Genomic DNA, 55,131 nt, shown 5'->3' with positions numbered 1-55,131 from the left:
GAGGCAGCAAAGCTGCCGCGCACGTCCCCAAGAACGGCCAGCGCTGCAAAGCGCGCCCACAAGGCGCAGCTTCGCTGCGACTGACGGGCTCGCGAAACACGCACCATCAGCCACAACCTAGAGATGAAGAGAAACGGTTCGCCGTGCGAGAGCACGGTGATTGGGTCAAGACGACCCGTATTTGACATTGTGAATGGGTTTTTTAAAATCGATGCCGTGAGGTGCTCGATTTTGGAGACGAGGATTGCTTCGGCGGTTCGCAAGGCACTTCTGTGCAGGGCGATCTGGACGAGCAGTTCGAGGCTCCAGATATCGACATCATCATACTAATAATCTGGCTGAGATTATAATCATCCGCACCTGACAAAGGCCAACGCGCACTGCTCTGCCGAGTTGGTGACCTCTTCGGAGGCACCCAGTGATGTCGTTGGTGGTGTGGACTCTCAAGCGTGAGGTAAGGGCAATTCGTGGATGCCTTGGCACATACAGGCGATGAAGGACGTGGCACGCTGCGATAAGCGTCGGTGAGCTGTGAGCAAGCTTTGACCCGACGATTTCCGAATGGGGAAACCCACCTATCCCGATTAATTCTACTTGAGCAGCAATGCTGGGGTAGAGTTAATTAGGTTAGGTATCACTTAGCTGAATACATAGGCTTCGTGAAGCGAACCCGGCGAACTGAAACATCTCAGTAGCTGGAGGAAAAGACATCAACCGAGATTCCGTTAGTAGTGGCGAGCGAACGCGGACCAGGCCAGTGCCTGAATTTCAACTAGTAGAAGTCTCTGGAAAGTGACGCCATAGCGGGTGACAGCCCCGTATACGAAAGTGAGAATTCAGGACTCGAGTAGGGCGGAACACGTGAAATTCTGTCTGAACATGGGGGGACCACCCTCCAAGCCTAAATACTCGTATGTGACCGATAGCGAACTAGTACCGTGAGGGAAAGGTGAAAAGCACCCCGATGAGGGGAGTGAAACAGTACCTGAAACGGATTGCCTACAAGCAGTTGGAGGGCTTTTATGGCCTGACAGCGTACCTCTTGCATAATGGGTCTGTGACTTAATGTATCAAGCAAGCTTAAGCCGATAGGTGTAGGCGCAGCGAAAGCGAGTCTGAATAGGGCGCCAGAGTTTGATGTATTAGACCCGAAACCCGGCGATCTAGGCATGACCAGGATGAAGGTGCAGTAACATGCACTGGAGGTCCGAACCGATTAACGTTGAAAAGTTACCGGATGAGTTGTGTTTAGGGGTGAAAGGCCAATCAAGCCGGGAAATAGCTGGTTCTCCGCGAAAACTATTGAGGTAGTGCCTCGCACGAACACCTTAGGGGGTAGAGCACTGGATGGGCTAGGGGGTCGCGAGATCTACCAAACCTAACCAAACTCCGAATACCTAAGAGTGATATGCGGGAGACAGACGGCGGGTGCTAAGGTCCGTCGTCAAAAGGGAAACAGCCCTGACCTACAGCTAAGGCCCCCAAATCGTATCTAAGTGGGAAAGCATGTGGGACTTCCAAAACAACCAGGAGGTTGGCTTAGAAGCAGCCATCCTTTAAAGAAAGCGTAACAGCTCACTGGTCTAAACAAGAGGTCCTGCGGCGAAGATGTAACGGGGCTCAAGATACGTGCCGAAGCTTAGGGTGTGCCACTTATGTGGTACGCGGTAGCGGAGCGTTCCGTAAGCCTGTGAAGCGATCTGGTAATGGGTCGTGGAGGTATCGGAAGTGCGAATGCAGACATGAGTAGCGATAAAGAGGGTGAGATGCCCTCTCGCCGAAAGACCAAGGGTTCCTGCGCAAGGCTAATCCGCGCAGGGTGAGCCGGCCCCTAAGACGAGCCCGAAGGGGGTAGTCGATGGGAACCACGTTAATATTCGTGGGCCTGGTGGTGTGTGACGGATCATGTGTGTTGTCATCCCTTATCGGATTGGGATGGCTTCGAAATGGTTCCAGGAAATAGCCCCACCGTATAGACCGTACCCGAAACCGACACAGGTGGTCAGGTAGAGTATACCAAGGCGCTTGAGAGAAGTGTCCTGAAGGAACTCGGCAAATTGCCTCCGTACCTTCGGAAGAAGGAGGCCCTCACTATGCGCAAGCACTTTGAGGGGGCACAGGCCAGGGGGTAGCGACTGTTTAGCAAAAACACAGGGCTCTGCTAAGTCGGCTTCAAGACGACGTATAGGGCCTGACGCCTGCCCGGTGCCTGAAGGTTAAGTGGAGGGGTGCAAGCTCTGAAATGAAGCCCAGGTAAACGGCGGCCGTAACTATAACGGTCCTAAGGTAGCGAAATTCCTTGTCGGGTAAGTTCCGACCTGCACGAATGGCGTAACGACTTCCCCACTGTCTCCAGGACATGCTCAGCGAAATTGAATTCTCCGTGAAGATGCGGAGTACCCGCGGTTAGACGGAAAGACCCCGTGCACCTTTACTGCAGCTTCAGAGTGGCATTAGGAAGAAACTGTGTAGCATAGGTGGGAGGCTTTGAAGCATCGGCGCCAGCTGATGTGGAGCCATAGGTGAAATACCACCCTGTTTGTTTCTGATGTCTAACCTCGTTCCGTAAGCCGGAACAGGGACCCTCTGTGGCGGGTAGTTTGACTGGGGCGGTCGCCTCCTAAAGAGTAACGGAGGCGCGCAATGGTGGGCTCAGGACGGTCGGAAACCGTCTGTTAGAGTGCAATGGCATAAGCCCGCCTGACTGCGAGACTGACAAGTCGAGCAGAGACGAAAGTCGGTCATAGTGATCCGGTGGTCCCTCGTGGAAGGGCCATCGCTCAACGGATAAAAGGTACGCCGGGGATAACAGGCTGATAACCCCCAAGAGCTCATATCGACGGGGTTGTTTGGCACCTCGATGTCGGCTCATCACATCCTGGGGCTGGAGCAGGTCCCAAGGGTTTGGCTGTTCGCCAATTAAAGTGGTACGTGAGCTGGGTTCAGAACGTCGCGAGACAGTTTGGTCCCTATCTGCCGTGGGCGTCGAAATTTGAGAGGAGTTGACCCTAGTACGAGAGGACCGGGTTGAACATACCTCTGGTGTACCAGTCGTTCCGCCAGGAGCGCAGCTGGGTAGCTATGTATGGACGGGATAACCGCTGAAAGCATCTAAGCGGGAAGCCTCCCTCGAGATAAGATTTCATAGAGCCGTCGGAGACCACGACGTTGATAGATCGGATGTAGAAGTGCGGTAACGCATGGAGCTAACCGATACTAATTGCTCTATTCGCGCTTGAGAGTCTCACACCATCAATGACAACACTGGGTTCGCCCAGCTAGCCATTCGATAGTGCGGATGATTAAGACGACGCCAGATTGCCAATCCCCTCGCCGTCGAGGGATTGGTCACAAATATACCACGACCTTGCACGGTATCGATTTTAAAACCCCACCAAGCGTTAAGCGCGGTGGGGTATCCCAGATATGACGCACACGCATGTCGCACCGGCTCCATTGCCTGGTGGCTATAGCGTCGGTGTCCCACCCGATCCCATTCCGAACTCGGCCGTGAAACCCGACTGCGCCAATGGTACTATCGCTCAAGCGATGGAAGAGTAGGTCGTCGCCAGGCATTGAAGCCCGTGCGACATGCATACACGCACATATCCAAAACCCATTCACAATTTCTTCTACCCAACGCACGCTAGCCGTGCCGTCGCGGGGTGGAGCAGCCCGGTAGCTCGTCAGGCTCATAACCTGAAGGTCACAGGTTCAAATCCTGTCCCCGCAACCATCTTCGACGACACTCCTGTCAGGCTCATAACCTGAAGGTCACAGGTTCAAATCCTGTCCCCGCAACCATCTTCGACGACACTCCTAGCCCCGTTGCGCAAGCTCCGGGGCTGTCGTCGTTTGTGGCCCAGGCTAGCAGGTCCGATACTTTGGCGACCACCTCCGCCTCCGGGCCGCCGGGTTCGTCGGGGCAGATCGTCACGCTTTCGATGAGCGTCGACATCACTGCCGCAGCCTCGGTCCGGATCGCTTCGTCGTCGAGCGACTGGCGGAGTGCCGCAACCTTGCTGCGGAAGCGGCCCACAAGCACCGGGTGGGGCAGGGAGACTACGATCGGTTTCCCGGTAGTTGTTGCAACTCTTTGTGCCTCCAGCCGCTCCTTCTCCGCCTCTCGCTCCGCGATCATCGCCCGGAGCACCGGACTGGCAATGCCAGCGAGCAGGTTCTGGTACAGATTGTCGAGTTCAGTAGTGACCTGCTTGAGGCGGTGTTGAGCTGCGTGCTCCATGCCCGCGTCCTGGCGGCCCAATCGCTGCATCTCGTGCTCGAATTCTTCTATAAATAGGCGCACATGGTTCTCGGTCAGCAGATGCTCCTGCAGAACCGCCAGCGTCGCGGCCTCCAGAGGTTCCTTGCGCACGGAAACACGATTACCGCACGTGCCTCGCTCCTTCTGACCAGCGCAGCGGTAATAATCCTTCCCGCTGATCGTATAGTTTGCCCCGCAGCAACCGCAGCGGATGAGCCCGGACAGGAGATGCTTTGCGCGCTTGCTGCCGACCGTCGACGATGCGGTTGCCGGGCGCTTGCGGCGTTCGATTTCATCGCGCGCGGCCTCGAAGACAGTATCGTCGATGATCCGCAGGTCAGGGACCGCAACCTCGACCCACTCAGACTGGTCACGGAGCCGATAGCGGCGTTCGCGCTTCTCACTGTCGGGGTTCCTGCGCCACTCCCGGCGCCCCCATACTAGGCGTCCCACATAGAGCGGGTTGTTGAGGATGCCGACTAGTTTGGCGGGATCGCCTCGGATCGTCGAGGCGTTCCACTCCCCACCACGGGGGCCCGGCACGCCCTCGTCGTTCAGCCGGGTGGCGATCTGAATAGAGGACAACCCCGCGGCGAACCATGCGAAGATGCGGCCCACCACCTCGGCCTGCGCTTCGTCAATTTCGAGCAGCCCGCGTTGAACCTCTCCGCTCGCATCGAGCCGCACCATCCGCTTGTATCCATATGCACGCCATCCGGCGAACCGCCCCGCAAGCACGGCTGCCTCCATGCCACGGAGCGTCTTGTCGACGAGATGCTTCAGGAAGATCGATCCGAGTAGCCCTGCCACTGCGAATTTGATCTCGTCGACATGGCCTTCGCTAACCGTGTGGAGCTGGACGCGGTGATAGGCGAGCTTCTTGCCCAGCCAGGCCACGTCTTCTGCATCACGCGCCAGCCGGTCGAGCGACTCGCAGACGATGATGTCGATTTCGCCAGCTTCCGCTGCGCGCAGCAACAGCTGTAGTCCTGGGCGATTGCGGCGATAACCTGACAGCTGAGGATCAAGCTGGGTCGCCACGACGTTTCCGCCCAGAAAGCTGACCAGCGGTGCACAGGCCGCAACCTGATCAGCGCTTGATGACGCGGTCTGCATGATGGTCGAGTGACGGCCGTAGAGCGCGATGCGGCGGGGTAGGGGAGTCAGCATGACTTATTCTTTCATAACTTCGAGGCGCCGGGAATCCTGCGCTTCCCGATGAGCCTCTCTTGCTGCTTGATGCGCGAGCAGCCGGACGAGATCGGCAAGCGCCTCCTGCGCCTTCTCGTCTTCCACCCACTCGATTTGCACAGCGACCATGCTGACGTTTTGGGATGGTCGTTATCTAGCGTGCATCAACGATACAAAATCGGTAAATGCCCTCAATGTCTTGCGCACGTCCGCGTCCCCGCATGCGTCTGCCTGCAGGCTTTGGCGCGCTTCGTGCCGATTTGGGTGAGATCATACGGAGCTATCGACAAGGCGAGGCGGGAATGGGCGAGCCGATCGCGCCGAAGGTTTTCGCGGCGCGGGTCGGGATCGGTCGGGTTGCGCTGTCGCGGATCGAGAACGGAAAAGCGTGGCCCCGTTCCGAGACGCTCAAGCGAATGATGGCGATCTTTGAATTGGACTGGGCACAAGTGGCGGAGGTTGGATCAAACACGGGGTCTCATCCCCGGATGCCCGACACCCCCCAGGATGGTCAGCAAGTTTATCTTTGCGAATCTCTGCGATGGGGACGCCGACGGCTTGGTTGGACGCTCGCCGAGCTTGCCCGCCGTAGCGGCGTCTCCGCGTCGCAATTGTCCCGGATCGAGCGCGGTCAGGTTGCACGCTCCGCGGTGTTCACCTGGCACCCGGAAGACGGAAACATCGTTCGTGAGGATCGGAGGATTGTGTTCGGCAACCCGCTCCTCGCTGCGGTCGCGGGGGGCAAATTGCGCCGCGCCTCATTCTGATCTTGGCGCCGATCGTTCATGCAATCTCTGCACCGTGCGTTCGAGCGGGGCGGGGTCATCGCTGATGCCGACACCGACCCAATCCGCGTTTCTTGGTTGCTCTGGATCGGCGATCGTTGTGATGAACCAACCGAAATGATGGTCCAGCATACAGATCGGCGATCTGGACGAGGCAGGCGAATATGGAGAACAATACGTTCTCATCGCGCGACGGATCAACGCGCGATGCGGTGGTCGGGCTGATTAGCCAGACCGTTTAGCTGCAACCATTCGTCGATGGAGATGACCGGCTCCGTGGCGCCTGTCCGTGGCATCCCGATGCAACCCGCAGCCTCCACGCGACTGACACGGCATGGCAATGCTTTGCCTGCCGCGCTGGTGGTGATGCCGTCGATTGCAACATGAGGCGGGACGCGGTGGACAAGAGACAAGCGGAGGAAAGATTTCAGGAATTTCGCCGTTCAAAGCAATGAAGTCGGTCGTGGCGGCGCATCGTCCAATAGCATCAACGCGCACGGGGCCTTGTCTGATCGATCGGGCGTGCGGATATCAATTGTGTGGCGGATCGCCGTGACGAAACACGACCGTCCGCATTCAAAATTGGTGGAAAGCGGACTGTCCGGTTTGGAGCAGTGGAATCGGCTAAGCCGCCGTTCGTTCACCATTCAGATGGTGCAGGACCTGCGTATCCGCGAAGTCGAGGCTCAGCGCACCCTTTTACGTTCGCGGCGCCGCAGCGGTGGTGACGGTCGTACGCGCGAGCGGCGCGGTGCGGAGGTGCCTGGGTGCTCGCTTTGACAGCGGCGCAACAGGGTTGGCAGCAGCTGGAACCATCGAGGACACCACCCGGTGATGGGCATGATGCGCATCACCTTGCTCCTATTGACAGGCGTGCTCTATTCATTCGACGGGCGAGCCGATGCTACGGGCATGCCGGAGACGGCAGCAACCCGCTTCGCAGATCTGGGAACCATCCGCCGGCCCTACTCAGGTGCCAATTTTGCCCGGCAAGGTACCGGAGGCGCTGCAGAATCCTAACCAATCACCAAGGAGCGATCCTTAAAATTCCGCTTCTTTCTGACGACCATACGCTGCTGGGTCGCAATAACAGGTAATCTCCCGACTACCGCCGACGAACGCGAAGATTGAGGGCTCAATAGCAGTTTCAGGTTCGTTCGGGCGCGCGACACCCTGCCTTTTACCGTCCCGACTGGAGACCCAATCCGGTCGGCAGCCTCATCGGGTGTCATTCCGGCAATAGCGACGAGATGGAGTGCTTGCCGCTGCCCTTCCGGTAATAATGCCATCGCCGCCGTTACTTTCGCAAGGTCGACTACATTGTCTTGGTTGCTACCGGTGGCAATGATAGCTTGCGACGAAACTTCGTCATATGGCCCATGGAATCGGTCGCGACGGCGTGCGGAGAAAAACAGGTTGCGCATAATCGTGAAGGTCCATGCGCTCAGGCTTGTGTCCGGGACGAACTGCGCCCGCGCTTTCCATGCGCGCAGCAGCGTCTCCTGCACCAGATCTTCCGCCGCATCGGCATTCTGTGCGAGCGACCGGGCGTAGCGCTGTAACCGCGGGCTGATTGCGATCAACGACGACTCGAACGTCGCGCTCGCAGCGGCAACGCTGCTGGCAATGGACACGGGCAAAGAACTTTGCATATCGGTAGTTGCAGAAGCCATGGATGACCTGTGATATCGACGCATAACCGGACAATGTGTCCGGTATATGATGAGTGATAAAACCGGCGCCCACCAATGGTTCCCAATTTCTGGAATAAATGTGGCAAATGGCAGGAGACAATCTTGGTAGGCTCGAAGTGACGAAGTTGACTCATTCCTGTCGCCAAGGCTCGCCGTTCGATGCGGCGTGATGCGAAGGTGCGGCGAGACGCGCTGATCGTTGCAGGGGCAGAGATCTTTACCGAGCGTGGCTATAAGGTTCCGCTTGACGAAGTTGCCACGCGAGCGGGAGTCGGCCGGGGGACTTTGTATCGTAACTTTAAAGACCGCGAAGCTCTTGCGCTGGCGATATTCGAGTCGGAGATAGAACGCATCCAGCAGACCGTGGCGGCTGGGCATGATCTGCGGAAATCGATGATAGACGTTGCGCTGGTAACCGCCCGCGGCACGTCCCTGTACGCCCGTATCGCAGCGGATCTGGTTGCCGATACCGCGAACATGGCGGCCTTCAGAGCATTGGGTGATCGATTGGCGCAGGCGTTGGCGCCACTGGCGGATCGCGCGAGAGCGAGCGGCGATGTGGGCAGCGACACGGACGGATGGAAACTGAGCATCGCGCTTCGCATGGTGAGCAATGTTTACCATGATTTTGACGATGAGGCGGTGGCGTTACGCAATCTGAACGATGCGCTGGACCTTCTGCTCGACGGACTCCGTCCTCGCTGACGTAAACGGACATCTTGTCCGCTTACGGAAAATGTCTTAAGTAGCCCTCGACACCGGCATCCGGCCCGGCCGGAGCAGCGACGAGGCAGACCGTGACAGAGCATGAAGACGCGCACCGCGAGCCGGACGCTACGCTTGGCGAGGATGCGAGCGCGCAGCATGACGACGAAGGCGCGAAGAAAGGCCTGAGCCTGCGCGCGAAGATCATTCTGACCGTGCTGGGCCTGGCGGTGTTGGTCGTCGGGGTCATCTGGTACGTGCGGTACGAATCAACCGGGAAATATCTGCAAGATACCAACGACGCGCAGGTTATGGCCGACATGGTAACGGTGTCGCCGCGGGTTGCAGGCTATGTTGCCGAGGTGCTGGTGCGCGATCATCAGGATGTGACGGCCGGACAGCCGCTCGCGCGCATCGATTCCCGCAGCTCAGAGGCGCAAGCAGCTCAGGCCAAAGCGCAGATCGCCGTGGCTGCAGCTCAGGCGGACAACGCTCGTGCGCAGATCCGCGAGCAATATGCGACGATCGATCAGGCCCGCGCCCAATTGGCGGCGGCGCGCTCCAAGGCGGCCTATGACGCTGGGGAGGTCGCCCGGTATCGGCCGCTTGCGGCGTCGGGTGCGGAGAGCCGGCAGCAATTGGTTCAACTCGAAGCGACCGCGCGTCAATCCGCTGAGGATGCGCGCGCGCAGGCGGCCGCTTTGACGATGCAGCAGCGCCGCGTGGCATCGATCCAGTCCCAGGTGCGACAGGGTACCGCGCAGGGGCAGGCGGCGCGCGCGCAGCTCGACGCGGCCGATGTCGACGTCGGCGCGACGCTGATCCGCGCGGCTACCGCCGGCCGGATTGGCGACAAGACCGTCACGGTCGGCCAATATGTCCAGGCTGGAACGCGGCTCATGTCGATCGTGCCGCTCGACCGAATGTATATCACGGCCAATTTCAAGGAGACGCAGCTTGCACTGATGCGGCCGGGCCAGCCGGTCTCGATCGAGGTCGATGCCATCGACGGGATCGCGCTGAAGGGCAGGGTCGAGAGCGTATCGCCGGGGACCGGGGCGCAATTCTCGTTACTGCCGCCGCAGAACGCGACAGGCAACTTCACCAAGATCACGCAGCGTGTGCCGGTGCGTATCTCGATCGAAGCGTCTCCCTCCGCCAAGCGCCTGCTCGTGCCGGGTCTCTCGGTCGTCGTGACGGTCGATACGATCGGTGCCAAGGGTGAGCTCGACCGGATCCGCGACCAGCAAAAGCAGCTCGACCGCAAGGACCGCTGAGGTGACCAGCGCGGTATCCGCTCCATCCGTCGCTCGCGCGGGCGGTCGTTCGGACGAACGCGCCGACCTGTCGGCCTGGCTCGCCGTGGCGGCGGGCACGCTCGGCGCGTTCATGGCAACGCTCGACATCTCGATCGTCAATTCGTCGCTGCCGACGATCCAGGGAGAGATCGGGGCCAGCGGCACCGAGGGGACGTGGATCGCCACAGCCTATCTCGTATCGGAGATCATCATTATCCCGATGGCGGCATGGCTGGAACGGATGCTGGGACTGCGCACGTTCCTGCTCATCGCGGCGGGCTTGTTCACTGCGTTCTCGGTGATCTGCGGTGTTTCTACGTCGCTAGGGATGATGATTGTCGGACGCGTGGGACAGGGCTTCACGGGCGGCGCGATGATCCCGACGGCGCAGGCGATTATCGCGCAACGTCTGCCGCGATCGCAGCAATCCGTCGGCGTCGCCGCATTCGGCGCGACCGCTATTCTAGGGCCAGTCCTCGGGCCGCTGATCGGTGGTTGGCTGACCGAGAATATAAGTTGGCATTACGCCTTCTTCATCAACGTACCGATCTGCGCCGTGCTCGTTACGCTCCTGCTGATCGGTTTGCCGCACGAGAAGGCCAAGCTGCATCTGTTCGGTGAGGCGGACTGGAAGGGCATCGCCGGCCTGGCGCTGGGCTTGGGTGGCCTTACCGTGTTTCTCGAAGACGGCCAGCGCGAGCAATGGTTCGACTCCGGCATGATCCGGGCGATGTTTGCGACAACGCTGATTGGCTTTGCTCTCCTGTTCTGGGGGCAGGCAACCGCGAAGCGCCCGATCATCAAGCTCAAGCTGCTGCTCGATCGGCAATTCGGCTCGGTGGCGCTGATGGGCGTCGTGCTCGGCATCGTGCTGTACGGCACCGCCTATGCGATCCCGCAGTTTCTGTCGTCGGTCGCCAACTACAACGCGCTCCAGTCCGGCAAGGTGGTGCTTCTGTCGGGCGTGCCAAGCCTTTTGATGATGGCGATCGTGCCGCTGATGTTGAGCCGGGTCGATATCCGGCTCGCGGTCGGAGCCGGACTGGCCATCATGGGGGCCTCTGCGTTGATGGACGCGAACCTGACGTTGTCGTCGTCGGGCGGCGACTTTACCATCAGTCAGTTGATGCGCGGCGTAGGCCAGATCCTGGGCATGCTCTTTCTCAGCCAGGCGGTCGTGCGCGCAGTGCCGCCCGACGATGCCGGCGATGCTTCCGGCCTTTTCAATGCGATGCGCAACCTTGGCGGGAGCTTCGCACTCGCGGGCATCTCGATCTTGCAGGAGCAGCGGACATGGCTGCATTCGCGTCGGATTGAGGAGTCGCTGAACGCCAATGGCCCAGCGGTGCAGGACTTTGTCGGTGGATTGTCGCGCCAGTTGGGTGACACGTCGACTGCACTCCGCATCCTCGGCCAACAGGTTCAGGGCCAGGCGGCCATCATGGCCTATAACGACATTTTCTGGATCATGGGCCTCGGTACGCTCGCCGCATTGCCCCTCGTCCTGTTCCTGAAGCCCCTGCCAAAGGACGCCGAACCGGCGATGGTGCATTGATGCGGTATTCCCTGCCTTTTCTGGTTTCCCTCGTGACCAGCATTGCGCTGACGGGGTGTACCGTCGGCCCCGATTATAGCGGGCGCCCCGCCGTCGCGGCGGACGCCATCGCCCGTGGCACCTTTGTGCGGGCGCAGGACACGATGCTGATGGCATCACCGGGTCTCGCCCGTTGGTGGGAGACGCTGGCCGATCCAACCCTGAACGTGCTGGTCGACGATGCGCTGGCGCATAGCCCTTCGATCGACGAGGCAACCGCGCGCATCCGGGAGGCGCAAGCCGAACTCAAACAGCAGCGCGCGTCGCAACTGCCCAGCGTCAGCGCGAACGCCACATATCTTCACGCGGCGCTGCCGGGAGTCGGGATCGGTCAGAGCAGTAGCGCCGATACGGCTGCATCGGGCGGATCGAACACCCTCGATTTTTACAATCTTGGACTCAATGCATCGTGGGAACCCGATCTGTTCGGTGGCGGGCGGCGAGGGGTCGAGCAGTCACGCGCGACGATCGACGCGCGCGGCGCCGATCTAGCGGATACGCAGGTGACGCTGTCCGCTCAGGTTGCTCAGGCCTATGTCAATCTGCGCGATGTGCAGGCAAGGATCCGGCTGAACGCCGCGTCGACAACCCTGCAACGACGCCAGGTCGAACTGGCGCAGGTGCGCTATGCGGGGGGCACCGTCTCGCTGCTCGCCGTCGAGCGGTTGCGCAATCAACTGGAAAGCACGCAGGCCAACGCGATACCGCTCGGCACGCAGCGTGATGAATATCTGAACCAGCTTGCGGTGCTGACGGGGCGGACGCCCGGTGCGCTCGACGCAACGCTTGCGCCGGTCGTCGCCGTGCCGCTGCCGCCTGCGCAGGTTGCGATCGGCAACCCGGCCGCGCTGATCGCGCATCGGCCAGACATCCGTTCGGCCGAACGCCAGCTGGCAGCAAGCACCGCCGCGATCGGCGTCTACAAGGCGAAGGAGCTCCCGGGGATCCGCTTCCTAGGTATTCTAGGACTTGGCGGCACCAGCCCCGGCGATGTTTTCGATACCGGCAATCTGACCACGCTGCTCGCGCCATCGCTGAGTTGGTCCTTCCTCGATTTCGGTAAGAACCGTGCAGCGACCAGGGCGTCGGAGGCGCGACGTGATGGAGCCGATGCCAAGTATCGCCGCACCGTGCTGGCGGCATTGCAGGATGCGGAGAATGCGCTGTCCGGCTTTGGCAACACGCGTGCGCAATTGCGGCAACTGGTTCTCGCTGAGGCGACTGCGATGCGGTCCGAGCGGCTCAACGCGCAGCGTGTTCAGGCGGGGACAAGTTCGGTCATCGATCAGCTCGATATCGAGCGTCAGCGCCTTGCAGCAACGATCGCGGTACAGCAGTCGCGTGCGCAGCTTTCGCTCAGCTATATCGCGGTCAACAAGGCACTGGGACTGGGATGGTCTGAACCAGCCGGGGCCGCGCGGTGACCGGGCCGAGACGTCACGCTTCAAGCCGCCTGGTATCGCTCAAGCTCGCCTTGGCGGATGCACGATCAGACGGCGGGCAGGACATGCGATCATGAGCATCGCTGCGGCGTTCGAATTGCACGATCGCGACGGTCGGCGCTCGTTGGTCCTGCATGGCGACTGGATCACCATGCGGCTCAACGACGCCGCGGACCGGCTAAGGCGCGATATCACGGGCATGACTGACGATGTCGAGGTCGATATCGACGTTGAAGACCTGGGCCGTCTGGATACTGCGGGCGCGTACGCGATCGTCCGGGCGCTGGGGTTGGTCCGTAAGGTTCACCTCCCGCAATCGCTCCGACCGGACCTCGCGACACTTGCCGATCTCATCAGTCCTGCGCTTGAAAAGCCTCCCCTGGCTGCGCCGCGCGCCGGTGGACTCAGGCAGATTTTCGATCGGATCGGGCGCGCGACGGTCGGTATCGGGCAAACCGCCTACCGCAATCAGACATTCTTCGGACAACTCGTGGTTGCCCTCGGCCGAACACTGGTCCGTCCTCACCGGCTGCGCCTTACGCCGTTCGTCGCCACGATCGAACAGGCCGGACTGGGTGGTCTGCCGATCGCCGCGATCATGACGTTCTTTATCGGGGCCGTGCTCGCGCTCGTCGGCAGTACCATGCTCCAGTCGCTCGGCGTGGCGGTCTATTCGGTCGAGCTGGTCGGCATCGGTATCCTGCGCGAGTTCGGACCGGTGATCGCTGCAATACTGTTCGCCGGACGATCCGCGTCGGCTTTCACCGCGCAGCTCGGGTCGATGCGGATGAACCAGGAAATCGACGCGATGCGGGTGATGGGGGTCGATATTTTCGACGCTCTGGTCGTGCCCCGCGTTCTGGCGGCGCTGCTGATGCTGCCGCTGATGACACTGGTTGCGGACCTCGGCGGTATCGTCGGTGGCATGCTGGTGGCGCGAACGATGATGGGGATCGAACCAAGCTTCTTCTTTCAGCGGCTCGTGGATGCCGTCGGTGCCCAGCAATTCTGGGTCGGCATGGTCAAGGTCCCGGTATTTGCGCTTGCGATTGCAACGACCGGCTGCCGCCAGGGGCTCGAAGTGAAGGACGACGTCGAGAGCCTGGGCGCCAACGTGACCGGATCCGTCGTCCAATCGATCTTCCTGATCATCATGTGCGACGCTCTGTTCGCGGTCCTCTTCAAGCAGGCCGGACTGTGACGACGGCCCCGCCAGCATCCTCCGATGGGCACGACGACGTCGTCGTTCGCGTCCGTGGCCTGCGCACGGCGTTCGGTAAGGCCCTCATCCACGACAACCTCGATCTCGACGTGAGGCGCGGCGAGATCATTGGTCTCGTCGGTGGATCGGGAACGGGGAAATCCGTCCTTCTCGAAACGATCCTCGGGCTGAAGACCCCCGATGCAGGGAAGGTCGAAGTGCTTGGCTATGACATTCACGACGATGTCGGTCGCCTTGCCGTGGTCAGTCGGATCGGCGTGATGTTTCAGAACGGCGCGCTGTTTTCATCGCTGACGGTGCGGGAGAATGTCGAGGCACCGCTGATCGAGCATACCCGGTTCCCCGCCGACTTCATATGCGGCCTTGCCGAACTGAAGATCCGTCTCGCCGGGCTGCCGGACGATGCCGGTCTCAAGAAACCGTCCGAACTGTCCGGCGGCATGCGCAAGCGCGCAGGCGTCGCGCGGGCGATCGCGCTGGATCCCGAGCTTCTCTTCCTCGACGAACCGACCGCCGGGCTCGATCCGATCGGCGCCGCGGAATTCGATGACCTTATCCGCAGGCTTCGCGATGCGCTGGGCCTCACCGTGCTGATGGTCACGCACGATCTCGACTCGCTGTATGCGATCTGTGACCGTGTGGCGGTACTCGCCGACCGGAAGGTTGCTGCGATCGATACGGTCGCAAGGCTCGAAAAGTCTGACCACCCCTGGATCAAATCATATTTCGGCGGCCCTCGCGGGCGCGCCGTGCAGGAGAAGATCGACTAATGGAACGCCATGCGAATTACGCGTTGGTCGGCGTGCTGACCACGTTTCTCCTGATTGGTGGCATCGTCTTCGTCCTGTGGCTCGGGAACTTCCAGGCCGGCGACAAGAAGGACCCGTACCGCATTATTTTCCAGGGCCCGGTCCGCGGCGTCGGCAAGGGCGGGGATGTGCAATTCAACGGCATCAAGGTCGGTGAGGTCACCAACGTTCGGCTTGCGCCCCAGGATGCCAACAAGATCCTGGTGGATGTCGAGATCGATCACAATACACCGGTGCGGACGGACTCGCTCGGCAGCACGGAAATGCAGGGTATCTCGGGATTGAACGCGGTTTCGATCAGCGCAGGGTCGACCCGGATGCCGCTGTTGCGCGACGTTTCCAAGGACAAGGTCCCTATCATTCCGTCGAAACCCAACGCGCTGGCCTCGTTGTTGCAGAGCGGCGGGCAGATGGTCGAAAGCGCGACGACCGCGCTCGATCGGGTAAACTCGCTGCTGACTGATCGTAACATCGCCAATCTGTCCGGGGCGATAAACGACCTCAAGCAGACTACGGGCGCACTCGCGGCGAACCGCGCAATGTTCGGCAATGCCGCATCCGCGATCGCAAAGCTTGATGCCACCGCGGGCGATGCACGGGTCACTATGGGCAGCGTGCGGTCGCTGGTCGAGGGCGACGGCAAACGCGCGGTCGCCAACACCGCCGATGCCGCAGCCGAACTCAAGGCGACACTGGCAGAGGCGCGTACCGTGCTTTCGACTTTGGCCGTGCAGGGCAAGACGGTAGGATCGTCGACGCTCCCGCAGATTACCGACACGATGCGCAGCCTTCAGGAAACCTCAGACGATCTCGACACGCTGGTCCGGAGTATCCGACAGGATCCGCGCGGAACGCTGCTGAAGAGATCGAGCCGGGAACGGGAACTCCAGAAATGACTTATCGAGCTACATCACGTGCGACCCTGGCGATTGCTGCGGCGCTGTCCCTGACCGGATGCGTCGGTGCCTTGCTGGGGGGCGGCAAACCCGACACGCTGTATCGGTTCGGACCAGTGGCGGCGGGGACGGTCCCTCAAGCCACCCCAGCGCCACGCCGGACTTTGGCGTTGCCGGTGCCGCAATTTTCACCCGCAACTGCCGGCGACCGAATCCTGACCACGCAGGGTAGTGAGATATCCTACATCAAAGGCGTTCGCTGGGTATCGCCCGCACCAACCCTTTACGCGGCCGCGCTGGACGCCACCGTCGCGACACGCGCACCCGACATCGCGGTCGCCACGCGTGCGTCCGGGGCGGCCACCGCCATCCTGACGGTTTCGGTCAACAGGTTCGAGGCCAGCTATCCGGGCGCCGGCGCAGGCGCGCCGGTGATCCATGTCGACGGCGTGGCATTCCTTGCTGATCGCGCAATGAATACCATCGTGGGACGACTGCAATTCTCGGGAACGGCGCCCGCCACTGCCGATACCGGTCCAGCCATCGCTGCCGCGTTCGATGCCGCTACGATGCAGAGTGTCACGCAGATCGTCGACTGGGCCAACGTGACGATCCCCGTTGCAAGTAGGTGACGGGACATCCCAACGCGCCTGATGAAATGAGGATACCGGCCTTTTTCGGTCATAACGGCACGTCGATGAAGGCACCGGCCGTTGCGGCAGCGCCCGCTCGACTGCGGGTTACATAAGCTTGATACCCGCGGTTTACCAAGATGAACGAAAGGCCGCAGTTGGGAAGCGGCAAACAGGTCCTGAATGACCGGGAATGGGTCGAACAGGACGAGCTCAAGCCGGCTTGACCAGCCGAACTTCGTCTGGGTCCACGTCCTTAACAGCGCACACGGTGATCAGGTCCGGTTCGTCGGGGAGCGCGATCGCAATCATTGCCCTCGCTTGATCAACGGCAGCACCGATCGGTTGGGCCGCCGCGATGCCTCCGTAGAACTGGGTTGCGAACACCGCCGCGCTGGCGTCGCCCACGGTATCCGACATGGCGATAACCATTGGAGCCGCGTCAAGTATTTCCTCCGCTCCCTCCAGCGTCTCGCAGGCGTTCAAGACGACCAAGGTGACCGGGTGGTCCGTGGCGGAGAGCAGCCGTGCTACAGCCTTGTATCCGACTAGCTGCTCGCCCGCGTGGATCAGGCTCGCGTTGTCGAAGAGAAGGCCTCCGCCTGCATGCCCTGAAAAATGCACGACGTGCGGCCGGTGATCATTCAAGCCATTTACGAGGTCTTCGACCGTGGCCGCCGGACGATGCTGCAGATCCACGAGGTCTCGATACTTCGCGCCACGCAGCACCTTCAGGACATTGTTGACCTCTGCGTCCACCCGCAGCGGCGCGGCGCCGTCGGTCGCCGGGCTGGCCGTTAGATAAAGGACGCGCAGTCGTTCCGGCTCTGGCTCGCGCACAATCACATGATGCACCGTTGGTCTAGACAGGCGGGCTATGTCGCGGGCATGATTTTTCTCGAGATCACGTCGTTTCGCGTCCGCCTTCGACCGGGCGTCGTCCTCCGCCTTGACCTTGCGGCGACGGACCTCCTCCGCCCGATCGGCGGACGACTGCTCATTCTTTAGAGCGGTGCGCAAATTGGTCTCCTTGGATACACGACCCAGCTTCGCGCATCGAGGGGGGCATTATGATCATTCGGTTAGTCGCTTAGCGGGCGATTGCGCCACCAGCGTACGGCGGTCGGAGGCGTAGCGATATTTGCCGCGTTCTGCTGTCGTACAGCACGTCGTACGAGAGATAGGGCATGATGCCCGACCTGATAAGCGACGTGTCGACGCGCTCCTCGTGCTCGATCGAGAAACGCGACCCCTGACTGCGCTGATCGGTTTCGAACCGAATTTCGGGAGAACTCGCGCCATCCGAGGCGACGAACATGAGCGTCATCTGGGGTGACGCGCCACCGCGCCTCAAGGGGCCGTTCACGACCGCGACACCGGGCGCGCCAGTATCCAGGATCGTCGGCGCGCAAAGACGCTGTTCGGCGGTCAGCTGGAGACATCCACGCACCGCGTCGTTTCGGCGATGCTCGTTGTTCGATGCTGACTCGAGGGGCTTGAATCCGCGCAGTTCGGACTCGTCCGGATTGAGAATCAAGGCACCATCCGCTGTTTCTCCCGGCCGAGGCAATCGGATGATCCAGCGCCTGATCCCGAGCGTGATCAGCGGATTTGGGGTATGGCTCGCGAAGACGCCGATGCCGAAGATTGCGCGGAACCCTTCGTCCGGGAGTCCGTCCCCCTGGATGCGGAACGCGCCGAACGGAATGTTCGACGCGGGGCAGTTGCGTTTCAAGGCGGTGCACGACGCCTTGCGAACCTGCTGAAGTTCGATGCGTGTCCTGACGCCTCCGACAGTCACGACGCCTATCGCGGCGGGACCTTCCAGCACCGTACCCACGCTGAAACCATAGCTTTGCCAGCCTCCGGGCTTCGCTTCGAGCGTGTGGTCCAGGCGATCGTCCGAAATCACCCGTAGGCCTACCGAGCCGCTATCCAACCCCGCGTCGATCGCCTCTCCGCCTACCTCGATTGGCACGGCGTACCGTCGCGTCCCGTCGCTGAGGACGACCTGTCTGATGGGAACCTCTGATCGCTTGGCCCCGTCAGCCCAAGCGGCGGTGGAAGACAGCGCAAACACCAGGCACGCCAAATCCAATATCCTGCCACGCATCTCAAGCTCTCTCCTGTGACCGTTCGGCGATTCCGCGGGGCGTTGCGTCGAACAGGTAGGTCAGTATCGGCGACGTCACGTCGCGCGGCTCGCCGACGCTGGGGGCGAGATGCATCCGCAGTCCCGGCGACGCGTTGACTTCCAGAATCACCGGCGGCCCGTTCTCGGGAACGAGCAAGTCGATCCCCGCGATATCCAGGCCGACGATGCGGGCGGCCTGGCACGCCATGTCACTTACCAGGCTGGGAATGACATCCGTCCGATCGATCGCGATACCGCCTCGCGACAGATTGGCGCCCCATCCGAGCCGAACGACAGTCCCTGCACCAGGCACCGTTTCGAGCGTGAGATCCTGCGACGTCAGCAGCGCCCTCAGATCTTCGCAGTGTACGTCGACCGTCGACAAAGCTCCGCGATGCGCGCTCTCGCGCGAGTCCCCGCCGTTGAAGGATCGGATCAGGTCTCGGACCGACCGGACGCCGTCCGCCGAGGTTTCCGCCGCCCTCCGTTCAGCTGCGGCGACCGCAACCCCGTTCACGACGAGCACTCGCACGTCGCAGCCCGGATGATGCCGCTCGATCAGCACGCCGCCTGCTCCGGCGGCATTGCGGAATGCTGCTGCGACGGCGCCTTCGTGGGTCACCCCGGTCCTCACGCCTCGCCCCTGCGCACCAAGATTAGGCTTGACCGCGACCGCGGAACCGAGGCGCTGCGCAACCGACAGCGCAGCGTCGACGTCATGCACCAGCGCCCCGTCGCAAACCGGCAGCCCAACACCCGCAAGACGCGCCTTGGTAACCGCCTTGTCACCCGCAATCTGACACGCGATCGCGCTCGTCCGATGCGAGATCGTCCCGTTAAGCCAAGCCAATTCCTCTCCTTTGGCGAACTTCAGGAGCCGCCTCCAACCCACGGCGCGAACCTCGATTCCGGCACGCTCGGCCGACGAAACCAACGCCCTTTCGGCAAATGTCAGTCGAAACGGAAAATGCTCGGCCGCACGTGGATTTGGCGAAGTCCTAGGCGACATGTCGGGCCGCGATAGCGGGCTCGGCCCAGAACGGGCGATCGCCAAAGCGCGAGATCAAGTCGGGAGGCAAAGCGGGTGTTCGAACCTTCGCTTCGACGACCCGACCGACGCGGTGGAGGTTGGGTAGGCCCATCTTCACGTCAAACTCGTCCGCGTCATACGCGACGTCGCTGAAGTTATGGGCGAATCTCTGCTCGCCGATAAAGCCGTAGATCCGGTCGAGGACAGCTTCGGGATCGCCGACGAGCTTTTCGTAGGGGACGATCAGCAACCTGTCCGCCAGCGGGCTGTAGCACGCCTGCTTCAGTCCCTGCAGCGCGCTGCCGATCACGCCTTCGGGACGGAGCATTTCGTCAACGCGACTGTAGACCGAACCGGACGCTTGGTATTGAAACATGCGCGATGGTTCGAGCGGATTGGCCTGCACCAGGCGTTCGAAGCTGTCGATAATGGACACCATCGACCGGACGCAGCAGACCATCTTGGCATCGGGATAGAGTTGGGAAAGCGCCGCCAGCTTACCGCTCCATGCCCGGTTGGTGTCGAACACGACCTCCTTGTCGTCGTCACCATAGAAGCTGTCGAAGAGTCCCCTGAGAATCGCCTTGCGCTTGCGTTCGGTGATGAACACGCTGAACTCGTTCTTGCCGCTCAACACTGTCTGCATCGCGCCGAACATCCCGGCGACCGGGCTGCTCATCGCGGCATTGACCCGCGGATTCTGCTTCAGGATGGCGGCCAGCAGCGTCGATCCCGACCGTGGCAGACCCGATATGAAGTGCAGGGAGCGCATCACGTTTCTCCTAACGCTCGTGCCCGACCGCGGTGGCGTTCTCCATCAACGGCGAGAGAATGTAATCGATAAGCCGCCGACGCCCGGTCTTGATCTCGACCGTCACGTTCTCGCCTGCGGACAGATCGATGTCTCTGCCGTCGACGTTCATGGTCGATCGGCCAAGGTCGACGTGAACGGGATAGACGAGCTGCCCCGTCTTTGGCGTTGCCGTGGCGGCACCCGACTGCGCCTCGACCGGCTTGGTCTCGGTGTCCTCCGCCCCGACGGCCTCCGTACTCGTCACTGCGTCCCGGGAAACGCGCGCCACCCGACCTTCGATCGTTCCGTAGCGGGTGAAGGGAAACGTATCGATCTTGATCGTCACGGGCTGCCCCTCGCGGACGAAACCGATGTCCTGGTTTTCCACAAGCGCCTCGATCTCCAGATGCCGACCGTTGGGAACGATCGTCATGAGCTGCTGGCCGCTGCCGACGACCTGGCCGACCGTGGTGATCGCCAACTGCTGCACGGTGCCCGCATTGGGCGCGTAGATCTTGGTATGCTCGAGCTTCGCCGTAGCGCCGAGCAGATCTTGTGCCGTCTTTTCACGATCCTGCTGCAGCTGATTCAAGACCTTCGCATCGTTCGACAGGAACTCCGCGCGGGCCTGCAACACGGCCTCGGCCGCAGTCGCGGACGAGGCTTCGGCTTCCAGCGCGGATCCTTCTTCGGACACGATGGTGCCGATCTGCCGATCGCGATCCTCGCGCGCGTCGATGACGCGAGACTTGGTGTTCCAGCCCTGCTTCAGCAGGACGTTGTTGATGTCGACGCGTTCGTCCAGCGTCCGCCGCACCTGCTCCTGCGCCACAAGGTTCTTCTTGATAGCCAGAGATTGCGCTCTGCTCTGGTCGGCGCGCGCGCGCAGCAGCCGGACGTTGGCGAGCAGACCGCCGAAGTTCGCCTCGAGCACGGCCTGCTCGCGCATCGCCACGGCGGACGAGGTCGCATGCGGCAACCGCAGGCGTGGCATCGTCTCGCTCCCTTGCGATGCTGCGTCCATCTCCACCATCACGCGGGCGATCTCCGCGTCGACATCCGCGAGATGAAGGCTCAACGTGGTCTGCGTGGCGCGCGCCGTCGTCGCGTCCAGTTCGACCAGTAAGGCGCCCGCGCCGACGTGATCGCCCTCCTTCACCCTGACGGATACGACACGCCCCTCGTCGACGGGCTGCACGACCTTGGATCTTCCGATCGGCTGGATACGCCCACGGGCAACCGCATAGATGTCGAAGTGACCGATGCACGCCCACCCGAGCGCGCAGGCAAACAGGGCGCATATCCCGATGATCAACGCCAGCCGGATCGGCGAGGGCGGCGTCGCGGCGATCGAGCGAGCGGGCGGCAGGAACTCTCGCAAAGTGACCGAGGGAGAGACGCTGAAAGTACGAGCACCGCCGGGCTTCGGCCCCGCAGGACGCTTCGCGGCGAGCCTCATGCGGCACTTCCCTGCATTGCCCACAGCCGACCGAACAGACTGTTCTCGCGCGCAAGAAGCTGATCCGGCGAAGCGTCCTCGACCACCCGGCCGTCGACCATCCCGATCACGCGATCGCAGTGCCTGACTGCTGCGAGGCGATGTGCGATGATGATGACCGTCCGCCCCTTGACGATCTCCTTCATGTTCTCCTGGACGATTCGCTCGCTCTCATAGTCGAGCGCGCTAGTAGCCTCGTCCATGATGAGGATCTTCGGATCGCGGGCCAACGCGCGCGCGATCGCGATGCGCTGGCGCTGTCCGCCGGACAGGTTCGCTCCCCGTTCCTCGATGCGCGTGTCGTACCCGTGCTGCATGCGTCGAATGAACTCGTCCGCACCGGCCAGCTGCGCCATCCTGATCACCCTAGCCCTCGGGAGTCCAGAGGATGCTAGGGCGATGTTCTCGTGAACCGTCCGGTTGAACAGGAGGTTCTCCTGCAACACCACGCCAACCTGGCGACGCAGCCACGCGGGATGCGCGCCGTTGATATCGATGCCGTCGACCGATACCGTACCGGTTTCCGGCACGTACAGCCGCTGGAGTACCTTGGCCAAGGTCGACTTGCCTGACCCGGATGGTCCGACGATACCGACAACCTCCCCGGCCTCTATGCTGATCGTCACATCGTCGAGCGCCAGGGGGCCATCGGCGGAGTGCCTGAAACTTACGTTGGAGATGTCGATCTGCCCCTTGATCGGTGGCAACTTCATCACTTGGCCCTGGCTCGTCTCGGACGGCGCATTCAGGATATCGCCGAGGCGCTCGACCGAGATCTGCGCCTGCTGGAAGTCCTGCCAGACATTTGCCAGACGGAGGATCGGCGCCAGCACTTGTGCCGATATCATATTGAACGCGACGAGACCGCCGACGGTCATCGTTCCGTCGATGACGTAGATCGCGCCGAAGTACAGCACCAATGCCGTGTTCACCTTGGTGACGTACTGGATCACGTTCTGACCAAAATTTCCGACCATTGAGGATTGGAAGGCGGATTTGACGTAGCTGGCGAGCTTGTCTTCCCATTGCTTGAGAACGTCAGGCTCGACCGCACTTGCCTTCAGCGTCGGGAATCCGACGATCGCCTCGACCAGAAACTGCTGGCTTTCCGCGTTACGAACGAAACGTTCGCGGATCTGCGTGCGAAGCAGCGGCCTGACCAGAGCCACGACCGCGATATAGACGGGTATGAACGCGACCACCACGAGCGCAAGCGGCGCGGAATAGAGAAAGAGCACCGCGAGGAAGACGAGCGTAAAGAGCACGTCGATCAGCGAAGTCAGCGCCTGGCTTGTCAGAAACGTCCTGATGTTCTCGAGTTCGCGGAAGCGTGCAATCGTCTGACCCGCGGGTCTTGTTTCGAAATAGCTGAGCGGGAGCGTCAGCATTTTCTTCATCAAGCGGGAGCCGAGTTCGACGTCGATGCGGCTGGATGTGTGCGCCAGCGCGTAGGTTCTGAGGTACTGAAGCCCGACGTCGAACAGACCGATCACCATCAATGCCACGACCACGACGTTCAGCGTGGAGATGGCCTTGTGGACCAGCACTTTGTCGATGATGATCTGAAAGAAGAGCGGCGTCACCAATGCGAACAGCTGGATGAACAGCGATGCGATCATGACGTGCACCAGCGGATGCCGGAACTTCAGGATCGTACTCGTAAACCACCCCAGGCCGTTCTCGCCGTCCGTCGTGACCGGCGGCAGGCGGCGCTGGATCAGGATGACCTCGCCGGTCCACGAATCTGCGAGACGCTCGGGCGTCACGCCGACGAGCCCCGGCGAGAGCGGATCGCTAACCCCCAGTTTCCCTCGCCCGGTCGGACGCGACGTCACGAATTTTCCGTTCTTCAATCTCAGGATGAACGGCGGAGAAAGATGGAACAATGATGCACGCGTCTGTTTCGTCAGCAAGGTCGCGGCAAGGCCGGCCTGCTCCGCGACATTGACGAGATCGAGCGCGCCGAGGGGCGCGGATCCCAGCGCCAGCTCGTGCCTCAGCGTCGCGGCATCGATGTCCACCCTGCGCACGCGCGCGACGTGTTCGATTGCGGCAAGACCCGACCGGACCGACAATCCCCAGGGTTCATCATGCGTGTGCTCGAGACCGGGCGGGGGCTTCACGCGATCACGATCGGAAGTGCGTAGTTCTCGGGGACGAGATAGCCGAAGGAGCAGATGATCCGTGCCCTGTCGCCGCCTACTACCTCCGAGCGATGACGGCGTTCGCTGGGGAAGAAGGCCAGCATGTCGCCCTCGCCGAGCGGGCGCGATTGCCCCTCGATGACCGGAAAGCCTCCCGCTTGCGGCAACTGAAGAAAGAGATTGCACCTGAGATGGCGACGACCGGGACGCGTGGGATCGAGGTGACTGTGCACGGCCCCGCCGCTTTCGATGACGCTGAGATACCATCCGAACTCGGGCTCTCGTTCGGCATCCGCGAGACGCGCGCTTCGCTCCAGGCGTTCGCGAACGGTCGTATACACCTGCGGCAATTCCGGCAGCGTATCCGTTTGACGGTATTGCCGATTGGCGAAGTTCGCTTGCAGATGCGGCCTCATGCGCACGGCCCATGCGACGAGCTCGTTCCGCTCGCGTTCGGAGATGAAGTCCTGCCAGACCTGAAGGTCGGCTTCGGTCATTTCGGACCGCAGGTGATTGTACAGTGGCGCCAACGGTCGCAAGCGCGCGTTCGCCGCCTTCGCGGCGAATGGTGGATCCAGCGGTCGCCGCGCAGCCTGCTCCGGCGCACTGTCACCGGCGACCGGATTATGTCGCAATATGGCGACCAGTTCGCCATCCGCTCCGGCCACGTACACATGGTCCTCGGTGACGACGATGTCGCTCGTTATTCTGAAGTCGAGATCGTGAACCGCCGTCGCGCGGAAATCGGCGATGCGGATCCGCACGAGCTGACCACGCGACGATCCGACGAGTAGGTCATCGCCGTCGACTGCGGGTGTCGCGACGATCTTGCCGCCGAGCCGTTGGCGAGCAACCTCCCTGCCGGTCTGCGCGCATAACTTGTATAGAATTCCGTCGGCGGACGGGGCGTAGAGAAACGCCCCGCGCAGCAGAGGCGGCGCCCCGACCTCCCCGTTGGTCTGGAAGCACCACGCGATCCGTCCGGTATCGACATCGATCGCCCTGACGCCGCCATCGTCGCTCCCGACGAACAGTCGCCGCCCCGCGGGCCCGAATACCGCCGCCGATCTCACGGCGCCGCCGATGTCGATTGTCCACCGCTCTTCGCCCGTCTCTCCGATAAGGCAAAGCAACGTCCCATCGTTCGATCCGCATAGGACGCGACCATCCTTCGACAGGCTCGGCGTCGCATGGACGGGAGACGGAACGTCGCGGTGCCACACCACGCGCCCGGTCTTCGCGTCGAGCGCAACGATGGCGCCGCACCCGCCCCTCAGAGCGTATTCGAGACCCACGAAGATGCGCTCGCCGTCGGTGGCGGGGGAAGACCCGATCCAGTCAGCATCATCGAACGTCCAGACGGTCTCGCCATCCTGAATGTCCAGACACGACAGCGTGCCCTCATACGATCCGATGTACACGCGATCGCCGAGCACCAGCGGCGTCGACCAAAGTCCCTTGGACCGTCGCGCCAATTGCCGCTGCCACATTTCTGCGCCACTGCTTCGGTTGATCGCCGACAGTCGCCCCACCTCCGTTGCGTGAAGCACGACTGCCCCAGCGACGACCGGCGTCGCCTTGCGTGCGACATGCCGGGAATAGCCTCCTTCGGAGGGCCGATGCCATGCGACCTGCAACGGCCGACGATCCAACGGCTCCGTTCTGCGCGACGCCGGGAGACCGAGACTTCGGAGCGGCAGGACGAACGCGTATTCCGGCGCGGAGTCGCCAAAATCGCGCCGCGGGTTCTCGAAGTCGAGCAGGCTTATCACCTTGGCTACCGAACCGCCCAGATCAGCGATGATGCGGATCGCTCTGGCGATCGATCTGCCGCTGTTGACGATGTCGTCCAGCAGAATGATCTTCTCACCGTTCAGCCGGCCCTCGACCAGTCTCTGCCGACCGTGAAGCTTCCGGTCGCGCCTCACGATCAGGCCATCGATCGGCAGACCTTCGCGCGCTCCTTTCGCCACCATGCCGCCGAGCAACGGCACTGCAGCAAGCTCCTGCGCCGCCAGCTGAAACGGCCATAGCGGCCTGGCACGCGACCAGAGTTCGTCGACGATCCAGGCAGATGCATCCGCATCCAGAATCGCAAGCCGGAGATCGAGCATCCACGCCTGCGGATCGCCGCGGGAATTGACGAGGGCGCCCTCGTCTCCCTTCACGATGCAGTGGCGTACGAGGAACGCCGTCAACTTCGTTACGGCGTCGCTGCAATCGATAGGCTGCAACTCACTGACTGCGTGCATCGCCGGCTTCCTCGCAAAGCAGGATCGTGAACAGCCCAGCCGAGATGTCCATGCATTTGCCACCGAGTGTCAGCGCGCCACGGTAGAGGAGCGGTGGCGCATCGGAACCTTGCAGGACCTCGCGCGCGGAAACCGTCCGGCCCTTTATGTATCCGGTCAGCCGGTATTGTTGGGAGAAACCAGCGCCTTGGTATGACAGCGTCGTCGAGAAATGCCCGGAACCGTCCCGCGACAGACGGGAAGTTCCTTGCTGCACCCGCCACGCGTCCTCCCCGGGAGATCGATCTTTCGGCTCGATCCTTATCCAGCGCCATGATCCGTTGGCCGACGCCGCCGCAGGAGGTCGCGCCGCGGCAGATGGTGCAGCCAAGTTGGCGATCAGCATCGGTGCAATAAGTGCGTTTGAACAGCGCATCGACGAAGATCCTCGGCAGAGTTGCAACCAGGAATGTTTGATCAGTGATGACCGGGGTCGACGAAGCCGTTGAAGCCCTGGCTGTTCCAGAAGGCGCCTCCCTGCGACTCCTGTATATGCACATGGATTCCGGTGCTCATCCCTTCGGAGCCTACCACGCCCAGCGTGTCGCCGACGCTCATGTTATCCCCGACATGGACGCTCGCACTCGACATGTGTCCGTAGGTTATGAAATTGCCGTCAGACCCTTGCACTACGACCGTGTTGGAACCGAAGCCGCTGACGTTGCCGACCTTGACCACGGTTCCGTTGCTGATGCTTTGTATGTGCGCGTTGGCATCCACACTGCCGTCCGCGTTCTCAGGCACGATGTCGATTCCGCTGTGGACCTTGGATCCGTCCGCGCTTCTCGACGCGTCATACGGACTCGTGACCACCTGCCGATCCGCATCGGTCGCGGATCCGGACGTGTCATTTCCCGCTTTCAGGCTGCCGTCCGCGTTGCGTGCGATATGCGATGACGCCGTACCGTCTCCGCCGGTCCCGTAGCCGCCATTGGTATACGTGCCACCGCTAGCAGGATCGGGATCGTACCCATAGGATCCGCCCGCATAGCCATACCCGCCGTTATCGGAATACCCGTAACCGCCGCCGCCATAGGTTCCACCGGCATAGGTCCCGCCACCACCGCCACCACCGCCATCACCGCCATCGTAGGTACCATCGCCACCACCGCCGTAGCTACCGCCGCCGCCATAACCGCCGCCGCCGTAGCCACCGCCACCACCGCCGTCCTCGATCGGCTCCTCCTCTAGCGCGGACTGTTGGGCTGCCCGGTATTGAAGACTAGATGTTGCCATTTGGATGCCCCTCGGGTTTTGGAGTTTTCGGTCTGTCTGGCGACTTGTTACCGGCCGAAGCGCAGTCGCAGCGCCTGGACCATTCCGGTGCCGTCCTTCTGTGGCTCGCCTCTGGCCTCACCGCCGACGAGATCGGCGGAGCGTTCGGCGATGTCGAAGCCCTCTATCGTCGTCCCTTCGTCGTCGGTGTGGATGGCGATCGGCAGCGCGGGATAGGATCGGTAATCGCCAGCCCGGCTGACCTGAGGCCGTCCGAACAGCGTGTCGGCTCGACCAACGGCGTCTCCTGCCTTCAGGCCGGCGAACCCCAGGTTCGGCGCGAGACCACCGCTTTCGTCGCGGATCGATACGATCCTGCCATTGCGTGCAACGACATAGACCACCCCGTATTTCAGCTGATGCGCGGTGACGGGGCGGCGTTGCAAGGCGTGGTTCAACGTTCTTGGCACGATCCATGCCAGCGTCTCCGCCCCGTTGGCCGCCATCGTCCTGGCGTCGGGCGCACCCAGGACGCTGGTGGCCAATCCTATAGGCTCGCCCAGTCTTAAGCGACCCAGCGATCGACACGATGCCGGGAGACTTGCCCTGGAGTGACTGTGGATCAGGTCAGTTTGACATCGCGCGTCCGATGTCGAGGCGGTCGCCGGTAGAAGGGACAGTGCTAACGACAACAAGGTAATCATCTCGATACTCCTGATTACGACCCTATGCTGACGACCGCCATCGACATCAGTGGTGATACCCCTCGCGCTGGGCGTAGGCGTTCATGAACGAGGTCTGTTGCGCCGACGTCATGCTGCTCCACTCCGTATTCGCGCCGACGCCCGCGGCGGAACTGATACCGCTGATCATCCCAGCCGTGTCGTTCTCGCTCGGGGGCGACCATGTCGTGATAAGATTGTCGACCGTGGCATGGCCCGCATCCCATGTTTGACCAGAACCGTTCGATGTTCGATTGTTGATGTCGTTCATCAAATCATGTGCGGCCGACATGCCGTCGTCCCCTGACGAGAAGATCGCGAATCGTCCGTCGGTACCGATTGTCCCATGATTGTTGGCAAAGCTCCCGGCGCTGATATCGAGCGGGTTGTTGTCGCGATCCGGATGACCGCCGCTCTGCGTGAAGGTCGTCCCGTCCGAGTTGGTATAGGTCACGACCTTGTTGGAAACGCTTGCGCTTACCGGGTCGCCGGACGTGTCGGGGTCTGCCTGATTATCGCCGGGCGCGTAATAGCCAGATGTTCCGCCACCGTACCCTCCACCGGCATCGTAGGCGCCATAGCCGCCGTTACTGCCGCCAGCACCATAGGTGCCGCCGCCATAGCTTCCACCGCCGCCACCGTAACTGCCGCCGCCACCGTAGCCGCCGCCACCGCCGTAGCCTCCACCGCCGCCGTAGCCGCCACCACCGCCGCCGTCTTCGATCGGCTCTTCTTCCAAGGCTGACTGATTCGATGGTTTATATTGAAGTGAGGAGGTGGCCATCTGCGCTATCCTTCACAGAGATCGCCGCGATGCCGGCGACAGCAGGACAAGGTCCACACGAAGTTATGCGACTCCAATCGTGACGCGTTGTTATCGAAAAGATGAAATATTATTAATTATGATAGGAGCTATATAGTGAATCGTAGGGAATATTATTTTCCTGTGATGTGAACATTACATTTCTTAATATTCAGATACGTCTTCTTTTAATCTACAAATAATGATAAAAATTTCTAATTCAGGAGAGGCTTGGGCGTCTGCCCCGCCGCCGTACGACCCGGTATCTTCCATCGCGGACGGGGCGAAACTGGCGATCGTCTAGCCGATCTCGGCGAAGGTCGTCTGGCGCTAATGGACGAGCAGGGCGTGGACATACAGGTGCTCTGCGGCCGGCGGTTCCGCATGCTCAACGTCATCGACGACTACAGCCGGGAATGCCTGGGATGCATCGTCGACACCTCGCTGTCGGGTCGGCGGGTCGTTCGCGAGCTGAGCGCCATCGCCGAGCGTCGCGGGCTGCCGTGCATGGTGGTCAGCGACAACGGCACCGAGCTGACCAGTCATGCCGTCCTCGCCTGGTGTCAGGACACCGGGGTCGAGTGGCACTACATCGCCCCGGGGAGGCCGCAGCAGAATGGCTTTGTGGAATCGTTCAATGGTCGCTTGCGCGACGAGTGTCTGAACGAACACCTGTTCCCCTCGCTGGCTGCGGCGAGACGGATCATCGAGGCATGGCGGACGGACTACAACACCGTACGTCCGCACAGCAGTCTTGGCGGGATGGCACCCGCCGAGTTTACGAACCGCCCCCGCCAGGGGCATATAGATACCGAAGCTAAGTTATCAGCGGCCTGAAAACGGGGAGCAGGTCAAATTGCTCCAATCGCGGACGTTGCGAGCGGGCCCATTAATCCGCATAGACTTCTCGCATGTGGTTATATCGGACGAACTGGGAAGCGCTCCCGCGCTGGTTGCAGCGAACGACGATACTGATTGGCTTGCCCGCCTGGTTGGCCTTCATGGCGATGATTTTCACCGGCGCGATCTTCACGATGCCGAACCTAACCATGGTGACCTTCGGCATTTTCGGAGCCGTTGCGGTCTTTCAAACTCTCTTCATCGCGCGCGCATTCTGGCGAAACGATCTATAGCGAGCGGTGGCTGGCCACGACCCTCGGTCCGTGATGCAAAACTCACAGATTGCGCATCAGCTCAAGACCGGTAGGAAACCGCGGGCTCCGGCGATGCAAAAGACTGATGCATCTGTGATACCCGTTCAGTGGTCGGATTCTTGCGGGGTGGCCCCTAAAGCGGAAGGTCCGCTTTCCTCACCGGATGACGCGTCAGCTTCGAACGTCTCCGCCCCCGAAGACGACCTGATTGCGTACGGCAGGGGCGAACAGGCCGTAGAGAAACGGCAGCTTGTCACCGCTCACCGCATCGAGCGCAGCACGGTGCTCGGGTGGCAGGGTGAGGCCGAGTGCGGCGACATTGTCGGTTACCTGCTCCGCCCGGCTCACGCCCATGAGCGTCGATGCGATGCCGGGCTGCCCGACCACCCAGGACAGCGCGACTCGCGCCGGCGTCTCGTCGATCTCCGCGGCGACGCGCTTCAGTATTTCGAGGATTTGCCAGTTGCGCTCGGTGAACAGCGTGTCGCCGAACGGATTGTCGCCATCCAGCCGCTTATCGTCGACGGGCCGCGCCGTGTCGTCCTGTCCGGCCTGGTTGGGGACGCCGCCCGCGCGCTTCGGACCCGCCTCGACGATCGCGCGGTCGTATTTGCCGGTGAGCAGGCCATAGGCGAGGGGGCTCCAGGGGACGAGGCCCATGCCGGCCGATCGGGCGAGCGGCAGGTGCTCGGCCTCGACCCCGCGTTCGACCAGCGAGTAGAAATATTGCAGGCCGATCGGCGCCGGATCGCCCTGTACTCGCGCCAGCGTCGCGAGTTCGGCGACGTACCAGGCCGGGGTATTGGATATGCCCCAATAGCGAATCTTGCCCGCTGCGACGAGCGCGGTCATCGTTCGCAGTAGTTCCTCGGCCGGGGTGACGCCGTCCCAGACATGCACCCAGTACAGGTCGATGAAGTCCGTCCGGAGTCGGCGGAGCGATCCTTCGATGGACGCCAGGATGTGGCGCGCGCCGTTGCCGCCCGCGTGATAGCCGCGACCGGTCGCGAACCCCGATTTCGTCGCGATGACCAGCCGGTCGCGCGACGATTGCGCAGCGACGAAACTACCGACCATCTCTTCCGATCGCCCGCCCGCATAGACGTCGGCGGTGTCGATGAAATTGCCGCCGAGGTCGGTGTAGCGATCGAACACCGCGCGACTGCCGCTTTCGTCCAGTCCCCAGCGCGGCGTGCCGAAGGTCATCGTACCGAGCGCAAGCGGGCTGACGAGCAGGCCGGAGCGGCCGAGCGGGCGATAGGTGTCGAGGTTCATGGTGGCATCCTGCAGTGTGTCACCCCCAGATGGACGCCGGACAGCGCGAGGATTAGATCATCTGCGGCGCATGGGTTGATGAAGGACGTTCAGGAATGGATCGTGATCTCTGGTCCGGCCTCGCGGTGTTCGAGACGATCGTCGAGGCTGGCAGCTTCGCGCGAGCGGCGACGCGGCTTGGATTGTCGGCCTCTGCGCTCAGCCATGCGATGCGATCGCTGGAGACGAAACTGGGTGTGCGGCTGCTCGACCGTACCACCCGGTCGCTGGCGCCGACGCCGGCGGGCGAGGAACTGCTGGCGCGGTTGAGACCGGCGATAGCCTCGGTTGCGGGCGCGCTGGCCGATCTCGACAATGCCCGCGAACGGCCGGCGGGGCGGATCCGGGTCAGCGCGCACCGGGTTGCGGCGATCTACGCCATCCTGCCGCGGCTGGCCGACTTTGCGCGCGCCTATCCCGACATCGCCGTCGAACTGGTCGTCGACGACGGGCTCGTCGACATCGTCGCGGACCGCTTCGATTGCGGGATCCGGCATGCGCAAACGCTGCAAGCCGACATGATATCGGTCCGTATCAGCGCGCCGGTGCCGCTCGTCTTCGTCGCCGCGCCGGCCTACCTCGCCGATCATCCCGCTCCCGTCGATCCCGACGATATCGCCGCTCATCGTTGTCTGTGTTACCGATACACGTCCTCTGGCGTCGTACACCGCTGGGAATTCGAGCGCGATGGCCGGACAGTGGAACGGTCAGTCCGCGGCGACTTCATAACCAACGATATCGACGTGATGCGCGACGCTGCAGTGGCAGGGCTGGGGGTGACTTGCCTGCCGCTGCCGCACGCCGCGATGCAACTGGCTGCCGGTACTCTGGTCGAAGTGCTTACTGGCTGGGCGCCCACGCTGGCCCCGAACCACCTCTACTATCCCAGCCGACGTCAACCGACTGCGGCCTTCCAGGCCTTCGTGACGGCGATGCGCGTGTGATCGCAAGCATGCTTTGGCAAGGATGAAGGCGGTGATGTTCAAGATTTACGCTGGCGCTCGGTGGGGGACGTTGGCAATAGCCTTGGAAGGCGCAGGCGCTTATGAATGAGTGTCTGAAGTTGGAAAGCGTGGAAGGGCGCGCGGATGGCCGACTATGGGTCTGGCTGGAAGCTTTAAGGGCAAGGACGCCTTTGCCCAGCAGCGACTTAAGGTTAGGGCCAGTGCCGAAGCACTGGTCCACCTCGATGTCAGATCAAAGAACAGCCTCTCTGGCTCGCTTACGCAGCAAAGTCGACTGTAAGGCGCTCAGTTCGCTGTCTCATATTAAAATGCAATCTTGAACTGACCGCCAATTATGCGTGGTTCGTTAATCATCCCCGTCAGGTTGTTGAAGTCGATCGCGCTGACGCTGCGATACTGGTTGGTGATGTTGCGGACGAATGCGCCGACGTCATACCCCTGCGGCGATTTATAGCCGACCTTGAGCCCGCCTTCGAGCGACGACTTGCCGGTGAACTCGACCGCTTCGTACAGGAAGAAGTTGATGCGGCTGCGATAGACCCAGTCGGTGTACGCGTAGACCTCGCCGCCGTTCGCGAGCGGGATGCCGTAGCGCGCGGTCCAGTTGGCGATCCAGCGCGGGGCCTGGGGAAGGTCGTTACCGTCGATCACCGCGAACCCGTTGACGATCGGATCCAGCACGGTGCAGGTCGCGCAAACGCCGACGCCGATGCCCCGGTCGCGGATCTCGGTGAAGTTGTAGCTGCCGCTCGCGGTCAGCGTCAGCTCGGGAAGCGGACGCGCCTCGAATTCACCCTCGACGCCGTAGCCGATCGCCTTGTTCGCGCTGATCAGCCGCGCCGAGTTGCTGCTGCCGCCGACCGCAGTGATCTGCAGGTCCTTGGTGCTGTACCAATAGGCATCGAGCGAGAAGTTCACCTTCCGGTCGAGCAGCGTCCCCTTGAAGCCGCTTTCTCCCGAGAAGGTCGTCTGCTTGGGCGCGGTGCTCTGGACGCTGCCGAAGGTCACGCGGTCCTGGATCGCCGGTCCCTGATAGCCGGTCGCCAGCCGCGAGTAGACGTTGATGGCGGGCGTCAGTTCGTAGGTGGCACTCGCATCCCAAGTGACGTTCGAGCCGCGGACGACTGCGCGCGCGGGCAGCGTGTCGCTGATCCCGGTGCCGGGGATCGGCGCGGTGACGAGATCGTTGCGATAGTCGTGCGAGTAGCGGACACCCGCGCGCAACGTCAGCAGGTCAACGGGTTTGGCCTCGATCGACGCGAACGCGCCGTAATTCTCGTTGCGGTTGTCGTGGAAGATGTCCTGGTCGAGGTCGGTCGCGCGAGATCCGGTACCGCCGAACGCATAGTCGTACTGGTGGTACCGCAGCGTCTGGTGGAAATAATACAGCCCGCCCTGCAGGCGGATGCCGTTCATGTCCTCGCTGGCGTAGCGCAGTTCCTGGCTAAACTCCTTGGGCTTGGTCAGGCCACCGGTGTTCGACGGGAACAGGCCGACGCTGATCGCGCCGATCGTCCCGCCGAGGAAGGTGTAGTTATTGCCGCCGTCGACATCGCCGGTGCTCTCGACCTTGGCCTGTTCATAACCCGTGACCGAGTAGAAGGTGCCGATGCCGTCGAGGTGATAGTCGAGCCGGAGGTTGGTACCCCACTGCGTGAGGCTCTGGCTGGTATAGCCGTCGAGCGTGACGTGCTTGGGGTCGAACCCGGTGTTGAAGTCGTTGGTCCCCGGCTTGAACAGTCCGGCGCGGAAGATGCGCGGCGATCCGGTCAGGTCACGGACATGGACGTTCAACAACGCGTTGAAATCGCTGCTGATATAGCCGAGCTGGAAGCGGCCGGCGACGTCGCGATAGCCCTCGAGCTTGCGATCCGCATTGCCTGTCGTGGAGTCGTTCGTGACCCAATCGTCGCGCGACTGGATGATGCCCGACGCGCGAAATGCGAAGCCGTTGCCGATCGGCAGGTTGAGCGCCGCATCGCCGTTGATCGTGTTGTAGGTCGCCCATGATCCGGTCGCGTAGCCCGACACCTTGTCCGGGTTCGGCTTGGCCGAATCGATTTTCACGACACCTGCCGGCGTGTTGCGCCCAAACAGCGTGCCCTGCGGCCCGCGCAGCACTTCGACGCTTTGCAGGTCGAACACCGGGAAGGATTTCAGCATCGGGTTTTCGAGCGCAACGTCGTCATACACCACCGACACCGGCTGTGCGGCGTTGGGATCGAAATCGGTGTTGCCGAGACCGCGGATATAGAAACGCGGGAAGGTGCGGCCGAACGATGATTCGACCTGTAGGCTCGGTGTACGACCGGCAAGGAACCGGATATCGAGGCCGCTCGAATTGAGCACGTCGAGCTTTTCGCCACTGATCGCGGTAACCGCGAGCGGCACGTCCTTCGACGACTCCTGGCGGCGGGTCGCCGTGACGACGATGTCGCCGAGGCCCTGTTCGGCAGCCGGACCGCCGACGGCTTGCCCGGTCGGCGCCTGATCCTGTGCGACGGAGGGTGTGGCGAAGACGAGTAACGGCGCGCTGGCAGCCAACAGCCGGGCGATGGCAGACGTACGAACGGGCAAGCGAATCATGGATGGTCCCCCCTTGTGCTTCGAACATCCTCCTGCGTCGATCCGTGTGACCCGAATTCGTCGCCGACCGGTAACATCACTGTAACGCGCAGCAATAGACACGATCGGGGGCGATGCATTTTTGCCGGGCACCGCGACATCTTTGCCCCAGTTGGCCCCACTGACACGGTTGCCTGCGGCACACCCTCACCTCGAACATGAATGAGTGTCGGAAGTTAGGAAACGGGGACGGACGCTCGAATGGCCGACTATGGGTCTGGGGTCCGCTGGACTGCAAAACGACCCAGGGCCGGATGCGGGTGCTGGCTTGGTCTGCGGTGGCGAAGGACAAGCACCGCTCGACTAGCCATTATGGGATGCTACCGATCCCCGTAGGCATTGGCGCAAACGGGCGTATACTGGTGGGCAATCGGCCACGCCGGACGAGGCCGAGCGGAGGACCGCCGTGCTGATCACGATCTTCGCCCCCGATAACGTCCATCTGCTCGAGATCGCCGGCGTGCGCGACGCGCTCTTTGAGGCGAACTGCCGGGCGCCGACCGATAGGTCGTATAGGGTCCAGCTGGTCACCGAGCACGGTCTTCCGGTTCGTAGTGCATCCGGCGTGACCTTCATTCCGGATGCCGGTATCGAGGAAGCGACCGAGCCTTCCGACACGCTGATCGTCGTTGGACCGTACGGCGTGCCGGATCGGCCGACCGTCGGGGTGGCGCAGTGGCTTCAAGACCAGGCCGAGCGGTCGCGGCGGTACGGGGCGACCTGTACCGGCGCCTTCCTGCTAGCTCATGCCGGGCTGCTCAACGGACGACGCGCTACCACGCACTGGCAATATGCCGAGTGCTTGGCTGCCACCTATCCCGACATCTCAGTCGAGCCCGATCGCATCTTCGTTCGAGACGGTCCGGTTTTCAGTTCGGCTGGCGTGGCCGCGGCGATCGATCTCACCTTCTCGTTGATCGAGGAAGATCATGGCCGTGCTCTCGCCCTCTTCGTAGCGCGCCGGCTCGTCGTGTTCCTCAAGCGGCCCGGCGGGCAATCACAGTTCAGCGCCGCGTTGACCGCCGAATTAGAGACGAGCGGCTCGATTGATCGGGTCCGCCTGCTCGTCCTGGACAATCCTCAACGGGATTTGGGTCTTGAGACGCTAGCCGAGGAGGTCGGTGTCAGCCCCCGGCACCTGTCGCGTCTGTTTCATGCCGAACAGGGGAAGAGCCTGGCAGCCTATGTGGAACGCACTCGAGTAGACATCGCCAGGCGGCTGCTTGAAGAAAGCTCCGCCCCGATCAAGGCGATTGCCTTTGCGGCGGGCTTTGGTTCGACCACGACCTTGAGGCGCGCGTTCATGCGTGGCCTCGGCATCACGCCGCAGGAGTACCGCACGCGCTTCCAGACGACGGGCTACGCCAAGCCGGGCGACGACGAAAGTGCAGCCGTTTTGTCCTGAACCGCCGCACGCTTGACGTTGGGGCCGAGCGCTCTGTCCGGCACTGTCGGAGTCGGGGGTTCATTGCATGCAGCCGACTTTTTTGACGTTTTCGAAATGCTCGTTCGAGTTACGGGGCCTCTGCCTCGTGCAGCTTTTCTACGCGGCAGCCGGCCGCGGTCTTCCGCGATGAAACGCGTAGAGGGGCTTCCGTACGTTGGTGAGGAGCAATCCAGCTTGGTTCGCAGCCTCAACGTCCTCAAGTCGTCGCCATGCCTCTCGCCCTTCTACGAGGGCGGAGGCCGGCATGGCGCCTGACAATGTCTTCCCATCCGAAAAGTTGCGCGTTGTCATCGTCGATGACTCGCGAACCATCCAGGCTATGTTGGACAATGCTTTCAGCAAGCGGACTGACTTTCAGGTAGTAGGCTTCTCCAGCGATGCCGCTACCGCGGTTGACATGATCCGGAACCTGATGCCGGATATCGTGACGATCGATCTGACCATGCCCTACATCGACGGGGCCACCCTGCTGCGGATGATCGCCGACCTGGACACGGTGTGCAAGATCGTCGTCTCTGATGCACCGCTCAAGAACCTGGCGTTGGCGGCGAGCCTGAAACAGGCCGGGGCGGCGCTGTGCCTCGGCAAGATCGATTTCGCTGCCGATCCGGACGCCTTCTTCGCCAAGGTACGTGCTGCGGCGAAGGGGACCGGTAAAGGCAAGAGGCACCGTCGCGCCACCGCCGAGGGGGCCAGCCGTTGGGACATCGCTGCCGCACAAATGTCACCGGTCCGCGCGGATAAGCAGTTCCCCGTGCCGGCTGATGAGAACGAGCGCTTACAGTTTCTACGCGGGAACCAGCTGGCGAACAACGAACGGGAGCGGCGGTTCGATCTCGTGACCCGTCACCTGACAAGGGTAACGGATTTCCCGGTGTCTCTCCTGACGTTCATCGACCGGGACACGCAATGGATAAAGTCCGCAAGCGGTCTGGAGATAGGGAGCACGCCTCGGAAAGAGGCGTTCTGCAACTACACCATTGCACAAGGCGGGGCCTTCGTCGTGGCCAACGCGGCGAGCGATCGACGGTTCGCTCACTTCCCGTCCGTGACGGACTCGTCGAGCGTGCGGTGCTACGCAGGATATCCTGTGATCACGAGTGACGGCATCAATGTCGGCGCCCTTTGCGTGATCGATAACCGCGTCCGCACAGTACCGAAACATGTGCTCGATCAGCTTGCGGGAATGGCGGATATCGTCGCCGAAATGATCGATCAGGGTCCAACGACGGGTACTTGATATAGACGGTAAAGGGTTTTCGCAGTCCTTGCGAGCCTATCGGCCGATTTACCAAGCAGCGGTCATGCCTTTTTCCACGTATTGGAAGCGTAACGATGCACCGCCGTACTATTATAAGTAGGCTGTCTTTGCACAATCTTCTGGGTAGGTACGCGATGCAAGATTGCTTCAAATAGAGTCAGTTTAGCTCCGGCATATCGGTTTGAAGATCGGGATGAACGCGCGTCAGTCTTTGAGAGCGGCGAAGCTAAAGTCGAGTGCCCGGATGTGGGTCCATTGTTACAAGAAGCCTTCGCCCGCGTACCCGGTGAACCGCTCTCAATTCCGCACATATTAGCTAATTGCAGACATTCGCGCACTGGCTCGGAGTTGTTACCCCTGCATAGGCTCGTCAGGCTTAGCGTCGAGCCACATTCTGGCGGCGTCGTTCGAGATAAAGAAATTGAGCGTGTTTCCTTGCGTAAAAGCGCGACGCATCTGCATCTTAACAAGGCTCGATGACACATGAAGCGCTACGCGATCACCCGCCCTGTAGATCGTTCCTGTTTCCCTCTGAATGTGTGCCTGACACTCGGTGGAATGAGGTAACAAATTAACTGCATCAATGAGAACCCGGATCGGCCGATGCTCTGCACGCCAGCGATCAACCACTGCTGTTTCAGCCCTAAAATGCCTTTTTAGCGTGGCAAGATCGAAGAAGCCTTCGATCTTAATATAAATTAAGCCCCTCGCACGATCCTCTTGAATCGAGTGGGCGGGTTGCAAGTAAGAAACACGTTCGGTCATTTTATACGACCTTGTCAGCAAATTCGGCGTGAGAAGTACAACTCGTTTGGCCCGCTCAATGGGTCACGGTGATCGACGTCGCTAAAATGTAATTGCTTATCGGTGACATAGTCGCCTCGCTGCTTGGGGCGCGAGGAGCCAGTCCCCGCCGCCAGCGCCCGAATAATCGGCCAGCGATTTAATCATAACACATGAATAGCAAGAAGGATGCTTATTTAAGGGTAGGCGGTGGGATCGAGATATGTCGCGCACGTCCGCTAACCAACTATTTATTGCCATACAGTCGATACGCTATCGGCTTGAAGCCAATCTCGAGATCGAGATCAACAAATGGCAGAAGTTACAAAACAAGAAGGGCGCCGCGAACGTCCGGATCTGGGTCAGCGCTACGACAGGCCGGCGCGACAGCCCACGCGTTTCGCTTTCAATACCTGACAAAAGTTTAGGAACCGGCATCCTTGCATTTTCTCGGGCGATCGCGCGACATGGTTGCGGTGTTACTCCCCGCGCTGATACGTTTGCACCTCACCTACCTGTGGCAGCACAGACGTGTCTTAAATTTGAGGTCGCCGCAGAGATTCACCGAATGGGTGCAGCATCGCAAACTCTGCGATCGAGACCAGCGGCTGCCGGGACTGGTCGACAAGGTCGCGGTCAAAACGGTTGTTGCTGCGGCTCTGGGTCCTGAATGGGTTATCCCTACGCTGTGGCAGGGCCCCGTGCTGCCGACCCACCCGCCAGCGCCGTTGCCGTTGGTTGTCAAGGCGCGGCACGGCTGCGGTCATGTGGCATTTGTCCGGACGCAAGCTGAATGGAATGCAGCGCGTTCGCAGACAGGCCATTGGGGTGGCATGCGCTATGGTCGTTGGCTTGATGAGTGGGCCTATGCAGGCGTACCGCCTGGGCTGCTGATTGAACCTTACCTCGGACAAGAAGAGAAGTTGCCCGTCGATTATAAGCTGTTCGTATTCGGTGGGCGCGTGGCGTTCGTGCAGGTTCATTTGGATCGAGCAACGGCACACCGATGGATCGTCATGGACCGCAACTGGGCCCGTGCTTCGGTCCCGACCTGTGATCCCGATCCTGCTTGCCCCGCTTCGCTCGACCTGTTGATTGCCGGAGCTGAGCGGCTTGCCACTGATTACTCTTTTCTACGCATTGACTGTTACGAGGTGGCGGGAAGGCCCCTGTTTGGCGAAGTGACCGTCTATCCGGGCTCTGGGCTGCTGCCGGTTGTGCCAGCGTCTCTAGACCGGCAAATGGGGAGTCTGTGGCGGCAGGCAGACAGCGATCAGCGGCGCAACTGAACGAGCGTCCGCAACCGGGAAGCGATCGGGTGCCATCTAACGTCGGGATGTGGGTCAGTCACCCCCGACAATCGTTGGGTGTATGGCATCTCGCCTGAAACGGTACTTGGAGGCGCGTGCAAATGAATAGACGACCGTTGATCGTATTCGACGTCAATGAGACGCTGCTGGATATCGAGTTTCTGGAACCTCTCTTCACCGACATTTTTCCGGTTCCCGGTCGGATGCGAGAATGGTTCGCACAGGTCATCCTGTATTCGGAGGCGCTTTCACTGGCCGGACCCTACGTTCCGTTCGGCAAGCTGGGCGGCGCCGTATTGCGGATGCTTGGCCAGATCCACGGCATCTCGGTTACGGACGAGCACGTTCGTCAGCTGAGTGCGCTGATGACGGAGATGCCGGTACACGCCGATGTCTTTACCGGTCTGGCCGTGTTGAAAGACGCTGGGTTCTCGATCGTCACGCTTACCAACTCGCCGAAGAGTGCCGGGCCCGATGCACTCGACAAGGCAGGTCTGGGACCGATGTTCGATCAGCGGTTTACGGTCGATACCGTGCAGCGCTTCAAGCCGACGCCGGCAACCTATCAGCTGGTACAGGACACCATGGAGGCCGTACCAGACAGCACCTGGCTGATCGCGGCACATACATGGGATACGATCGGCGCGCAGTCGTTCGGATGGAAGGCCGCCCTGGTCACGCGCGGTGTGAACGCGCCTCTCGTCCTGGACGGCATTCCGCAGCCGACGCTGGTTGCTCGTGACGTCGGTGAGGCAGCGCGCGCGATCGCAACCAGACGATAGCGGTCGGCCACAACACCTAGCTCGAACGTAAGGTGTCTTTCATCATTGCGGCGACCTTTGCCGTCAGAGCATCCAGCGTGAACGGCTTCGTCAATAGCTCCATGCCGGGTTCGAGATGGCCGTTTCCGACTGCGGCATTCTCCGCGTAGCCGGTGATGAAGAGCACCTTCAGACCTGGTCGCAACGATCGCGCGGCATCGGCGACCTGCCGCCCGTTCATGCCGTTGGGCAGCCCGACGTCGGTAATGAGGAGTTCGACCTGAGGCCCCGCCTGAAGCATCTTCAGTCCGGCTGCACCATCGGCCGCACCAATCACGGTGTAGCCTGCTTCGCCAAGAACTTCGTCGATCAGATGGCGGATGGTCGCTTCGTCGTCGACGACCAAGACGGTTCCTCTGCCAACAGTCGTCGAAGTAGCGCTCAGGGCCTCATGCTCCGGCAGAACGGCATCGCCGTGGTGCCGCGGCAGATAGATGCAGATCGTCGTTCCGATCCCCAACTCCGAATAGATCCGGACCTGCCCCTCGGACTGGCGGGCAAAGCCGTAGATCATCGACAAGCCCAGGCCGGTACCCTCGCCGAGTGGCTTGGTCGTGAAGAACGGTTCGAAGGCGCGCTCGATGGTTTCAGCACTCATCCCGGTGCCGGTGTCGGTGACGCAAATCGACAGATATTGGCCGGGCGGCAGATCGCGTTCGCGGCCGGAGCGATCGTCGAGCCATTTGTTGGCGGTCTCGATTGTCAGTCGCCCGCCGTCGGGCATGGCGTCGCGAGCGTTGATGCTGAGGTTGAGGAGAGCGTTTTCCAACTGGCCCGCATCGATGCACGCAGGCCAGAGGCCGCCCGCACCGACGACCTCGATATCGATCGCGGGGCCGACCGTCCGGCGAAGCAGGTCTTCCATGCCTGCGATCAACCGGTTCACCTCGGTGGGCTTCGGATCGAGCGTCTGGCGTCGCGAGAACGCCAGCAGGCGCTGTGTCAGCGACGCCGCGCGCCTTCCCGCGCCCTGCGCCGCCAGCACGAAGCGGTCGAGATCGTCGAGCCGCCCACGCGCGACGCGCATCTGCAATAACTCGAGATTGCCCATCATGCCGGTCAGCAGATTGTTGAAATCATGCGCGAGCCCGCCGGTAAGCTGACCGACCGCCTCCATCTTCTGCGCCTGGCGGAGTTGATCCTGCGTATGCGCGAGTTCCGCCTCGCGCTCTTTCTCCGCGGTGATATCCCGACCCGTCGCATAGGTCAGGTCGCCGGCGGGCGCGGCAACCCACGCGATCCATCGGAACGAGCCGTCCTTGTGGCGATACCGGTTCTGGATATGGAGCTGCTCGCCAGCCTTCGCGGCCTGATAGGCGTCAACCGTGTCCCGGTGATCGTCTGGAAGGACGAATTCATTGACATGACGTCCGACCAACTCGTCGGGCTCATACCCAAGTACCGTCGTCCACGCAGGATTTACCCGACGAAAGACGCCGTCGAAATCGATGACGAGCATCAAGTCGGGCGAAGTATCCCACATGCGATCGCGTTCGGCGGTTCGCTTGTCGACTTGATCCTCGAGCGTTTCGTTGAGGTCGCGCAAGGCCTCCTCGGCCGCACGGCGGGCGGAGATGTCGTTGAACAGGATCGCGACCCGACGATCCGTCACATCACCGACGCGAAAGGCATAGACGTCGAACCAGCGACCTAGCGCCGCGGAGCCCTCCTCGAAGCGAACCGGTTCGCCGGTCCGCGCGACCCGTCCGTAGATCTCGTAGAAATGCTCCTCCAGATCGGGGACCGCGTCGCGCAACCAACGGCCCCGGATCGCCTCGACGAAGCCGGTCTGGCGATAGAAGGCCGGGTTCGCCTCGATGACGCGGTAGTCGATCGGTGCTGCTGCATCGCCAAGGTCGACCTCGACGATGCAGAACCCGGACTCGATGGAATCGAACAGCGTACGATAGCGCGCGTCGCTGTGGGTCAATTGCTCCCGGCTGACCTGAAGCTCGTCGTAGCGGCGATCGCGGTCTGCGACGGTGCGGCGCAGATCGAGCTGAGCCATGACCTGCCGCGCCAGGACGAGCAGCGTCTCCTGCTGGAGTTCGGTGAATTCCCGCGCTCGGTGATCGAGGACGCAGAGCGTCCCGATCGCCAGTCCGTCCGCGGTCTTGAGCAACGCGCCGGCATAGGCTCGGATGTGCGGGTCCCCGATGACCAGGGGGTTGCAGTCGAACCGGCGATCCTTGGTCAGGTCGGGGACGACGAGGAGATCGTCTCCCAGCAGCGCCTTCACGCAGAACGAACTTTCCAGCGGCGTCTCGCGCACGCCAAGGCCGACCTCCGCCTTGAAAAACTGCCGGCCGTCCCCGACCAGGTTCACGACGGCAATGGGGGCATCGCAGAGCTTGGCAGTAAGCGCCGCCAACTCGTCGAATGATCGTTCGCGTGGCGAGTCCATCACGTCGTAACACGCCAGCGCCGCCTGCCGGTGCTGCTCACGATCTTCGAACTCGTCGAGGTTTGCCAATGGTCTAGTTTCTGTACTGAGAGGTGCGCCAGCGGTGCATTATCATCTCCCTGCAAACGGGCAACGCACAGATTTTGCCCGCGATCGGAACCTCTTGCGGACGCGTGACGCGGTGCTGGCATCACGCTAAACGAACGTCCGAAGTCTGTGCGGGCTTCGGAGTCAGCTGGCGGCGGCGTTAGAGCAGTAAGGTCACGCTGCCAGTGCCCGACGCAGCGCGGAGACTTCTGCATTGAGCTTCGCCAACTGATCGTGCGTCATGCCCGTGCGTTCGACAATTAAGGGCGCGAGGCACCCGGTTTCGGCCCAGCGTTCGCGACCCAACACGGTCAGTTCAACGCGGACCTGACGTTCGTCGGTCGTGCCACGGCTGCGATTGACCAGCCCGGCTGCTTCGAGACGCTTGGCCAGCGGGGTGATCGTGCTCGGCTCCAACGCTAGCCGTTCGGCGATCGCGCTGATGCCGCATCCACCGGGCGATTCATTCAGTACCTGCAGCACGAGGAACTGCGGATAGGTAATGCCAAGCCGGTCCAACACCGGCTTGTAGGCGCGATTGATCGCGATCGTCGCGGCATAAAGCGAGAAGCAGAGCTGATCGTCGAGCGGCAGCGGGGCGGGATCGGTCATGCGGTGTCTCCTGACTGCATCGTTAGCACGGCGATGATTATCGCAGCAAATAGTTCTTGCCCTTCACGACCACTACGCCTAACTAGTTATCGCGATAAGCAAAAGGAGAAGCATCATGTCCGTCGACGTCAAATACAGTACCGCTGCAACTTCGACTGGGGGCCGCGACGGCCATGCTCGGTCGGACGACGGGCGGTTCGATGTAAAGCTGTCGACCCCAAAGGAACTCGGCGGCGCGGGTGGCGATGGCAGCAATCCAGAGCAACTGTTCGCCGCAGGTTATTCAGCGTGCTTCATCGGTGCGCTCAAAGTCGCCGGCCAGCAGCTCAAGGTAAAGCTCCCCGATGACATGACGGTCACTGCCAAGGTGGGCATCGGGCCGCGCGCAGCCGGTGGTTTCGGCATCACCACCGATCTGCAAGTCGCACTGCCCGGGATCGAACGTGAGCAGGCCCAGACACTGGTAAATACTGCACATGAAATCTGTCCGTATTCGAATGCCACGCGCGGCAATGTAGATGTCGGACTGACGCTCGTCTAACCGCGAGGGTGTCGCCGGATTACGTCCGGTGACACCAGATCAGTACTTTAAGGTGACGCCATGCGCATCGTTCAATTTACCGGGGAAGAGCGCGCATCGCGAAGGTGAATGAACGTCCGGTACTGGAAAACCATGATCCTGCGCTGAACGTCCGATACTGGGTCTGGGCGGAAGGTGTCGAACGGGGCGCGTCCGCCCACACCCGGACGTTCAGGCTGGCGATCCGGGCGCCCAATAACGGCCATTCGTTAAGCGCGATGTTTCCCGTTTCTCCGTCTCCGATTGGCCATTTCGGGAAAGAGCAATTGGGAACAGATTTTGGGAAAGCGAAACCCGCAAGCGTCCGTCGGCGCGATCGAGGCGGCGAGATACCCGCCAGACGCTCGTAATTGGGAAGGGCGGGATGCGGCGATTGCCACTGGACCATAGCCAGTACATTTGGCATCCTGTCATCATGACCTTCGTGTTTTATATCGCCATTGCGAGCAGCGGACGAATTAACCGCCCGGCCTGATGCGTCGGGCCGGGTTTATCCGCATTTGAATGTCACGATGCCAAGCGCATCTGCGAAGGTCCTCGATTATGTCCTTAGAACAACCGACGCTGCACCTAGTGTGCGGCAAAATAGCTGCTGGAAAATCTACCCTTACGAGTGTCTTGGAGCAAAGGCCCAATACGGTTTTGGTGAAAGAAGACTATTGGCTGGCGCAACTCTACCCCGGCGAGCAAAACAGCCTCGCGGATTATGTTCGTAACTCAACGCGGCTGCGTGATGCCATGACCGCGCACTTGGTAGGTCTTTTGCGATCCGGATTGTCGATAGTATTAGACTTTCCTGCGAACACGCCAGTAAGCCGAGCATGGATGCGCTCCCTGTTCGAACAAGCTGAGTGCGCTCATCAGCTCCACTTTCTTGATGTAGCGGACGATGTTTGCAAGGCCAGGCTTCGTAAAAGGAATGCCAGCGGCATGCACGAGTTCAACGTCAGCGACGAGGATTTCGCGCTATTCACCAAACACTTTGTTCCCCCTGCAAGCAGCGAGGGGTTCAATGTGGTGTTACATCGTCCATGATGATTGCCCCTTCGCTATCGCACCTTGCGTCGATAGCGAAGGAGCAGCTTGCTGGTTTCCCGTTTCTAGATCGATTCCGGGAATGCCTGGCCTTCTCGATCGCCGTTCGTTTGCGGGAATGTCTTTTAGGTCTGGATCGAGACCGGTTAGAAGCCGACCCACCCGCTTGGATTAGGTCGAAGGCAGAGCACCGTGACGGAACCACATGATTGCATTTTCTGCAAAATCGTTGCGCGCAAAGCGCCCTCGCATGTCATTTGGGAAGACGAAAAGCATCTCGCCTTCCTGTCCATATTTCCGAACACTGAGGGATTTTCGGTCGTAATCCCCAAGGCTCATTATTCGAGTTACCTTTTCGACCAACCGGCTGAGGTGATCTCCGATCTGGTATTGGCAAGCGGGCAAGTCGCGAAGCTGCTCGACAGCCGACTGGCCGACGTAGGCCGGACAGGAATGATATTTGAGGGTTTTGGTGTGGACCATCTGCACGCCAAGCTGTTTCCCATGCACGGGACTAAGGCGTCGGAGTGGACGCAACACAAGTCGAACGTCTCGAAGTATTTCGATCATTATGAAGGCTACATATCGTCGCACGATTTTGAGCGTGCGGATGACGATGTGCTGGGGAAGCTGGCTCGCCAGCTTCGCGCTGATCCAGCGGCATAGTACGCTTTCCCGATATTCGATCGAGTTTCGAGAATGGCTGGAGGGCGGTGGGACAAGACGGACTTTACCGCCCCATCAGACTACTAACTTCTTCAACTTTTCCACCTCTATCTTAATGTTGGGAGGCGGATCGACGTCCGGCATGTAAGCGTATGCGCGAAGCATCGTCTCTATAGGTGACAAGCTGCTTTCGCCTTCGCGCCATTCGAACGTCTGCAGCCAGTTCATCGCTTCGACAGCTAGGCCCCCGGCGAGCCAACGGGGTGACATCGATTGCCGCATATAGCTTCTAGCCTTTTTACGGGCCGGAGACTTTGGGTCGTGCAACTGGGCAGGATCTGCGGCCAGCATCTGCCCGATCCGGTGTCCGGCATTCCTCGAACGCGGGTGGCCACCTGGGTCGGGCAGATTGCTCAACGCCTGGATCTGCGGCCAAGCGGACAGAGGCATGATCTCGTGCTCCCCCATAACTCCTTGGACGGCCGGAACTTGCATCGGCTGTGAGAACATGTGGGCGACTCGCGCTTGATTGATCGTTCCAGTGTCCAGCCAACAATTGTGGAGCAGTACCAGATTGGGCGCTATGAACGCGTTAGGTCTATCGGGGTGATCGATCTGATGGCGCCGCCCCCGTTTCAGATAATCTTTTTCAGGCACGATCTCGATCCAGCCCCGCCATTGTTCGGCGTCCAGGCTATAGGCAGCAAGATAATCGGTTGAGCTACGAGCAGCTACGATCAAGTCTCGGTCGGAGCCGGCGATGATCCCCTCTACGACCGTCGCATAGCCTATTCTCGCCCAGTTCCACACCATGCGAGACTGGCTATTCAATTGTTCGACATCGCCGATGACTCTTTTAAGTCCATGCATGCTCTCGTTGAGAAGGTGTTGGCTGGCTAACGGATCGAATACGCTTGCACCCACAGACTGCTTTTTCCTGGCAAATACGGAACGTCGTAACCGTTATGCGATCATCACCCCGCTCCTGTCGACCGACTAAAAGCGAGCGTAAAATGAAAGACGCGGATGTTAGTAGGTTCCGAACGTCCGCGAACAGGTAGGGCTTGACCGACAACGCTATCAATCAATGGCCGGGTAAAGGGATTATCGCATGGTGACGACGCGTCAGAAAGCGGACCATTCCTGCCGCCCCTTCTCAAAAGGAATCCTTTTCGGGAAAGGCCGCAGCGCTGGCGACGTCCGCTAACGCTATCTGCCTTCCCAATAGCGGACGGTCCGCATTCCTCTCCAACCCAGACATTCCCGAAATTCGATCCTTCGGGAATGCCGTTGAGCACGAGGCCGACCCTGCTAGCATAAGCCCATGAGCATTGAGGCCCCCGCAAAATTAGGATCGCTGCCGCCCTGATCGATGACGGTGCAGGCTGTTTGCTACTGGTCCGCAAGGCAGGGACCGAATGGTTCGTGCAGGCCGGTGGTAAGATTGAGGAAGGTGAAAGCGCCGTCAGTGCGCTTCGCCGGGAATTGGTCGAGGAAATCGGGCTGATTTTGACCGATAACGACGTGCGCTATCTCGGTTGCTATTCCGCGCTGGCCGCCAACAAACCTGACCATACCGTGGAGGCCGAAGTCTTCCATGTACGAATGCGGTAATCGGCGTCGCCGCATCACTCGTCTCCATCTGCCGAGCTAACTTACCAATGGCATGAATTCTGGGGAGCAAGTTACCGCCTGACAGCGGCGTCGTGCCCGAAGAGGAAGGTGAGCGCAGCGGGGAGGCGCTTTGCCCACGCGGCTTCTCCATGATGTGCGGTCGGATCGATGACCAGCTTCACCACTGGCGGTGCCAATGCGTCGGCGAGCCGATCGCGTAGCCGCCGCGCTCCAATGACAAGCCCGTTATTGATGTGTGCTATCCGCTCGCGGATCGGCACTGGAGCGCCGGGAGGAATTGCCGCTTCCTCGCCGCCCATCCCGATATAAACTCGATCGGGTAGTGTCGCGGCATCGGCAGCGTCGCGAAGCATTTGCCCATTGCCAGCCTGCAGCGACGGGCTCTCGATCAGCGCCTTGCCGAATAGTTGCGGATTAGTCAGCGCCAGATGAAGCGTGGCGATACCGCCGTATGACGAGCCGCCAACGCCGATCTCGGACGGATCGCTCGAGACGCGGAACGACGCCCCGACTGCCGGCATGACGTCGCCGGAGAGGAACGCGGCCATTCGATCGCCCTCCAACTTGCCGTTCGCCGGATTGAACGGGTCGCCATAAGGGAGGTACTCGTTGGCGCGCTGGGCCCCGGCGTTATCGATGCCGACGATGACGATGGGTGGGATCGCGCCGCTGGTGATCAGCCGGGTTGCCACTTCGTCCAGCGTCCACTCCTGGCCAAGATAGCCGGTGCAGGTGTCGAACGCGTTCTGCCCATCAAGCATGTACAGCACCGGATAGCGACGCTGCCCGGAGGCTTCGTACCCGGGCGGCAGCCAAACCCGTAGCTTACGCTCGCCGGGGAACACCTTGCTCTCCAGCGTAATCGTCCGGACCGTCCCGACGATGCTGGAGTGACAGGCAGCGGCCATCGGCACGGCAGGGGGCGTCTGTGCGAGGGCTGAACCAGCGGCGGCGATCATAAGGACTAGCATTAGCTCACGTCTCCTTGCTCGAGCGTTGTCGCTGCCGAAAAGCCGATCGTGCCATCCGCAACCTCGCTTACGGCGGTAAAAAAACATATGTAGATTTGTGAGTCAAGTCAGTTTGCAGAGCTTCGCCCTGTCTCCTGACATTGACGGATGCCTATGATCTACCAGGTTGGCAGCTCCCCGACTTGCGTCTTTAGTGGCGACAAATCGAGCATCGATAGGCTCCTTAAAAGCGACATCGTAATTATTGTCGCCCCGGTCAGCGTGTCGCACTCTGATCCAAATCGTCCCAAGGGGTGTTGTTCATCGCGCTTCTTGATGGCAGTCTGCGGCCGATCCACCGAACCAGTGTCGACAAGCCGCCCCCCAGATCTTCTGCAACCTCACGCTGCGTGCGCCCGCTCGTCGCCACCAGTCGGACAGCCTCGTTCTCGAATTCCTTCGTAAACCGCCATTGCTTCGTCATCGAGTTCGCCTTTCACCTCAGGGAAGTTTTCCACTTTTCTGAAGCAAGTCCAGTTGACAGAAAAGTCTACTTAGGTTGAGGAGAGGCATGGGCCGTAATCGTCGACCATCGAAGCAAATGCTGCTCTTGTTGGAGGCGCTGGCGGCGCACACGCAGCAGTGGCGCCACGGCTACGATCTGATGAAAGAAACGGGGCTTCTGTCTGGAACGCTGTACCCGCTACTGATCCGCATGACCGACCAGGGGCTGGTCGAGGCGGAGTGGCGCGAACCGGAACATCTTGGCCGTCCTGCTCGACATGCGTACCGTCTAACGAATGCTGGAGTCGCATTTGCGCGGACGGCGACACCTGCCGGCCCAATGGCCTTCACCAAGGCCACCTTCGCGTGACACCAGCTGTGTCGCGGGCTTTGCTTTCATTGGCCAGTCGGTCTCTCGGCTCGGATCGCCGAACGTGGGCGATGGCCATGGAAGCGGAGTTCGAAGCCGCGGTGGAGGATCGGCGTCCACTCCTGTTCGCTCTCGGCTGCCTTTTCGCAGCGTGGCGCGAGATCGGGAAGCACAGCGAAGGGCGCCTGACCCTTGCGAACTACGCGCTTGCCCTGGGGTTACTCATCCCGATGGCAGCTCTGCAGTTCCAGCAGGCGGTCGGCTTCCTGTTCTGGGCAGGAGGTACGCCTTTTGCCATCTCAAGTGACGGCGACGGACCGAACCTCTATTTGATCTGGTCCCAGAACAGCGCCATCCCGGTCTTGCTGATGACGTGGCTTCTGCTTGGTATGGCGCACCTTTGTCTTGCATGGATGCTCGTGGAGGGGGATTGGCCGCGCATCGTGAAGTGCGGCACGCTGATTGGAGCGTCAATGATCACGATGTCGCTGTTCATGAGCGTCTTGATGCTCGATTTGTCGTCATTGAAAACGCAGGTCGTGGAACTGGCAATCGAGTTTGTGGCGATGGTATCTATGTCGCGGTGGCACATTCGAGTTCTTGCAGGCGCCTCGTGCGATTGGCTCGCTCGGTAGCTTTTAGGCACCCTTCAATAATCCTGCGACTGGCTGGAACTATTCGGATCTACTTGACTCTTAGATCTACATATGTTGCTATTTGCATGGCTTGGAGGTGGCGAGGTTCAATGTTGAGGGTCAATGAAACGCCGAAGCCTTGTACGGGCTGAGAGGAGACAGCGTCAGACATGCGAAAGGGAAAGAGACAATGCGACGTGCAATTAGCATAGGTGCCGTTGCGGCTGGTACTGTCTTGTTAATTGCTTTATTTTTTTCCTACGAAAACCTGTCGTTGACGCCGGCGCGAACGGCCTGTTTGCAAATGACTTCTGCGGCACGATAAAGCTCGCCGACGGAGAAATGCTACTTAACGATCAACAAACCATATCTTACATTGTCGGAAGAGATGCGTATGGGCCGTACATCTTGCCACGCTTTGACGTTGGCGTAGTATCCGATCAAGGGCTCGACGTGGACGGAACGCGGTCGGTGCGCAAGCTGCGCCTCGACAGACTACCTTCGGCGACAAAGCTTACGCTACATGAGGGTTTGACGCCCTATGTGTTTAAAATGATGACGCCACATCTTCATAAATAATCTCAAAGCATGTATTAATTGGCTTGAACGATCTGATCCGAGTGAACATGGCCAGACTGATAAGTGCCTATATATGCTTTAGCGCGGCCGTCTCGCCTATGCTCCCGATCCCACTGCTCCCTGATCCTTCCGCACACCCGCCAGTCGTTATAACCCAAGGCTTGCTGCAAACCGTTCCATTTTTGGCACCAAGATGACAGATGGCGATTAAACTCGGTTATTCTCAAATTAAGATCGATTCCGAGAAGGCAGCCGGCTTCTCAATCATCGTGCGTTTGCGCGTGCGACATTCGCCTAACCAAGTCCGGTGGCTATGGGCGACCCTTTGCAAGGATGGCCTTCAGGATCGCTTCTGAACGGCGCTGGCCATAGCCATGGCCATACGCGCTGGACGTGATCGCGACGACCATATGGCGGCTCGGGACCACATATATCTTGTTACCGCCGTTGCCCGACGCGAATGAGACCGGGACCGGCTTGCCATTGATTTGCTGAACCTTCGAATACCAGAAATAGCCATAGCCCTCGGCGTAAGGGTCGCTGGCGGAGATGCTGACCTTCGGAGCGAGCGCGTCTCGTATCCAGCCCGCGCTGACGATCCGGCGTCCTCGATACAGGCCTTCTCCACGCACCATCTCGCCGATTGCCGCGAAGTCGCGGGTCGTGAGGGACAGGTTGCCTTGGCCTTTGGTATAGCCTGCGGCATCCGATGCCCACTCCCAGCGGCGAATACCCAGCGGCCGGAACAGCGAAGTCCGCGCAAAATCGGCCATCGATTGTCCGGTCGCCTTCGCGACGACGAGACCGGCGGTATAGGCGGTGAGCGAGTTGTAGCGATATCGCGACCCCGGCGGATCGACGCGGGGGACCGAACGCAGAAACGCCAGCGAATCTGGGGCCTCATCGAGCTTGTCCTCGTTGCCCGGTGACGCGGGATCTTCATCGAACGCGGCCAGCCCGGACCGCATCGTCAGGACGTCCCGGATGGCAACATCGCCGATCGCGCTGCCCTTGGATTCCGTCCAATAGGTGGAAACCGTGTCGTCCACCCCGTGCATCTTGCCCCGGTCGATCGCTATTCCGACCATCAGGGCGGTGACGCTCTTTCCGGCTGAGCGGATGTCGTGAAGGGTATTAGCCGTCTCGCCATTGTAATAGCGCTCCGCAACCACCCGGCCATCGTGAAGCACTACGACTACGCGCAGATCGGGATGGTCGTCATGCTTGAAGGCCGCAAGAACCTTATCGAGAGCGGGATCGATATGCGGCGCAGGAGCCGTAGCGCACAGCGCGGCAGCGCCAAGCGCGAGGATGACAACTTTGACTGAAATCACTGGCCGGCTTCCTAAAGGGCTTTGACCGGCCCCTGCGGCATGGCGGCGTCTGCGTCTTGTATCCGCGCAACATACCGTGATTTCTTGCGCCACTGTGCAGGAGTGGTGTCGAGACGGGATCGGAAGGTTCGGGCCAGATGGGGCTGATCGACAAAGCCTGCCGATTGCGCGACGTCCGCGAGCGAGGCGACACCCTTTCCAAGCATCGCTGCGGCTCGTTCCAATCGATGGCCACGCAGGTATTCGCCGGGCGAACATCCAAGAAAACGTTTGAACACACGGGCAAGATGAACAGGATGGACCCCGACAGCTACTGCGACCCTGACAACTGAGATATCGGGATCGTCGCTGGTGAATATCATTTCGACGGCACGGGTTAGCCAGCCCGGAGGATGTTTCGCCTCTTGCGCCTCGTCGGATGATAGCGGCAGCACGATGCCATGAAGTTGCAGGGCACAGGCTTCCAACCTGAAAGGTGGCGCCGCGTCGATCTGATGCGCGATGTCATGGGCAAGTCGATAAGCATAGGGATCGCGCATGCAGAGAGCAGCGGCCTCGGAGCCCGTCCCGCCGGATATGGCGAGAAAGCGCCCCCTGCCGCCGTGAAACCGATCCTGATGTGTCGTGCCGGGTGGGTTGTAGATCAGAACCGGTGTGTCGGACACCAGTGGGGCGCCGCCCGCCGACGACATATAGCCTCCAGCAAGCACGAGCACGAAATGTGCTTCATCATGGCTATGTCGTCGAACTTCCTCTTCGGGCGCGTTCGCGTTCAGTACGTGGAAGCTGAAGCCCCCGGCCTGCCGGCCCTCTGGGCCACTGCCCCAGAAATCCATTCTTCCCCGCCTGAGAACCATGAAATACGTTTGCACAACATTGGTTATCGCGCCAGCCAACACCGGGCAGCACACATCGCTTCTCATTTTTGCAAGCGGGACAGTTTCGGGAAGCTCCCGGCGTTCCTGAAACTCGATCCTCAATCGGGAAGGCCGTCGCTGGCCGGGCAGTGGCGATAGAAGGTGGATAGGCCGACTTGGAGCAGCTTCGCTATTTTGGCAGGCTTGTCCCCGGCTGCGAGAAGCTTGCGCGCAGTGTCGATCTTGTCGGGCGTCATTGCTGCTTTTCGGCCACCACCGGTGCCGCCCTTCGCGCGAGCTGCCGCCAAGCCCGCGATCGTGCGCTCCTTCACCAGCTCACGTTCCATCTCTGCGACTGAAGCCAATATGTGGAAAAGGAGCCGCCCAGAAGGAGTGGCTGTGTCGAACCCATCGGTGAGAGATCGGAAGTCCACGTTGCGAGCGGAAAGGCCCGCTGCTAGCTCAATGAGACCTCGGATCGAGCGGCCAAGCCGATCGAGCTTCCAGATCACGAGGGTGTCTCCTGCGCGTGCGAAATGCAGCGCTTCCGCCAAGCCCGGTCGATCGACTTTCGCGCCGCTCGCTTTGTCGGTGAACAGTCTCTCACAACCGGCCTTTGCCAAGGCGTCGAGTTGCAGCGACAAATCTTGGTCGGTCGTCGAAACACGGGCGTAACCGATCAGCATGGGTGCATCCTACGTGAGAGGGGCGACTCTTCGACTCCAAGACAAGGATGCGAGCCGCCCTCCGGCAGGCTATTTGAGCGGCAGGAACAGCTCCGCGACCGCCTCATGCTCCGGCACCTCCGGGAAGAAGGCGATGCGCTGGCAGTAGAGCGGAAAGTCGCGTGCCTCCTCACCGCTGGTGGGTAGCCAATCGCGGTAAAGATACAGGGCGGCAGGCTCTAAATTGTCGGTGTTGCCAACGACGCGCAGCACTGCACAGCGTCCGCCGGGGATGGTGCCGGCCTCGATCCGCTCGCCGTTCGCCTCGATGGGTCGATCGGTGCCGACGCACAGGTCCATGCGGTATTCGGCCGGAGGAGTCGTGCGCGGATCGGAGTGGAAGACGTTGAAGGTCGGGCTGACCTTGGGTGACAGCCCAGTCGCTTTGCGCCAAGCGATGAACCGCTGGATGGTAGCGCCGATCGTCGCCGGGTCGCCGCGATGCTCCATGATCGCGACGGATGTCGGCGATTCGTCGCGGATCGTTACATCGTTGATAGTGTAAGTGGTCTGCATGAGCTTGCTCCTCGCGTTGTCGAGAGGCCCGAAGGCCGCAAGCCACGGCTCCCAATCGGGAGCCTTCCTGAACGACGAGGGCGACTGCCCGACCCGTTGCCGAAAGGCACGGGCGAAGGCATCCGGGGCGTCGTAGCCGGCATCCATCGCTATGTCGGTGACGCTCTGCGCGTCCCTGTAGGCCAGCCGGTAGGATGCCCGCTTCATGCGGGCGAGCTGGACGTAGCGATGCACGGAAAGCCCGAAGGTCGCCGTGAACTGCCGGTGGAAGTGGTATTTCGAGAAGGCGGCGACGCCGCTCACCGCATTCAGGTCCAGATCGTCGTCCAGATGCCGGTCAATGTGATCCAGCACCCGCTGCATCCGGGCATGGTAGTTGTGAACCACCGCCTTCATCGTCCTGTCCTCCGTGGCGGCGCCAGTTAGACGTACTTGGATCGGAGGCGCTCGACCGATCTTGCGGTTCTGCGTTCGATCCATGCGTTCTCGCAAAGGCTGCTAGTCGAGAACGCCCAAGCCGTCTCGCATGCCCTTCGTTTGCGAGAATGGCGTATCGCGCTAAGTAGCGGTGTCGGGTCAGCGGTTGACTTTCGCACAATGCGAACGCCTACCTGCCCGAAGAAGGCAAAGGACTGCGTGACGTGCAAAACAAGGTCAAAATCTTCTGCTGCTGCGTTATGCTGATTGGGGCGCTCCTGACAGAAGTGATGAGCATCGTTGGTCGGCTGCACGACCCCCTCCGACAGGGGGTGGCGATTTTCGCGGGTATCTTGGCCGCTAGCTTACTGCGGGCCGAATTTC

The 55,131-nt window shown here is 61.1% G+C and carries 48 protein-coding genes, 1 tRNA gene, 2 rRNA genes and 2 pseudogenes; 27 read left to right on the top strand and 26 right to left on the bottom strand.

Features of this window, described 5'->3' with window-relative positions; translation table 11 throughout:
• Positions 1 to 444 precede the first annotated feature (444 nt).
• From ASG20_RS07040 to ASG20_RS07030, 3 genes are all read left to right on the top strand, one after another.
• Positions 445 to 3,240: ribosomal RNA gene (locus ASG20_RS07040) — 23S ribosomal RNA — on the top strand.
• A 219-nt stretch (positions 3,241 to 3,459) separates the two neighbouring features.
• Positions 3,460 to 3,574, top strand: a 5S ribosomal RNA gene (gene rrf, locus ASG20_RS07035).
• Between the two features lie 85 nt (positions 3,575 to 3,659).
• Positions 3,660 to 3,736, top strand: a tRNA-Met gene (locus ASG20_RS07030).
• Between the two features lie 24 nt (positions 3,737 to 3,760).
• Here the strand turns inward: ASG20_RS07030 and ASG20_RS07025 are convergent.
• Complete coding sequence (locus tag ASG20_RS07025) at positions 3,761 to 5,434, bottom strand: recombinase family protein (protein ID WP_056050166.1); 1,674 nt, start codon at positions 5,432 to 5,434, stop codon at positions 3,761 to 3,763.
• Between the two features lie 242 nt (positions 5,435 to 5,676).
• On the opposite strand from ASG20_RS07025, the gene ASG20_RS19330 reads away from it, so the two are divergent.
• From ASG20_RS19330 to ASG20_RS19325, 3 genes are all read left to right on the top strand, one after another.
• Complete coding sequence (locus ASG20_RS19330) at positions 5,677 to 6,222, top strand: helix-turn-helix domain-containing protein (RefSeq protein ID WP_168371609.1); 546 nt, start codon at positions 5,677 to 5,679, stop codon at positions 6,220 to 6,222.
• A gap of 260 nt (positions 6,223 to 6,482) precedes the next feature.
• On the top strand, positions 6,483 to 6,695 hold the full coding sequence (locus ASG20_RS20145; RefSeq protein ID WP_082470839.1) for a CHC2 zinc finger domain-containing protein: 213 nt from the start codon (positions 6,483 to 6,485) through the stop codon (positions 6,693 to 6,695).
• 97 nt (positions 6,696 to 6,792) lie between these two features.
• Positions 6,793 to 7,020 carry a hypothetical protein gene (locus ASG20_RS19325; protein WP_156364076.1) on the top strand — a complete coding sequence of 76 codons (228 nt, stop codon included), beginning with the start codon at positions 6,793 to 6,795 and terminating at the stop codon, positions 7,018 to 7,020.
• A 236-nt stretch (positions 7,021 to 7,256) separates the two neighbouring features.
• On the opposite strand, the gene ASG20_RS07015 is transcribed toward ASG20_RS19325, so the two are convergent.
• The gene (locus ASG20_RS07015) at positions 7,257 to 7,913 is read right to left on the bottom strand and encodes an RNA polymerase sigma factor (RefSeq protein ID WP_168371608.1); all 657 of its coding nucleotides are present in this window, start codon (positions 7,911 to 7,913) and stop codon (positions 7,257 to 7,259) included.
• A 180-nt stretch (positions 7,914 to 8,093) separates the two neighbouring features.
• Here ASG20_RS07015 and ASG20_RS07010 point away from each other — a divergent pair, with 180 nt between their 5' ends.
• From ASG20_RS07010 to ASG20_RS06975, 8 genes are all read left to right on the top strand, one after another.
• Positions 8,094 to 8,639 (top strand): TetR/AcrR family transcriptional regulator, encoded by a 546-nt coding sequence (locus ASG20_RS07010; RefSeq protein WP_056050160.1) that lies wholly within the window; start codon positions 8,094 to 8,096, stop codon positions 8,637 to 8,639.
• Positions 8,640 to 8,731: 92 nt separating this feature from the next.
• Complete coding sequence (locus ASG20_RS07005) at positions 8,732 to 9,916, top strand: HlyD family secretion protein (protein WP_056050158.1); 1,185 nt, start codon at positions 8,732 to 8,734, stop codon at positions 9,914 to 9,916.
• A 1-nt stretch (position 9,917) separates the two neighbouring features.
• On the top strand, positions 9,918 to 11,492 hold the full coding sequence (locus ASG20_RS07000; protein WP_056050156.1) for an MDR family MFS transporter: 1,575 nt from the start codon (positions 9,918 to 9,920) through the stop codon (positions 11,490 to 11,492).
• 32 nt (positions 11,493 to 11,524) lie between these two features.
• A complete protein-coding gene (locus tag ASG20_RS06995) occupies positions 11,525 to 12,955 on the top strand; it encodes an efflux transporter outer membrane subunit (RefSeq protein ID WP_236698754.1) in 1,431 nt (476 codons plus the stop codon).
• A gap of 91 nt (positions 12,956 to 13,046) precedes the next feature.
• On the top strand, positions 13,047 to 14,174 hold the full coding sequence (locus ASG20_RS06990) for an MlaE family ABC transporter permease (protein ID WP_082470783.1): 1,128 nt from the start codon (positions 13,047 to 13,049) through the stop codon (positions 14,172 to 14,174).
• Positions 14,171 to 14,965 (top strand): ABC transporter ATP-binding protein, encoded by a 795-nt coding sequence (locus tag ASG20_RS06985; RefSeq protein ID WP_056050153.1) that lies wholly within the window; start codon positions 14,171 to 14,173, stop codon positions 14,963 to 14,965. Before ASG20_RS06990 ends, ASG20_RS06985 begins: the two co-directional genes overlap by 4 nt.
• Positions 14,965 to 15,900, top strand: a complete 936-nt coding sequence (locus ASG20_RS06980; RefSeq protein WP_056050151.1) for an MlaD family protein — start codon at positions 14,965 to 14,967, stop codon at positions 15,898 to 15,900. Before ASG20_RS06985 ends, ASG20_RS06980 begins: the two co-directional genes overlap by 1 nt.
• Complete coding sequence (locus tag ASG20_RS06975) at positions 15,897 to 16,532, top strand: ABC-type transport auxiliary lipoprotein family protein (protein ID WP_082470782.1); 636 nt, start codon at positions 15,897 to 15,899, stop codon at positions 16,530 to 16,532. The genes ASG20_RS06980 and ASG20_RS06975 overlap by 4 nt, the downstream gene beginning before the upstream one ends.
• 213 nt (positions 16,533 to 16,745) lie before the next feature.
• Here the strand turns inward: ASG20_RS06975 and ASG20_RS06970 are convergent, their stop codons facing one another.
• The 11 genes from ASG20_RS06970 to ASG20_RS19785 form a co-directional block, all read right to left on the bottom strand.
• Positions 16,746 to 17,552 carry a CHAT domain-containing protein gene (locus tag ASG20_RS06970; RefSeq protein WP_056050148.1) on the bottom strand — a complete coding sequence of 269 codons (807 nt, stop codon included), beginning with the start codon at positions 17,550 to 17,552 and terminating at the stop codon, positions 16,746 to 16,748.
• 70 nt (positions 17,553 to 17,622) lie between these two features.
• Positions 17,623 to 18,444: a hypothetical protein gene (locus ASG20_RS06965; RefSeq protein WP_056050145.1), complete on the bottom strand. Its 822-nt coding sequence runs from the start codon at positions 18,442 to 18,444 to the stop codon at positions 17,623 to 17,625.
• 202 nt (positions 18,445 to 18,646) lie between these two features.
• Entirely contained in the window at positions 18,647 to 19,516 is an 870-nt protein-coding gene (locus ASG20_RS06960) for an ATP-binding protein (protein ID WP_168371607.1), read from the bottom strand.
• 148 nt (positions 19,517 to 19,664) lie between these two features.
• Positions 19,665 to 20,468 (bottom strand): sulfotransferase family protein, encoded by an 804-nt coding sequence (locus ASG20_RS06955; protein WP_056050142.1) that lies wholly within the window; start codon positions 20,466 to 20,468, stop codon positions 19,665 to 19,667.
• Positions 20,469 to 20,478: 10 nt separating this feature from the next.
• Entirely contained in the window at positions 20,479 to 21,948 is a 1,470-nt protein-coding gene (locus ASG20_RS06950) for an HlyD family type I secretion periplasmic adaptor subunit (protein WP_056050140.1), read from the bottom strand.
• The gene (locus tag ASG20_RS06945; protein ID WP_231420543.1) at positions 21,945 to 24,110 is read right to left on the bottom strand and encodes a peptidase domain-containing ABC transporter; all 2,166 of its coding nucleotides are present in this window, start codon (positions 24,108 to 24,110) and stop codon (positions 21,945 to 21,947) included. Before ASG20_RS06945 ends, ASG20_RS06950 begins: the two co-directional genes overlap by 4 nt.
• Positions 24,107 to 26,383, bottom strand: a complete 2,277-nt coding sequence (locus ASG20_RS19870) for an outer membrane protein assembly factor BamB family protein (RefSeq protein WP_056050136.1) — start codon at positions 26,381 to 26,383, stop codon at positions 24,107 to 24,109. The genes ASG20_RS06945 and ASG20_RS19870 overlap by 4 nt, the downstream gene beginning before the upstream one ends.
• Complete coding sequence (locus ASG20_RS19320) at positions 26,367 to 26,798, bottom strand: hypothetical protein (protein WP_156364074.1); 432 nt, start codon at positions 26,796 to 26,798, stop codon at positions 26,367 to 26,369. Before ASG20_RS19320 ends, ASG20_RS19870 begins: the two co-directional genes overlap by 17 nt.
• Positions 26,799 to 26,839: 41 nt before the next feature.
• Positions 26,840 to 27,658: a M23 family metallopeptidase gene (locus ASG20_RS06935; protein ID WP_056050134.1), complete on the bottom strand. Its 819-nt coding sequence runs from the start codon at positions 27,656 to 27,658 to the stop codon at positions 26,840 to 26,842.
• A 47-nt stretch (positions 27,659 to 27,705) separates the two neighbouring features.
• Positions 27,706 to 28,182 (bottom strand): hypothetical protein, encoded by a 477-nt coding sequence (locus ASG20_RS06930; RefSeq protein ID WP_056050132.1) that lies wholly within the window; start codon positions 28,180 to 28,182, stop codon positions 27,706 to 27,708.
• A gap of 205 nt (positions 28,183 to 28,387) precedes the next feature.
• Positions 28,388 to 29,143 carry a hypothetical protein gene (locus tag ASG20_RS19785; protein ID WP_201780693.1) on the bottom strand — a complete coding sequence of 252 codons (756 nt, stop codon included), beginning with the start codon at positions 29,141 to 29,143 and terminating at the stop codon, positions 28,388 to 28,390.
• Between the two features lie 387 nt (positions 29,144 to 29,530).
• On the opposite strand from ASG20_RS19785, the pseudogene ASG20_RS06920 reads away from it, so the two are divergent.
• Positions 29,531 to 29,998, top strand: a pseudogene (locus ASG20_RS06920) (integrase core domain-containing protein); the annotation flags it as partial.
• 52 nt (positions 29,999 to 30,050) lie between these two features.
• Here ASG20_RS06920 and ASG20_RS19315 read toward each other — a convergent pair.
• Positions 30,051 to 30,227 carry a hypothetical protein gene (locus ASG20_RS19315; protein WP_156364072.1) on the bottom strand — a complete coding sequence of 59 codons (177 nt, stop codon included), beginning with the start codon at positions 30,225 to 30,227 and terminating at the stop codon, positions 30,051 to 30,053.
• A 259-nt stretch (positions 30,228 to 30,486) separates the two neighbouring features.
• Entirely contained in the window at positions 30,487 to 31,590 is a 1,104-nt protein-coding gene (locus tag ASG20_RS06910; protein ID WP_056050125.1) for an aldo/keto reductase, read from the bottom strand.
• Between the two features lie 95 nt (positions 31,591 to 31,685).
• Here ASG20_RS06910 and ASG20_RS06905 point away from each other — a divergent pair, with 95 nt between their 5' ends.
• Positions 31,686 to 32,573, top strand: a complete 888-nt coding sequence (locus ASG20_RS06905; RefSeq protein WP_056050123.1) for a LysR family transcriptional regulator — start codon at positions 31,686 to 31,688, stop codon at positions 32,571 to 32,573.
• A gap of 324 nt (positions 32,574 to 32,897) precedes the next feature.
• Here ASG20_RS06905 and ASG20_RS06900 read toward each other — a convergent pair whose 3' ends face one another.
• Complete coding sequence (locus ASG20_RS06900; RefSeq protein ID WP_231420542.1) at positions 32,898 to 35,180, bottom strand: TonB-dependent receptor; 2,283 nt, start codon at positions 35,178 to 35,180, stop codon at positions 32,898 to 32,900.
• A gap of 445 nt (positions 35,181 to 35,625) precedes the next feature.
• Between ASG20_RS06900 and ASG20_RS06895 the strand changes: the two genes are divergently transcribed.
• The gene (locus tag ASG20_RS06895; RefSeq protein WP_056050121.1) at positions 35,626 to 36,624 is read left to right on the top strand and encodes a GlxA family transcriptional regulator; all 999 of its coding nucleotides are present in this window, start codon (positions 35,626 to 35,628) and stop codon (positions 36,622 to 36,624) included.
• Positions 36,625 to 36,910: 286 nt separating this feature from the next.
• Entirely contained in the window at positions 36,911 to 37,906 is a 996-nt protein-coding gene (locus ASG20_RS06890; protein WP_056050118.1) for a response regulator, read from the top strand.
• A 372-nt stretch (positions 37,907 to 38,278) separates the two neighbouring features.
• Here the strand turns inward: ASG20_RS06890 and ASG20_RS19310 are convergent, their stop codons facing one another.
• A complete protein-coding gene (locus tag ASG20_RS19310; RefSeq protein WP_156364070.1) occupies positions 38,279 to 38,692 on the bottom strand; it encodes a hypothetical protein in 414 nt (137 codons plus the stop codon).
• A 458-nt stretch (positions 38,693 to 39,150) separates the two neighbouring features.
• Between ASG20_RS19310 and ASG20_RS18965 the strand changes: the two genes are divergently transcribed.
• Both ASG20_RS18965 and ASG20_RS06880 read left to right on the top strand, forming a co-directional pair.
• Positions 39,151 to 39,999 (top strand): ATP-grasp fold amidoligase family protein, encoded by an 849-nt coding sequence (locus tag ASG20_RS18965; protein ID WP_236698753.1) that lies wholly within the window; start codon positions 39,151 to 39,153, stop codon positions 39,997 to 39,999.
• A gap of 137 nt (positions 40,000 to 40,136) precedes the next feature.
• Positions 40,137 to 40,802, top strand: a complete 666-nt coding sequence (locus ASG20_RS06880; RefSeq protein WP_231420540.1) for a haloacid dehalogenase type II — start codon at positions 40,137 to 40,139, stop codon at positions 40,800 to 40,802.
• A gap of 16 nt (positions 40,803 to 40,818) precedes the next feature.
• Here the strand turns inward: ASG20_RS06880 and ASG20_RS06875 are convergent, their stop codons facing one another.
• Positions 40,819 to 43,314, bottom strand: a complete 2,496-nt coding sequence (locus ASG20_RS06875; protein WP_443025884.1) for a PAS domain S-box protein — start codon at positions 43,312 to 43,314, stop codon at positions 40,819 to 40,821.
• A 192-nt stretch (positions 43,315 to 43,506) separates the two neighbouring features.
• Positions 43,507 to 43,944 (bottom strand): MarR family winged helix-turn-helix transcriptional regulator, encoded by a 438-nt coding sequence (locus tag ASG20_RS06870; RefSeq protein WP_056050112.1) that lies wholly within the window; start codon positions 43,942 to 43,944, stop codon positions 43,507 to 43,509.
• Positions 43,945 to 44,059: 115 nt separating this feature from the next.
• Here ASG20_RS06870 and ASG20_RS06865 point away from each other — a divergent pair, with 115 nt between their 5' ends.
• The 3 genes from ASG20_RS06865 to ASG20_RS06860 all read left to right on the top strand — a co-directional run bounded on the left by ASG20_RS06865 (position 44,060) and on the right by ASG20_RS06860 (position 46,225).
• Positions 44,060 to 44,485: an organic hydroperoxide resistance protein gene (locus tag ASG20_RS06865; protein WP_056050109.1), complete on the top strand. Its 426-nt coding sequence runs from the start codon at positions 44,060 to 44,062 to the stop codon at positions 44,483 to 44,485.
• 582 nt (positions 44,486 to 45,067) lie between these two features.
• On the top strand, positions 45,068 to 45,559 hold the full coding sequence (locus ASG20_RS18960) for an AAA family ATPase (protein ID WP_082470779.1): 492 nt from the start codon (positions 45,068 to 45,070) through the stop codon (positions 45,557 to 45,559).
• A gap of 192 nt (positions 45,560 to 45,751) precedes the next feature.
• Positions 45,752 to 46,225: an HIT family protein gene (locus ASG20_RS06860; protein ID WP_056050107.1), complete on the top strand. Its 474-nt coding sequence runs from the start codon at positions 45,752 to 45,754 to the stop codon at positions 46,223 to 46,225.
• 75 nt (positions 46,226 to 46,300) lie between these two features.
• Here the strand turns inward: ASG20_RS06860 and ASG20_RS06855 are convergent, their stop codons facing one another.
• Positions 46,301 to 47,149, bottom strand: coding sequence for a hypothetical protein (locus ASG20_RS06855; RefSeq protein WP_156364068.1), 849 nt, complete (start codon positions 47,147 to 47,149; stop codon positions 46,301 to 46,303).
• A gap of 423 nt (positions 47,150 to 47,572) precedes the next feature.
• Here ASG20_RS06855 and ASG20_RS06850 point away from each other — a divergent pair, with 423 nt between their 5' ends.
• Entirely contained in the window at positions 47,573 to 47,839 is a 267-nt protein-coding gene (locus ASG20_RS06850; RefSeq protein WP_082470778.1) for an NUDIX hydrolase, read from the top strand.
• 71 nt (positions 47,840 to 47,910) lie between these two features.
• Here the strand turns inward: ASG20_RS06850 and ASG20_RS06845 are convergent, their stop codons facing one another.
• The gene (locus ASG20_RS06845) at positions 47,911 to 48,819 is read right to left on the bottom strand and encodes an alpha/beta hydrolase (protein WP_056050101.1); all 909 of its coding nucleotides are present in this window, start codon (positions 48,817 to 48,819) and stop codon (positions 47,911 to 47,913) included.
• 334 nt (positions 48,820 to 49,153) lie between these two features.
• A pseudogene (locus ASG20_RS18955) lies at positions 49,154 to 49,294 on the bottom strand (transposase); the annotation flags it as partial.
• Positions 49,295 to 49,381: 87 nt separating this feature from the next.
• Here ASG20_RS18955 and ASG20_RS06840 point away from each other — a divergent pair.
• Together ASG20_RS06840 and ASG20_RS06835 are read left to right on the top strand one after the other, a co-directional pair.
• Positions 49,382 to 49,684 carry a PadR family transcriptional regulator gene (locus ASG20_RS06840; protein ID WP_056050099.1) on the top strand — a complete coding sequence of 101 codons (303 nt, stop codon included), beginning with the start codon at positions 49,382 to 49,384 and terminating at the stop codon, positions 49,682 to 49,684.
• Positions 49,685 to 49,761: 77 nt separating this feature from the next.
• Positions 49,762 to 50,319, top strand: coding sequence for a hypothetical protein (locus ASG20_RS06835; RefSeq protein WP_156364066.1), 558 nt, complete (start codon positions 49,762 to 49,764; stop codon positions 50,317 to 50,319).
• An 890-nt stretch (positions 50,320 to 51,209) separates the two neighbouring features.
• Here ASG20_RS06835 and ASG20_RS06830 read toward each other — a convergent pair.
• Positions 51,210 to 52,070: a serine hydrolase domain-containing protein gene (locus tag ASG20_RS06830; protein ID WP_201780692.1), complete on the bottom strand. Its 861-nt coding sequence runs from the start codon at positions 52,068 to 52,070 to the stop codon at positions 51,210 to 51,212.
• A gap of 9 nt (positions 52,071 to 52,079) precedes the next feature.
• On the opposite strand from ASG20_RS06830, the gene ASG20_RS19780 reads away from it, so the two are divergent.
• Entirely contained in the window at positions 52,080 to 52,226 is a 147-nt protein-coding gene (locus ASG20_RS19780; RefSeq protein ID WP_201780691.1) for a hypothetical protein, read from the top strand.
• Positions 52,227 to 52,243: 17 nt separating this feature from the next.
• On the opposite strand, the gene ASG20_RS18950 is transcribed toward ASG20_RS19780, so the two are convergent.
• From ASG20_RS18950 to ASG20_RS06815, 3 genes are all read right to left on the bottom strand, one after another.
• A complete protein-coding gene (locus ASG20_RS18950; RefSeq protein WP_156364065.1) occupies positions 52,244 to 53,212 on the bottom strand; it encodes a helix-turn-helix transcriptional regulator in 969 nt (322 codons plus the stop codon).
• Entirely contained in the window at positions 53,209 to 53,775 is a 567-nt protein-coding gene (locus ASG20_RS06820) for a recombinase family protein (RefSeq protein ID WP_056050091.1), read from the bottom strand. Before ASG20_RS06820 ends, ASG20_RS18950 begins: the two co-directional genes overlap by 4 nt.
• A 69-nt stretch (positions 53,776 to 53,844) precedes the next feature.
• Positions 53,845 to 54,726, bottom strand: a complete 882-nt coding sequence (locus ASG20_RS06815; RefSeq protein WP_056050088.1) for an AraC family transcriptional regulator — start codon at positions 54,724 to 54,726, stop codon at positions 53,845 to 53,847.
• Positions 54,727 to 55,131: the final 405 nt, after the last annotated feature.

This window comes from Sphingomonas sp. Leaf198 (genome assembly GCF_001424005.1).
In the GTDB taxonomy this organism is placed as follows: Bacteria; Pseudomonadota; Alphaproteobacteria; order Sphingomonadales; family Sphingomonadaceae; genus Sphingomonas.
This window is presented reverse-complemented; position numbering and strand designations above follow the sequence as displayed.

Excerpts from the sequence above, each read along its gene's own strand:
- ASG20_RS07025 (WP_056050166.1), bottom strand. The coding sequence starts at position 5,434 with ATGCTGACTCCCCTACCCCGCCGCATCGCGCTCTACGGCCGTCACTCG.
- ASG20_RS19330 (WP_168371609.1), top strand. The coding sequence starts at position 5,677 with ATGCGTCTGCCTGCAGGCTTTGGCGCGCTTCGTGCCGATTTGGGTGAG.
- ASG20_RS07015 (WP_168371608.1), bottom strand. The coding sequence starts at position 7,913 with ATGGCTTCTGCAACTACCGATATGCAAAGTTCTTTGCCCGTGTCCATT.
- ASG20_RS07010 (WP_056050160.1), top strand. The coding sequence starts at position 8,094 with ATGCGGCGTGATGCGAAGGTGCGGCGAGACGCGCTGATCGTTGCAGGG.
- ASG20_RS06990 (WP_082470783.1), top strand. The coding sequence starts at position 13,047 with ATGAGCATCGCTGCGGCGTTCGAATTGCACGATCGCGACGGTCGGCGC.
- ASG20_RS06980 (WP_056050151.1), top strand. The coding sequence starts at position 14,965 with ATGGAACGCCATGCGAATTACGCGTTGGTCGGCGTGCTGACCACGTTT.
- ASG20_RS06975 (WP_082470782.1), top strand. The coding sequence starts at position 15,897 with ATGACTTATCGAGCTACATCACGTGCGACCCTGGCGATTGCTGCGGCG.
- ASG20_RS06955 (WP_056050142.1), bottom strand. The coding sequence starts at position 20,468 with ATGCGCTCCCTGCACTTCATATCGGGTCTGCCACGGTCGGGATCGACG.
- ASG20_RS06950 (WP_056050140.1), bottom strand. The coding sequence starts at position 21,948 with ATGAGGCTCGCCGCGAAGCGTCCTGCGGGGCCGAAGCCCGGCGGTGCT.
- ASG20_RS19870 (WP_056050136.1), bottom strand. The coding sequence starts at position 26,383 with ATGCACGCAGTCAGTGAGTTGCAGCCTATCGATTGCAGCGACGCCGTA.
- ASG20_RS19320 (WP_156364074.1), bottom strand. The coding sequence starts at position 26,798 with ATGCGCTGTTCAAACGCACTTATTGCACCGATGCTGATCGCCAACTTG.
- ASG20_RS06935 (WP_056050134.1), bottom strand. The coding sequence starts at position 27,658 with ATGGCAACATCTAGTCTTCAATACCGGGCAGCCCAACAGTCCGCGCTA.
- ASG20_RS19785 (WP_201780693.1), bottom strand. The coding sequence starts at position 29,143 with ATGGCCACCTCCTCACTTCAATATAAACCATCGAATCAGTCAGCCTTG.
- ASG20_RS19315 (WP_156364072.1), bottom strand. The coding sequence starts at position 30,227 with ATGCCGAAGGTCACCATGGTTAGGTTCGGCATCGTGAAGATCGCGCCG.
- ASG20_RS06910 (WP_056050125.1), bottom strand. The coding sequence starts at position 31,590 with ATGAACCTCGACACCTATCGCCCGCTCGGCCGCTCCGGCCTGCTCGTC.
- ASG20_RS06905 (WP_056050123.1), top strand. The coding sequence starts at position 31,686 with ATGGATCGTGATCTCTGGTCCGGCCTCGCGGTGTTCGAGACGATCGTC.
- ASG20_RS06900 (WP_231420542.1), bottom strand. The coding sequence starts at position 35,180 with ATGATTCGCTTGCCCGTTCGTACGTCTGCCATCGCCCGGCTGTTGGCT.
- ASG20_RS06890 (WP_056050118.1), top strand. The coding sequence starts at position 36,911 with ATGGCGCCTGACAATGTCTTCCCATCCGAAAAGTTGCGCGTTGTCATC.
- ASG20_RS19310 (WP_156364070.1), bottom strand. The coding sequence starts at position 38,692 with ATGACCGAACGTGTTTCTTACTTGCAACCCGCCCACTCGATTCAAGAG.
- ASG20_RS06870 (WP_056050112.1), bottom strand. The coding sequence starts at position 43,944 with ATGACCGATCCCGCCCCGCTGCCGCTCGACGATCAGCTCTGCTTCTCG.
- ASG20_RS06865 (WP_056050109.1), top strand. The coding sequence starts at position 44,060 with ATGTCCGTCGACGTCAAATACAGTACCGCTGCAACTTCGACTGGGGGC.
- ASG20_RS18960 (WP_082470779.1), top strand. The coding sequence starts at position 45,068 with ATGTCCTTAGAACAACCGACGCTGCACCTAGTGTGCGGCAAAATAGCT.
- ASG20_RS06845 (WP_056050101.1), bottom strand. The coding sequence starts at position 48,819 with ATGATCGCCGCCGCTGGTTCAGCCCTCGCACAGACGCCCCCTGCCGTG.
- ASG20_RS06840 (WP_056050099.1), top strand. The coding sequence starts at position 49,382 with ATGGGCCGTAATCGTCGACCATCGAAGCAAATGCTGCTCTTGTTGGAG.
- ASG20_RS06835 (WP_156364066.1), top strand. The coding sequence starts at position 49,762 with ATGGAAGCGGAGTTCGAAGCCGCGGTGGAGGATCGGCGTCCACTCCTG.
- ASG20_RS06820 (WP_056050091.1), bottom strand. The coding sequence starts at position 53,775 with ATGCTGATCGGTTACGCCCGTGTTTCGACGACCGACCAAGATTTGTCG.
- ASG20_RS06815 (WP_056050088.1), bottom strand. The coding sequence starts at position 54,726 with ATGAAGGCGGTGGTTCACAACTACCATGCCCGGATGCAGCGGGTGCTG.